The organism is Nocardiopsis endophytica, from assembly GCF_027706725.1.
Taxonomy (GTDB): Bacteria; Actinomycetota; Actinomycetes; order Streptosporangiales; family Streptosporangiaceae; genus Nocardiopsis_A; species Nocardiopsis_A endophytica.
On sequence record NZ_JAQFWQ010000032.1, the window covers coordinates 1 to 55,074 of the forward strand.

The 55,074-nt window shown below is 73.3% G+C and carries 53 protein-coding genes (1 of these 53 only partly in view); 31 read left to right on the plus strand and 22 right to left on the minus strand.

Going from position 1 to position 55,074, the window contains the following annotated elements; all coding sequences use genetic code 11:
- Nucleotides 1-256: 256 nt before the first annotated feature.
- Genes O4J56_RS13075 through O4J56_RS13090 form a run of 4 tightly spaced genes read left to right on the plus strand, consistent with a single transcriptional unit; the run spans nt 257 to nt 1,648 of the window.
- Nucleotides 257-1,099, plus strand: a complete 843-nt coding sequence (locus O4J56_RS13075) for a helix-turn-helix domain-containing protein (protein WP_270686022.1) — start codon at nt 257-259, stop codon at nt 1,097-1,099.
- 13 nt (nt 1,100-1,112) lie between these two features.
- Nucleotides 1,113-1,304, plus strand: a complete 192-nt coding sequence (locus O4J56_RS13080) for a DUF397 domain-containing protein (RefSeq protein WP_270686023.1) — start codon at nt 1,113-1,115, stop codon at nt 1,302-1,304.
- Nucleotides 1,291-1,476: a DUF397 domain-containing protein gene (locus tag O4J56_RS13085; protein ID WP_270686024.1), complete on the plus strand. Its 186-nt coding sequence runs from the start codon at nt 1,291-1,293 to the stop codon at nt 1,474-1,476. The genes O4J56_RS13080 and O4J56_RS13085 overlap by 14 nt, the downstream gene beginning before the upstream one ends.
- Nucleotides 1,463-1,648, plus strand: a complete 186-nt coding sequence (locus O4J56_RS13090; protein WP_270686025.1) for a DUF397 domain-containing protein — start codon at nt 1,463-1,465, stop codon at nt 1,646-1,648. Before O4J56_RS13085 ends, O4J56_RS13090 begins: the two co-directional genes overlap by 14 nt.
- Before the next feature lie 123 nt (nt 1,649-1,771).
- Here the strand turns inward: O4J56_RS13090 and hrpA are convergent, their stop codons facing one another.
- Nucleotides 1,772-5,785: an ATP-dependent RNA helicase HrpA gene (hrpA, locus tag O4J56_RS13095; protein ID WP_270686026.1), complete on the minus strand. Its 4,014-nt coding sequence runs from the start codon at nt 5,783-5,785 to the stop codon at nt 1,772-1,774.
- Between the two features lie 537 nt (nt 5,786-6,322).
- Between hrpA and O4J56_RS13100 the strand changes: the two genes are divergently transcribed.
- Nucleotides 6,323-7,945: a BCCT family transporter gene (locus tag O4J56_RS13100; RefSeq protein ID WP_270686027.1), complete on the plus strand. Its 1,623-nt coding sequence runs from the start codon at nt 6,323-6,325 to the stop codon at nt 7,943-7,945.
- A gap of 91 nt (nt 7,946-8,036) precedes the next feature.
- Here O4J56_RS13100 and dhaM read toward each other — a convergent pair whose 3' ends face one another.
- Nucleotides 8,037-8,435: a dihydroxyacetone kinase phosphoryl donor subunit DhaM gene (gene dhaM / locus O4J56_RS13105; RefSeq protein ID WP_270686028.1), complete on the minus strand. Its 399-nt coding sequence runs from the start codon at nt 8,433-8,435 to the stop codon at nt 8,037-8,039.
- 81 nt (nt 8,436-8,516) lie between these two features.
- Between dhaM and dhaK the strand changes: the two genes are divergently transcribed.
- Together dhaK and dhaL are read left to right on the plus strand one after the other, a co-directional pair.
- Nucleotides 8,517-9,515, plus strand: a complete 999-nt coding sequence (gene dhaK / locus O4J56_RS13110) for a dihydroxyacetone kinase subunit DhaK (RefSeq protein ID WP_270686029.1) — start codon at nt 8,517-8,519, stop codon at nt 9,513-9,515.
- 34 nt (nt 9,516-9,549) lie between these two features.
- The gene (gene dhaL / locus O4J56_RS13115) at nt 9,550-10,173 is read left to right on the plus strand and encodes a dihydroxyacetone kinase subunit DhaL (RefSeq protein WP_270686076.1); all 624 of its coding nucleotides are present in this window, start codon (nt 9,550-9,552) and stop codon (nt 10,171-10,173) included.
- Between the two features lie 49 nt (nt 10,174-10,222).
- On the opposite strand, the gene O4J56_RS13120 is transcribed toward dhaL, so the two are convergent.
- Nucleotides 10,223-11,131 carry an arylamine N-acetyltransferase family protein gene (locus O4J56_RS13120; RefSeq protein ID WP_270686030.1) on the minus strand — a complete coding sequence of 303 codons (909 nt, stop codon included), beginning with the start codon at nt 11,129-11,131 and terminating at the stop codon, nt 10,223-10,225.
- Nucleotides 11,132-11,228: 97 nt separating this feature from the next.
- Here O4J56_RS13120 and O4J56_RS13125 point away from each other — a divergent pair, with 97 nt between their 5' ends.
- Together O4J56_RS13125 and O4J56_RS13130 are read left to right on the plus strand one after the other, a co-directional pair.
- Entirely contained in the window at nt 11,229-11,690 is a 462-nt protein-coding gene (locus O4J56_RS13125) for a MarR family winged helix-turn-helix transcriptional regulator (protein ID WP_270686077.1), read from the plus strand.
- A gap of 366 nt (nt 11,691-12,056) precedes the next feature.
- On the plus strand, nt 12,057-12,401 hold the full coding sequence (locus O4J56_RS13130; protein ID WP_270686031.1) for a TetR/AcrR family transcriptional regulator C-terminal domain-containing protein: 345 nt from the start codon (nt 12,057-12,059) through the stop codon (nt 12,399-12,401).
- A gap of 28 nt (nt 12,402-12,429) precedes the next feature.
- Here O4J56_RS13130 and O4J56_RS13135 read toward each other — a convergent pair whose 3' ends face one another.
- A complete protein-coding gene (locus tag O4J56_RS13135; protein ID WP_270686032.1) occupies nt 12,430-13,623 on the minus strand; it encodes a DUF418 domain-containing protein in 1,194 nt (397 codons plus the stop codon).
- Between the two features lie 114 nt (nt 13,624-13,737).
- Here O4J56_RS13135 and O4J56_RS13140 point away from each other — a divergent pair, with 114 nt between their 5' ends.
- The gene (locus O4J56_RS13140; protein ID WP_270686033.1) at nt 13,738-14,412 is read left to right on the plus strand and encodes a TetR/AcrR family transcriptional regulator; all 675 of its coding nucleotides are present in this window, start codon (nt 13,738-13,740) and stop codon (nt 14,410-14,412) included.
- A 71-nt stretch (nt 14,413-14,483) separates the two neighbouring features.
- On the opposite strand, the gene O4J56_RS13145 is transcribed toward O4J56_RS13140, so the two are convergent.
- The 5 genes from O4J56_RS13145 to O4J56_RS13165 all read right to left on the minus strand — a co-directional run bounded on the left by O4J56_RS13145 (nt 14,484) and on the right by O4J56_RS13165 (nt 18,489).
- Entirely contained in the window at nt 14,484-15,062 is a 579-nt protein-coding gene (locus O4J56_RS13145; RefSeq protein ID WP_270686034.1) for a hypothetical protein, read from the minus strand.
- Between the two features lie 153 nt (nt 15,063-15,215).
- The gene (locus O4J56_RS13150) at nt 15,216-15,575 is read right to left on the minus strand and encodes a DoxX family protein (protein ID WP_270686035.1); all 360 of its coding nucleotides are present in this window, start codon (nt 15,573-15,575) and stop codon (nt 15,216-15,218) included.
- Entirely contained in the window at nt 15,572-16,165 is a 594-nt protein-coding gene (locus O4J56_RS13155; RefSeq protein ID WP_270686036.1) for a TetR/AcrR family transcriptional regulator, read from the minus strand. Before O4J56_RS13155 ends, O4J56_RS13150 begins: the two co-directional genes overlap by 4 nt.
- Nucleotides 16,166-16,264: 99 nt before the next feature.
- The gene (locus O4J56_RS13160) at nt 16,265-17,293 is read right to left on the minus strand and encodes an NADP-dependent oxidoreductase (protein WP_270686037.1); all 1,029 of its coding nucleotides are present in this window, start codon (nt 17,291-17,293) and stop codon (nt 16,265-16,267) included.
- Nucleotides 17,294-17,472: 179 nt separating this feature from the next.
- Nucleotides 17,473-18,489 carry an LCP family protein gene (locus O4J56_RS13165; RefSeq protein ID WP_270686038.1) on the minus strand — a complete coding sequence of 339 codons (1,017 nt, stop codon included), beginning with the start codon at nt 18,487-18,489 and terminating at the stop codon, nt 17,473-17,475.
- 321 nt (nt 18,490-18,810) lie between these two features.
- On the opposite strand from O4J56_RS13165, the gene O4J56_RS13170 reads away from it, so the two are divergent.
- Genes O4J56_RS13170 through O4J56_RS13180 form a run of 3 tightly spaced genes read left to right on the plus strand, consistent with a single transcriptional unit; the run spans nt 18,811 to nt 23,650 of the window.
- On the plus strand, nt 18,811-20,358 hold the full coding sequence (locus tag O4J56_RS13170; RefSeq protein ID WP_270686039.1) for an MFS transporter: 1,548 nt from the start codon (nt 18,811-18,813) through the stop codon (nt 20,356-20,358).
- Nucleotides 20,355-22,940, plus strand: a complete 2,586-nt coding sequence (locus O4J56_RS13175; RefSeq protein ID WP_270686040.1) for a PEP/pyruvate-binding domain-containing protein — start codon at nt 20,355-20,357, stop codon at nt 22,938-22,940. The genes O4J56_RS13170 and O4J56_RS13175 overlap by 4 nt, the downstream gene beginning before the upstream one ends.
- Nucleotides 22,940-23,650 carry a TetR/AcrR family transcriptional regulator gene (locus tag O4J56_RS13180; RefSeq protein WP_270686041.1) on the plus strand — a complete coding sequence of 237 codons (711 nt, stop codon included), beginning with the start codon at nt 22,940-22,942 and terminating at the stop codon, nt 23,648-23,650. The genes O4J56_RS13175 and O4J56_RS13180 overlap by 1 nt, the downstream gene beginning before the upstream one ends.
- Before the next feature lie 26 nt (nt 23,651-23,676).
- Here O4J56_RS13180 and O4J56_RS13185 read toward each other — a convergent pair whose 3' ends face one another.
- Complete coding sequence (locus tag O4J56_RS13185; protein WP_270686042.1) at nt 23,677-24,393, minus strand: TetR family transcriptional regulator; 717 nt, start codon at nt 24,391-24,393, stop codon at nt 23,677-23,679.
- Nucleotides 24,394-24,544: 151 nt separating this feature from the next.
- On the opposite strand from O4J56_RS13185, the gene O4J56_RS13190 reads away from it, so the two are divergent.
- The 9 genes from O4J56_RS13190 (at nt 24,545) to O4J56_RS13230 (ending at nt 32,800) form a co-directional block, all read left to right on the plus strand.
- Entirely contained in the window at nt 24,545-25,459 is a 915-nt protein-coding gene (locus tag O4J56_RS13190; protein ID WP_270686043.1) for a hypothetical protein, read from the plus strand.
- Nucleotides 25,456-25,824 (plus strand): GntR family transcriptional regulator, encoded by a 369-nt coding sequence (locus O4J56_RS13195; RefSeq protein ID WP_408639114.1) that lies wholly within the window; start codon nt 25,456-25,458, stop codon nt 25,822-25,824. Before O4J56_RS13190 ends, O4J56_RS13195 begins: the two co-directional genes overlap by 4 nt.
- A gap of 156 nt (nt 25,825-25,980) precedes the next feature.
- Nucleotides 25,981-26,757 carry a hypothetical protein gene (locus tag O4J56_RS13200; RefSeq protein ID WP_270686044.1) on the plus strand — a complete coding sequence of 259 codons (777 nt, stop codon included), beginning with the start codon at nt 25,981-25,983 and terminating at the stop codon, nt 26,755-26,757.
- Nucleotides 26,754-27,605: a hypothetical protein gene (locus O4J56_RS13205; protein WP_270686045.1), complete on the plus strand. Its 852-nt coding sequence runs from the start codon at nt 26,754-26,756 to the stop codon at nt 27,603-27,605. Before O4J56_RS13200 ends, O4J56_RS13205 begins: the two co-directional genes overlap by 4 nt.
- Nucleotides 27,602-28,264 (plus strand): histidine phosphatase family protein, encoded by a 663-nt coding sequence (locus tag O4J56_RS13210; RefSeq protein ID WP_270686046.1) that lies wholly within the window; start codon nt 27,602-27,604, stop codon nt 28,262-28,264. Before O4J56_RS13205 ends, O4J56_RS13210 begins: the two co-directional genes overlap by 4 nt.
- 84 nt (nt 28,265-28,348) lie before the next feature.
- Nucleotides 28,349-28,516 carry a hypothetical protein gene (locus tag O4J56_RS13215; protein ID WP_270686047.1) on the plus strand — a complete coding sequence of 56 codons (168 nt, stop codon included), beginning with the start codon at nt 28,349-28,351 and terminating at the stop codon, nt 28,514-28,516.
- Between the two features lie 74 nt (nt 28,517-28,590).
- Complete coding sequence (locus tag O4J56_RS13220) at nt 28,591-30,036, plus strand: phenylacetate--CoA ligase family protein (protein WP_270686048.1); 1,446 nt, start codon at nt 28,591-28,593, stop codon at nt 30,034-30,036.
- Nucleotides 30,037-30,155: 119 nt separating this feature from the next.
- Nucleotides 30,156-32,177, plus strand: a complete 2,022-nt coding sequence (locus O4J56_RS13225) for an NADPH-dependent 2,4-dienoyl-CoA reductase (RefSeq protein ID WP_270686049.1) — start codon at nt 30,156-30,158, stop codon at nt 32,175-32,177.
- Between the two features lie 53 nt (nt 32,178-32,230).
- A complete protein-coding gene (locus O4J56_RS13230; protein WP_270686050.1) occupies nt 32,231-32,800 on the plus strand; it encodes a PadR family transcriptional regulator in 570 nt (189 codons plus the stop codon).
- 72 nt (nt 32,801-32,872) lie between these two features.
- On the opposite strand, the gene O4J56_RS13235 is transcribed toward O4J56_RS13230, so the two are convergent.
- The 3 genes from O4J56_RS13235 to O4J56_RS13245 all read right to left on the minus strand — a co-directional run bounded on the left by O4J56_RS13235 (nt 32,873) and on the right by O4J56_RS13245 (nt 35,564).
- On the minus strand, nt 32,873-33,700 hold the full coding sequence (locus tag O4J56_RS13235) for an aldo/keto reductase (RefSeq protein ID WP_270686051.1): 828 nt from the start codon (nt 33,698-33,700) through the stop codon (nt 32,873-32,875).
- A gap of 71 nt (nt 33,701-33,771) precedes the next feature.
- A complete protein-coding gene (locus O4J56_RS13240) occupies nt 33,772-34,785 on the minus strand; it encodes an NADP-dependent oxidoreductase (protein WP_270686052.1) in 1,014 nt (337 codons plus the stop codon).
- 83 nt (nt 34,786-34,868) lie between these two features.
- Nucleotides 34,869-35,564 (minus strand): type 1 glutamine amidotransferase domain-containing protein, encoded by a 696-nt coding sequence (locus tag O4J56_RS13245; RefSeq protein WP_270686053.1) that lies wholly within the window; start codon nt 35,562-35,564, stop codon nt 34,869-34,871.
- Nucleotides 35,565-35,829: 265 nt separating this feature from the next.
- On the opposite strand from O4J56_RS13245, the gene O4J56_RS13250 reads away from it, so the two are divergent.
- A complete protein-coding gene (locus O4J56_RS13250) occupies nt 35,830-36,588 on the plus strand; it encodes an IclR family transcriptional regulator (RefSeq protein WP_270686054.1) in 759 nt (252 codons plus the stop codon).
- A gap of 111 nt (nt 36,589-36,699) precedes the next feature.
- The gene (locus tag O4J56_RS13255; RefSeq protein WP_270686055.1) at nt 36,700-37,026 is read left to right on the plus strand and encodes a putative quinol monooxygenase; all 327 of its coding nucleotides are present in this window, start codon (nt 36,700-36,702) and stop codon (nt 37,024-37,026) included.
- Between the two features lie 28 nt (nt 37,027-37,054).
- Here O4J56_RS13255 and O4J56_RS13260 read toward each other — a convergent pair whose 3' ends face one another.
- From O4J56_RS13260 to O4J56_RS13270, 3 genes are all read right to left on the minus strand, one after another.
- The gene (locus O4J56_RS13260; protein WP_270686056.1) at nt 37,055-38,446 is read right to left on the minus strand and encodes a DUF2254 domain-containing protein; all 1,392 of its coding nucleotides are present in this window, start codon (nt 38,444-38,446) and stop codon (nt 37,055-37,057) included.
- A 33-nt stretch (nt 38,447-38,479) separates the two neighbouring features.
- Nucleotides 38,480-39,421, minus strand: coding sequence for a sulfite exporter TauE/SafE family protein (locus O4J56_RS13265; RefSeq protein ID WP_270686057.1), 942 nt, complete (start codon nt 39,419-39,421; stop codon nt 38,480-38,482).
- 258 nt (nt 39,422-39,679) lie between these two features.
- Complete coding sequence (locus O4J56_RS13270; protein ID WP_270686058.1) at nt 39,680-41,236, minus strand: hypothetical protein; 1,557 nt, start codon at nt 41,234-41,236, stop codon at nt 39,680-39,682.
- Between the two features lie 480 nt (nt 41,237-41,716).
- On the opposite strand from O4J56_RS13270, the gene O4J56_RS13275 reads away from it, so the two are divergent.
- From O4J56_RS13275 to O4J56_RS13290, 4 genes are all read left to right on the plus strand, one after another.
- Nucleotides 41,717-42,655 carry a phosphotransferase family protein gene (locus tag O4J56_RS13275; protein WP_270686059.1) on the plus strand — a complete coding sequence of 313 codons (939 nt, stop codon included), beginning with the start codon at nt 41,717-41,719 and terminating at the stop codon, nt 42,653-42,655.
- A 65-nt stretch (nt 42,656-42,720) separates the two neighbouring features.
- Nucleotides 42,721-44,409, plus strand: coding sequence for a coiled-coil domain-containing protein (locus tag O4J56_RS13280; protein WP_270686060.1), 1,689 nt, complete (start codon nt 42,721-42,723; stop codon nt 44,407-44,409).
- A 103-nt stretch (nt 44,410-44,512) separates the two neighbouring features.
- Nucleotides 44,513-45,868: a coiled-coil domain-containing protein gene (locus tag O4J56_RS13285; protein WP_270686061.1), complete on the plus strand. Its 1,356-nt coding sequence runs from the start codon at nt 44,513-44,515 to the stop codon at nt 45,866-45,868.
- Nucleotides 45,869-45,992: 124 nt separating this feature from the next.
- The gene (locus O4J56_RS13290; RefSeq protein WP_270686062.1) at nt 45,993-46,706 is read left to right on the plus strand and encodes a GAP family protein; all 714 of its coding nucleotides are present in this window, start codon (nt 45,993-45,995) and stop codon (nt 46,704-46,706) included.
- On the opposite strand, the gene O4J56_RS13295 is transcribed toward O4J56_RS13290, so the two are convergent.
- Nucleotides 46,699-47,859 carry an FAD-dependent oxidoreductase gene (locus O4J56_RS13295; RefSeq protein WP_270686063.1) on the minus strand — a complete coding sequence of 387 codons (1,161 nt, stop codon included), beginning with the start codon at nt 47,857-47,859 and terminating at the stop codon, nt 46,699-46,701. The two genes, O4J56_RS13290 and O4J56_RS13295, sit on opposite strands and share 8 nt — an antisense overlap.
- Nucleotides 47,860-47,975: 116 nt before the next feature.
- Between O4J56_RS13295 and O4J56_RS13300 the strand changes: the two genes are divergently transcribed.
- Nucleotides 47,976-48,644: a TetR/AcrR family transcriptional regulator gene (locus O4J56_RS13300; protein ID WP_270686064.1), complete on the plus strand. Its 669-nt coding sequence runs from the start codon at nt 47,976-47,978 to the stop codon at nt 48,642-48,644.
- 113 nt (nt 48,645-48,757) lie between these two features.
- Nucleotides 48,758-48,979, plus strand: coding sequence for a hypothetical protein (locus O4J56_RS13305; protein ID WP_270686065.1), 222 nt, complete (start codon nt 48,758-48,760; stop codon nt 48,977-48,979).
- A gap of 16 nt (nt 48,980-48,995) precedes the next feature.
- Here the strand turns inward: O4J56_RS13305 and O4J56_RS13310 are convergent, their stop codons facing one another.
- Genes O4J56_RS13310 through O4J56_RS13320 form a run of 3 tightly spaced genes read right to left on the minus strand, consistent with a single transcriptional unit; the run spans nt 48,996 to nt 52,467 of the window.
- Nucleotides 48,996-50,342: a sensor histidine kinase gene (locus tag O4J56_RS13310; RefSeq protein WP_270686066.1), complete on the minus strand. Its 1,347-nt coding sequence runs from the start codon at nt 50,340-50,342 to the stop codon at nt 48,996-48,998.
- 1 nt (nt 50,343) lies between these two features.
- A complete protein-coding gene (locus O4J56_RS13315; RefSeq protein WP_270686067.1) occupies nt 50,344-51,024 on the minus strand; it encodes a response regulator transcription factor in 681 nt (226 codons plus the stop codon).
- A 9-nt stretch (nt 51,025-51,033) separates the two neighbouring features.
- Nucleotides 51,034-52,467: a DHA2 family efflux MFS transporter permease subunit gene (locus O4J56_RS13320; protein WP_270686068.1), complete on the minus strand. Its 1,434-nt coding sequence runs from the start codon at nt 52,465-52,467 to the stop codon at nt 51,034-51,036.
- 144 nt (nt 52,468-52,611) lie between these two features.
- Here O4J56_RS13320 and O4J56_RS13325 point away from each other — a divergent pair, with 144 nt between their 5' ends.
- The gene (locus O4J56_RS13325; RefSeq protein ID WP_270686069.1) at nt 52,612-53,241 is read left to right on the plus strand and encodes a TetR/AcrR family transcriptional regulator; all 630 of its coding nucleotides are present in this window, start codon (nt 52,612-52,614) and stop codon (nt 53,239-53,241) included.
- Between the two features lie 57 nt (nt 53,242-53,298).
- Here the strand turns inward: O4J56_RS13325 and O4J56_RS13330 are convergent, their stop codons facing one another.
- Nucleotides 53,299-54,810, minus strand: coding sequence for an FAD-dependent oxidoreductase (locus O4J56_RS13330; protein WP_270686070.1), 1,512 nt, complete (start codon nt 54,808-54,810; stop codon nt 53,299-53,301).
- Between the two features lie 162 nt (nt 54,811-54,972).
- Nucleotides 54,973-55,074, minus strand: partial view of a thioredoxin family protein gene (locus O4J56_RS13335; protein WP_270686071.1) — the 3' portion only. 225 nt of this gene lie beyond the right edge of the window; only the last 102 of its 327 coding nucleotides appear in the window; its start codon lies beyond the right edge, outside the window; it ends in the stop codon at nt 54,973-54,975.

Consider the following 55,074-nt stretch of genomic DNA (forward strand, 5'->3'; position numbering starts at 1 on the left):
ATCGGGGCCACGAAGACGGTCGTGGCCAGCGCGGAGAGTGACGCGAAGAGACGTGTGGGCATGAGCCACCTCAGGAGATAGGCCGCCTCGAACGGCGGGCTCTGCGGGTGCCCCTTCATAATGGATCCTAGAAGTCTAGGATTCAAGTGCTAGGCCTTGACTTACTAACCATAGATTGCTAAATGTCCGTTTTCTCGCCCCGGGAGTTACCATCGGCACCACAAAGAAGCAGCCCAGGAGCAGAAGGAGGGCGCGCGTGGCGGCGAGCCCGACCATCCGGCGGCGCCAGCTCTCCGCGATCCTCCGGCGCATGCGCAAGGACGCCGGACTCAGCCTCGACGAGACCGCCAAGCGGTTGGAGTGGTCACGCGCCAAGCTGGGGCACATCGAAACCGGCGAGCGCAAGAAGCCGAGCGTCGTCGAGATCAAGGCGCTCATGCACGAGTACGGCGTGAAGGAGGACGCCCCTGAGTACGGGGCGGTCCTCAACCTCGTACGCCAGGCTCAGCAAAAGGGCTGGTGGACGCGCTACGACGACATCCTGACCGGCTCATACGTGGAACTCGAAGCCGAGGCAACGAGCATCGCCAACTATGAGTCGTTCGGGGTTCCGGGCCTGCTCCAGACCCCGGGATACGCACGAATCGTTCAGCGTGCCCGTCTCTGGCGCAATCCAGACGACATACAGCGGGCCGTCGATGCTCGGTTGGAGCGGCAGAAGATCCTTCATCGGAGCGACCCGCCCGACCTGTGGGCCGTAATCGAAGAGCATGCCCTCCAGCGGCTCCAGGGCGCCCCGGGTGTGCTCCGTGAACAGGTCGAGCACCTGATCGACCTCGCCGACAACTTCGGCCACATCACCATCCAGGTCGTTCCGACGGACGCGGGTGTGCATGCAGGAGCAACCGGCCCCTTCGTCCTGTTGGACTTCATGGAGCCCGCACCGCCCATCGTCTACCTGGAGACGTATACGGACGGGATCTACCTGGAACGACCTGAGGAACTCCAGGTCTACCGCAAGCTTTGGGATCATGTTCGCACTTCGGCACTCGACGAGGAACGAACGATCCCCTACCTCAAGAGAATGCTGACCCAGTAGAGAGACCACCGACATGGACCCGTTCACCGACGGGGCGCAGTGGCGCACGTCGAGCTACACGCAACAGCAGAACTGCGTCGAGGTCGCCGATTCCCCTGGCCGCTCCGCCGTCCGCGATACCAAACACCGGATGCAGGCCACGCTCCACTTCCCTTCCGCCGAGTGGCGCGCCTTCCTCGAAGAGGTGAAGCGTGACCAGCTCTGACGGGTTCTGTAAGTCCAGTTACAGCGGTAACGCCGAAGCCTGCGTCGAAGTTGCTACCGCATCGATGACGACGGCCGTCCGCGACTCGCAGCACCCCGACCGGGGACACCTGCTCTTCAGCTCCACCGAGTGGCGCGCCTTCCTCCACGAGGTCAAGCATGACCAGCTCTGAAGGCTTCCGGAAGTCGAGCTACTCGCAGCCCCAGAACTGCGTCGAAGTCGCCGACTCCCCCGGGCGTTCCGCCGTACGCGACACCAAGTACCGGTCGCACGCCACGCTCCACTTCCCCTCCGGGGAGTGGGCCGCCTTCGTCCGGTCGCTGCGCGCTCCTCGGCCCAGGTAGCCCGACGGCCCCCGGCTCTCGCCGGGGGCCGCCAGCGGGGCACCTCGTTGATCTCGACGAAAGTGCTGTCAAATCCGCCGAAATGACAGCACTTTCGTCGAGATCAACGCGGGTCCGGCCGCCTCACGCCTCCTTGGCCGCCTCTACGGCCTTCTGGATGCGCTTCTCCGACACCGGATAAGCCGTCCCCAACTGCTGCGCGAACAGGCTCACCCGGAACTCCTCCAGCATCCACCGCAGCTCGCGCACGTCCGGGTCGTCCTCGCGCCCCTCCGGAAGCACCGCGACACCCTTCTCCACGGCCTGGCGCATCTGCTCCGCCTTCGCCATGCCCACCTGGTCCCGGCGCGGGTTCTCCGGCAGCTTCTCCAACCGGTACTCGATCCCCTTCAGATACGTCACCAGCCGCGGCAGCCTCCCGCGCCCCGCCTCGGTCACGAACCCCGGCCTGATCAGCCCCGCCAGCTGCCCCTGCGCGTCGTTCAGCGACGGCAGCACGGCCATGCTGGTCGACCCCTTCAGCTTCTTCTGCAACCGGTGCGACGCCGCCAACACCTGCGCCGTCCCCCGGACGACCTCGTCCAGCACGTCGCCCAGCTCGGCCCGGATGAACTCCCGCAGCTCGGTGAACGCGTCCGGATCCCACACACCGATCCAGCGCTCCCCCGCCGGCGCCTGCTTCGCACCCCACTGCGCCATCAGCGCGTCCACCGACGCCGACATGCAGTCGTCCAGCAGCTTGTCGACACCCCCGTGCGGGTTGTGCCCCAGCGCGAGCTTCTGCTGGTTGTCCAGCCCCCGCCGGATCACCGCCGCCGGTGAGGGGACGTTGAGGAGGAGAAGCCGCCGCAGCCCCTTCCAATGGGCCGCGCGCTGCTCGGCCCGGGTGTCGAAGATCTTCACCCCGGCCGTCGCGCCCTCGTCGACCAGCGCCGGGTACCCCTTCACCACCGGCCCCGCCGACTTGCGCTCGAACACCTTCTGCAGCGGCCCGAAGTCCCACTCCGTCAGCCCCGAGCGCTCGATGCCCTTGGCCTCCGCCGAGATCGCCTTCTGCAGCTTGGGTTTCAGCTTGCCCCGCAGCACCGACAGGTCCTTGCCCTCGGCCAGCTTCCCGCCGGACTTGTCCACCGCCCGGTAGGTGATCCGCAGGTGGTCGGGCACCTTCTCCAGGTCGAAGTCCTCCGGGGTGATGCGCTCCCCGCACATCCGCCCCAGCTCGTGCGCCAGCAGCTCCACCAGCGGCGTCTCGTCGTCCTTCGGCAGCCGCCCCATCACCTGCTCGGCGTTGTCGGGCACCGGCACGAAGTTGCGCCGCAGCGGCTTGGGCAGCGACCGGATCAGCGCCGTCACCAGGTCCCGCCGCAGCCCCGGGATCTGCCGGTCGAACCCCTCGTCGCCGACCTGGTTCAGAACCTCCAGCGGGATGTGCACGGTGACGCCGTCGGCGTCGCTGCCCGGCTCGAACTGGTAGGTCAGCGGGAACGCGAACTGCCCGTGCGTCCAGGTGTCCGGGTAGTCCTCCTCGCTGACCTTCTCCGCGCCGTCGTTGATCAGCATCGACTTCTCGAAGTCGAGCAGGTTCGGGTCCTTGCGGCGCGCCTTCTTCCACCAGGTGTCGAAGTGCGCCGCCGACACCGCCTCGGCGCCCACGCGCTCGTCATAGAAGGCGAACAGCGCCTCGTCGTCGACGAGGATGTCCCGGCGCCGGGCCCGGTGCTCCAGGTCCTCGACCTCTTCGAGGAGCTTGCGGTTGGAGTGGAAGAACTTGTGGCTCGTATCCCAGTCGCCCTCGACCAGCGCGTGCCGGATGAACAGCTCCCGCGACACCACCGGGTCGACCTTGGCGTAGCCCGTCTTCCGCTCGGCCACCAGCGGCACCCCGTACAGGGTCACCCGCTCGTACGCCATGACGGCGCCGCGCTTCTTCTCCCAGTGCGGCTCGCTGTAGGTGCGCTTGACGACGTGCCCGGCCAGCTCCTCGGCCCACTCGGGCTCGATGCGCGCGCACATGCGCCCCCACAGGCGCGAGGTCTCCACCAGCTCGGCGGCCATGACGTACCGGGGCTGCTTCTTGAACAGCGACGACCCCGGGAAGATCCCGAAGCGCGCCCCGCGCCCGCCCAGGTACTCCTTCTTCTCCGGGTCCCGCAGGCCCACGTGCGACAGCAGGCCGGACAGCAGCGCGGTGTGCACCTGCTGCGGGTCGGGGTCGGAGGTGTTGAGCGTGACCCCCATGCCCTTCACGACCTGCTTGAGCTGGCTGTAGATGTCCTGCCACTCGCGCACGCGCAGGTAGTTCAGGAACTCGGTGCGGCACAGCTTGCGGAACTGGTTGCCCGACAGCGCGCGCTGCTGCTCCTTGAGGTACTTCCACAGGTTCAGGAACGCCAGGAAGTCCGAGTCCTTGTCGGCGAAGCGCGCGTGCTGCTCCTGGGCGGCCTGCTGGTGCTCGGCCGGGCGCTCGCGCGGATCCTGGATGGACAGCGCGGCGGCGATGATCATCACCTCGCGCACGCACCCGCGCTTCTCCGCCTCCAGCACCATGCGGCCCAGGCGCGGGTCGACGGGGAGCTGGGCGAGGCTGCGGCCCATGTCGGTCAGGCGCTTGCGCTGGTCCTCGGCGCTCGGGTCCAGCGCCCCGAGCTCCTGGAGCAGGTGCACGCCGTCCTTGACCTGGCGGTGGTCGGGCCCCTCCACGAAGGGGAAGGCGGCGATGTCGCCCAGCCCCAGCGACTCCATCTGGAGGATGACCGAGGCCAGGTTGGTGCGCAGGATCTCGGGGTCGGTGAACTCCGGGCGGGACAGGAAGTCGTCTTCGGAGTACAGCCGGATGCAGATGCCCTCGGCGACGCGGCCGCAGCGGCCCTTGCGCTGGTTGGCCGAGGCCTGCGACACCGGCTCGATCGGGAGGCGCTGCACCTTCGTGCGGTGGCTGTACCGGGAGATGCGGGCGGTGCCCGGGTCGATGACGTAGCGGATGCCGGGGACGGTCAGCGACGTCTCGGCGACGTTGGTGGCCAGCACGATGCGGCGCCCGCGGTGGGGCTGGAACACCCGGTGCTGCTCGGCCGACGACAGCCGCGCGTACAGCGGGAGGACCTCGGTCTCGGGGAGGCGCTGCTTCTCCAGGGCGTCGGCGGTGTCGCGGATCTCGCGCTCGCCGGAGAGGAAGACGAGGATGTCGCCCGGCCCCTCGCGGCGCAGCTCGTCGACGGCGTCGCAGATGGCCTGCACCTGGTCGCGCTCGTCGGAGCCGCCCCGGCCGCCGCCGTTCGCGCCGCCCCCGGTGTTCGCGCCGCCGTTCGCGCCGCCGTCCTCGTCGTCGATGGGCCGGTAGCGCACCTCCACGGGGTAGGTGCGCCCGGAGACCTCGACGATGGGGGCGTCGCCGAAGTGCCGCGAGAAGCGCTCGGGGTCGATGGTGGCCGAGGTGATGACCACCTTCAGCTCCGGGCGCTTGGGCAGCAGGCGCTTGAGGTAGCCGAGGAGGAAGTCGATGTTGAGGCTGCGCTCGTGGGCCTCGTCGATGATGATCGTGTCGTAGGCGCGCAGCATCCGGTCCTGCTGGATCTCGGCCAGCAGGATGCCGTCGGTCATCACCTTGACCAGGGTGTCGTCGGACGACTTGTCGGTGAAGCGGACCTTGTAGCCCACCGTGGCGCCCAGGTCGGTGCCGACCTCCTGGGCGATGCGCTCGGCCACGGTGCGCGCGGCGATGCGACGCGGCTGGGTGTGGCCGATGGTGCCGTGCACGCCGCGGCCCAGCTCCATGCAGATCTTGGGGAGCTGGGTGGTCTTGCCGGACCCGGTCTCACCGGCGACGATCACGACCTGGTTGTCGCGGATCGCCTCGGCGATGTCGTCCTTCTTGCGGCTGACCGGCAGCTCGTCGGGGTAGCTCGGCTCGGGCAGGGCGGAGCGGCGCTGCTCGACGCGCAGCTCGGCCAGGTCGATGTCGTCGGCGATCTTCCCGGCGACGTTCTCGCGCTTGCGGCGGTCACGGATCTTCTGCAGGCCGTCGATGCGGCGGCGCAACCGGTGGCGGTCGGCGAAGGTGAGGCCGGAGAGGCGGTCGCGGAGGGAGGGTCGCTCCGGGTCCGCGGACGCCGGCGTGTCCGAGGGCGAGGTCAACATATCGGACTCAAGGATAGAAGGCTGCGGCAACGGGTTTTCGCGGTGGTCCTGGCGGCGGGCCTGTGGCGGGGGGCGGGGTCGGCCCGGGGCGCCCCGGCGGGCGGCCCCAGGTGACAACGCGCGCGCGGGACGGCGCATTCCCCGCGCGCTCGCCCCGCCCCCGCCCCCGTGCCCCATGCCCCGCCCGACAGAGAGCCGGGGATGCACGGTATGTCCGGGTTGTTATTTTCATCCGCATTCCTAGGCATTCGCCCGGACGCCATTCGGCGCCGCTCGCGGCACTCCGGCTCCGCGGGTCCCGACAAAGGCCGGACGTTCATCCACGGATCATCGGACGCTTGACGTTCGATTCCGAATCGACTCCGCCCGAAATTCGGGTTCGATAAACCCCGCGGGGGCATGTCGGAATTCACGAATCACGCCATCTCCGTGTACAGTCCCGGAACCGCCCATAGGGCATCGCCGCGGCCGGAACGGAACCGCGCCGCGCCGCGGCAAAGGGGCGGAACACGGGTGCACGCGATCGTGAGGGGTTCCATGCTGGACAAGGTGAGCGACCGGTTGGGGCTGCGGACCGACCCGGTCATCTTCTGGGTGTCCACGGCGCTGGTCGCCATATTCGTGCTCGGCACGATCTTCTTCACCGGTACGGTCGACTCCCTGTTCGGCGCCGCGTCCGACTGGGTGCTCACCCACCTGGGGTGGCTCTACATCTTCGGCGTCACGGCGTTCCTCGTCTTCCTCATCGTGATCGCGGTCAGCCGGTACGGGCGCCTCAAACTCGGCGGCCCGGACTCCGAACCCGAATACAGCAACTGGACCTGGTTCGCGATGCTGTTCGCGGCCGGGATCGGCACCATCCTGATGTTCTGGGGCGTGGCCGAGCCCATCAGCCACTTCGCCGACCCGCCGCGCGACGACGTCCCGCCCGAGTCGGTGGACGCCGCCAACGAGGCGATGGGCTTCACGCTGTACCACTTCGGCCTGCACACCTGGACGATCTTCACGCTCCCGGCGCTGGCCTTCGCCTATTTCGTCTACCGTCGGGGCCTGCCCTTCCGGGTCAGCTCGATCTTCCAGCCGTTCCTCGGCGACCGCATCTACGGCCCCATCGGCCGCACCATCGACATCGTCGCGGTGCTGGGCACCCTGTTCGGCGTGGCGGTCTCCATCGGCCTGGGCACGATGCAGATCAACAGCGGCCTGAACACCCTCTTCGGGGTCGAGGAGGGGCGGCTGACGCAGGTGATCCTCATCGCGGTGGTGACCGCCATCGCCGTCACCTCGGTGGCGCTGGGCCTGGACAAGGGCGTCAAGCGGCTGTCGACGCTCAACATCGCCATGGCGATCGGCCTGCTGCTGTTCATCTTCGTCTTCGGCGCGCCGGTCTTCCTGCTGCGCGGCATCATCGAGACGACCGGGACCTACCTGAGCTGGCTGGTCCCCCTGGCGTTCTGGAACGACACCTTCAACAACACCGGGTGGCAGAAGAACTGGACGACCTTCTACTGGGCCTGGACCATCACCTGGTCGCCGTTCGTCGGGATCTTCATCGCCCGGATCTCCAAGGGCCGCAGCGTCCGCGAGTTCATCATCGGCGTGCTGGGACTGCCCACCGCGTTCAGCATCATCTGGTTCGCGGTGTTCGGCCTGTCGGCCATCGACATCGAGATGAACCGCGGCGGCGGCCTGGTGGACGAGGTCGTCGGGCAGAAGGACATCCCCGGCGCGCTGTTCGTGTTCCTGGAGCACTTCCCGGCCACGGAGCTGGTGTCGGGGCTGGCGATCCTGATCGTGGTCATCTTCTTCACCACCTCCTCGGACTCGGCGTCCCTGGTGGTGGACATGCTGTGCACCGGGCACGCGGACGCCTCCCCCACCCGGCAGCGGGTGTACTGGGGCGTGACCGAGGGCGTGGTGGCCGCGACCCTGCTCGCGGCGACCGGCAAGGGCGGGCTGGACGCCCTGCAACAGGTCATCACCGTGGTCGGGCTGCCGTTCTTCCTGATCGGCTTCCTGATGATGGTCGCCCTGGTGCGCGCCATGCACGCCGACATGTCGGCGGGGGCGGGGCAGGTGGCCCAGCGCTCGGCCGACATCGCGGCGCGCGGGCGCCGGATGAGGCGCCTCCGGCGCAGGCAGCGGCAACAGCAGAACTGACCCCCGCCGACCCGCGATGATCTCGACGAAAGTGCTGTCATCCCAGCGGTTTTGGGACCACTTTCGTCGAGATCATCGCCAGGGGGCGGGCCTACTCCTGGATCTTGCGGGCCGTGTAGGCGTCGCGCGCGGCCGCCGCGACGGCGTCCAGGTCCGCGCCCGTCGACGCCAGCACCCCGGCGGCCACGGCGCCCTCCACGAACGGGGCGTCGACGACGACGGCGTCGTCGCGGGGCTCGTCCTCGAAGACCAGCCGGGCCGTCATCACCGCACTGCCGATGTCGGGCAGGACCATGACGCCCGCCCCCTGGTCGACCTCGGAGACCGCCTCGGCGATGCGCTCATAGGAGGTGCCGATGCCCCCGTCGGGGCCGCCTCCCGCGGCCGCGACCGTCTCCGGCCGCGCGCCCAGCTGCTCCAGCAGTTCCTTCACTCCTTCGGCCAGTCTCCCGCTGTGCGACACGAGGACGATGCCGACCGTTGCACCCATGGGGGATTAGGGTACTTGAGCGAACGTCCGCGCTTCAGGATCGACCCCGCCACCCCCCGGCGAACACTAGGGAGCCGCACCGTGAAGAAGTTCCTGAACACTCCGGAAAGCTATCTGTCCGACGCGCTCGCCGGCCTCGCGGCGGCCCATCCCGAGCTGCGGGTGGACGCCGAGAACGGCGTGGTCGCGCGGGCCTCGGGGCCCGTGGAGGGCAAGGTCGGGCTGGTCTCCGGCGGCGGGTCCGGGCACGAGCCCCTGCACAGCGGCTTCGTCGGCGAGGGGATGCTGGACGCCGCCTGCCCCGGCGAGGTCTTCACCTCCCCGGTGCCCGACGGGTTCCTGGCGGGGGTCAAGGCCGCCGACGCCGGGCGGGGCACGGTCCTGATCGTGAAGAACTACACCGGCGACGTGATGAACGCCCAGATGGCCGCGGAGCTGGCCGAGGACGAGGGGCTCCGCGTCGAGCAGGTCCTCGTCAACGACGACGTCGCGGTGGAGGACTCCACGTTCACCGCCGGACGGCGCGGCACCGGCGCCACCGTGTTCGTGGAGAAGATCTGCGGTGCGGCCGCGGCGCGCGGGGACGGCCTGGAGGCCGTCGCCGAGCTGGGCCGCCGGGTGAACGCGGCGTCGCGCTCCTTCGCGGTGGCGCTGACGGCCTGCACGGTCCCCACGGCGGGGCGGCCCGGGTTCGACCTCCCGGAGGAGGAGATCGAGGTCGGCGTGGGCATCCACGGCGAGCCGGGGCGGCGCCGGGAGAAGCTGCGCAGCGCGCGCGAGATCGTCGGGGAGATGATGGAGGCGATCCTCCAGGACTCTCCGCTGGAGTCGGGCGACGAGGCCGTCGTGATGGTCAACGGCATGGGCGGCACCCCGCTCAGCGAGCTGTACCTGGTGTTCGGCGAGGTCGCGCGGGTGTGCGGGGACAAGGGGATCACCATCGCCCGCAACCTGGTCGGCGACTACGTGACCAGCCTCGACATGGAGGGCTGCTCGATCACGCTGTGCCGGGTCGAGGAGGGCTTCCTGCCGCTGTGGGACGCGCCGGTGAACACCCCGGCCCTGCGCTGGGGCGTGTGAGCCGGGACGGAGAGGAGTGGGGAACGTGCACGCCATGGACACCGCACTGGCCAAGGCCTGGGTGGCGGCCGCCGCCGACGCCGTGTCGGCCGAGGCCGAGCACCTGAGCAGGCTCGACGCCGCCATCGGCGACGGCGACCACGGGACCAACATGGACCGGGGGCTGACGGGTGCGCGGACCGCCGTGGACGGCCTGGAGGCCGACGGGCCGGGGCCGGTGCTGGTGAAGACCGGGATGACGATGATCTCGCGGGTCGGCGGGGCGTCGGGGCCGCTGTACGGCACGCTGCTGCGCACGGCGGGCAAGCGCCTTGAGGGGACCGAGGCCGGGGTGGCCGACCTGGCCGCCGCCCTGCGGGCGGGTCTGGAGGCGGTGCAGAAGATGGGCGCCGCCAAGCCGGGCGACAAGACGCTGGTGGACGCCCTGTATCCGGCGGTCGAGGCGCTGGAGAAGGCGGCCGGGCAGGGGACGCCGCTGTCCGAGGCGGCGGAGGCGGCGGCCGCCGCGGCCGAGCAGGGGGCGCAGGCGACCGTGCCGCTGCAGGCCCGCAAGGGCAGGGCGTCGTACCTGGGCGAGCGGAGCATCGGCCACGAGGACCCGGGGGCGGCGTCGTCGGCCCTGCTGATGCGCGCCCTGGCCGGGGTGTCCGGGGCCTGAGGGCGACCGGCTCGGGCGCCCCTCCGCCCGGGCCGGACCGGCCGCACGCCTATCCGCGCCCGCTCCCGGCCAGGCGCACCGCCGCATCGGCGACGGCGCGCGCGTCCTCGGGGTCGAGCCGCAGACCGAACACGTCCCGCAGTGCCTCGGGGACCTCGTCGCGGGTGAGTTCGCGGGTGTCGGTGGTGCCGTCGGGGTGCTCGGTGGACAGTTCCGTGTTCGCCAGCCGGTGGCTCACCCCCTCGCCGAGGCGCTGGGCCATGAGCCGCGCCCGGAACGGCGACCGGGGGTGCGTGCAGAGGTAGTGGTTGAAGATCGCGTAGTCGTTCCGATAGGACGGCTCGCCGGTGAAGGAGTAGAGGTCGGTCCACCGGTCGCCGCTGCGGGCGGTGAGGACGCGGGTCCTGGGCTCCGCCGCGTCGCCGGGCGCCTCTTCGGTGTCGATGCGGAACGCCCACTCCTTCCCGTCCCCCTGGGCGACCTCCGCGCCCGCGGCGTACGGCATCGGTTCGCGCAGGCCTCCCCCGCCGAACCCGACGTCGGCGATGAACCGCTCCCCGCCCAGCTCCATGCTCAGGAGCATGTGGGTCGCGGGGCGGAAGCGGTCGCCCACGCGGATGCGGGCGGCGTGGCCGATCGCCCGGACCCCGATGCGCTCCAGGGCGGCGGCGAGCAGGATGTTGTGCTCGTAGCAGTAGCCGCCGCGGCGGCGGGCGACGAGCTTGTCCTGGATGTCGGCGACGTCGAGGGAGACCCCGCGGCCCAGGACGACGTCGGTGTTGGCGAAGGACAGGGCGGCGGAGTGGGCCCGGTGGAGGGCGGCCACCGATTCCCTGTCGGGGCCCAGCGGCCCGGTGAGGCCGAGGGCGTCCAGGTAGGCGTCGAGGTCGAGGGCGTCTGAGTCCCAGCCGCGCGCGGGGTCGTCGGCGAAGGGGTCGGGGCGGGTGCGCGGCGCCACGGTCGGCTCCTATCATTAGCCGGGCAACGTTCTCGGAGAACATTAGCCAGCTAACGACAATTCGGCAAGGACCGGCGAGGCGCGGGGAGCGGTGGCGATGCAGGAGTGGCTGCGGACCTGGGAGGACGACTTCGTCCCGTCCTTCTGGCGGGCCAAGAACGCGATGCTCCAGGCGGCGGGGACGGCCTTCGAGCGCCACGGCGTGCGGGAGGGGCAGCAGTTCGTCCTGATGTGCCTGTGGCGGGAGGACGGCCTCTCCCCCGGTGAGATCGCCCGGCGTCTGGGCCTGTCCACCCCGACGGTCACCCGCACGGCCGGGCGGCTGGAGGCGTCGGGGCTGGTGGAGCGCCACCCCCACCCGACCGACGCACGCCTGGTGAGCGTCCGCCTGACCGAGAAGGGGTGGTCCCTGCGCGAGGCCCTGGACCAGGAGATGAACACCCTGTCGTCCCGGGCCCTGCACGGTTTCACGGAGGAGGAGCGGGAGTCCTTCAGACGGATGCTGGAGGCCATGGCGACCAACCTGCGCCCCCCGAGGCCCTCCGACGACAAGGAGTGACCTCCCGCAAACGGACCGGCCTGCCCATTGCGGCATATGCTTCCGGCACGCGATTCGCAACCGGGCCCTCCCGGTCCGGTCCACACGTACAGCGGGATTCCGGAGGAGCCACGGGCCCATGAGCGAGATTCGATGCGAAAGGTGCGACCTCATCGTCGGCCTCGGATGCGACTGCGACTCTCACCGGGCCGCACCCCGGCCGACCCGGCCGAGCTCCCGGTCCCGACAGGCGGGGGCCGCCCTTGGTACGACCATGATCGTCATCTCCCCTGCGGGAAACGCCCACCTGCCCGACTGTCTCAACCTTTCGGAGAGCGAGATACGCGCGCCGAAATTCGGATGGGTTCCTGACGCGCCCCCGCAGAAATGGCGCCTCATCTCGGAGGAGCGCCCCCTACGTGCCACCCACGGCAACACGAACCGTGTCGCGACTCGCATCTGTGGAAACTGTTCCGAGTACCTCTGACGGGCCCACGGCCGAAATCGGTCCGCCGCTACCTGGAGGCGGAGGACGCCGCCGGCACGGCCCGGCTCGACGACGCGGAGACGGCGGCGACCCAGTTCCTCGGGATGATCTCCAACTACGTGTTCTGGCCGCGGATGCTGCTCGCCCGCTGGGAGCCCGACGAGGCCGGCATCGCCCACGCGGTCGACCAGGCGGTACTGACCATGCTCGCCCGGTACGGCGCGCCGGAGACCCGGGGCGCCTGACCCCGGGCCCCGGACACGCCTGGAGGGGTCAGGCCGAAGCCCCCTCCTTCGCCTCCTGGCGCGCCTTGACCGGGGTTCCGTAGGTCATGCGGCGGAGGAACCATTCGGCTGGGCCCTGCTTGAAGCCCGCCCGGCGCATCAGGTCGGCCAGGACCACGGTGGCCAGCCACACCGCCGCGCCGATGCCGACGGCGGCCGCGTCGCCCAGCTCGGCGGCCAGTCCCAGGGTGTAGGCGGGCATCAGCACCAGCCAGGCCACCGACTGGAGGAGGTAGCTGGTCATCGAGCGCTGCCCGGTGGCCGCCAGGGCGGTCACGATGGGCCCGCGCCGGTCCCCCACACGCAGCGCGACCAGGGCGATCAGCGCGGCGTAGCCGAAGCCCCCCGCGTAGCCGACCAGCATGTGCAGCCAGAACACCCCGGCCGCGACGGGGGCGGCGGGCTGCCAGACCTCGATGGTGGTGAGCATGTACGGCACCCCGCCGACGACCGCCGCCGGGATGCCGATCGCGGCCAGGCGGGTGAGGAACGCGCGGTGGCGCTCGGGCTCCTCCAGCAGGCGGCGCCGCGCCGCCCAGACGCCCGCCATGAACGGGAACACCGAGATGACGATCAGCAGCGGCACGAAGAACGGCACCATCACCACCCGCATGACCAGGTCGTCGAGGGGCGAGGCGACCGTTGCACCCTCGACCGCCGCGCCCATCGCCAGGCCGTTGACCGCCGCGTAGGCGAGCGTGCCCGCCGACCCCCAGGCGAGGGCCGTGGCGAGCAGGCGGCGGTCGGTCCACCGCATGACGCCCGCGAACAGCAGCGCGATCAGGCCGTAGACGGCGATGATGTCGCCGAAGAAGATCAGGATGCCGTGGGCCAGGCCGATGGCCACCAGCCACCGGCCGCGGCGGCGCAGCAGGCGGCGCACCCACGGCCACTCCCGCCCCTCGGCGGTGCGGCGCAGGGCGATCTGCGCCAGCCCGTAGCCGAACAGGGCCGCGAACATGGGGTAGCCGCGGTTCTCGGCGAACAGCGCCACGGCCGCGGTGGCGGCGGTGTCGAGCGGCCCGTCGAGGGAGTATCCGGCGTTGCCGCCGACGGCGATCCGGAACATGTGGGCGTGGACGGTGGCGATGACCAGCAGCATGAGGCCGCGTGCGAGGTCGGGCGCCAGGGATCGGCGTGCGGCCGGGACGGCGCCCGGCGCAGGGGAGGATGGCGTGGACATGAGGGGTCCCCCGTTGACGGTTTTAGCTACGGAACCGTATCCAACAGCACCCCATTAAAATACGCAAGCGTTTTCTAAACCGACGGGAAGCGGTCGAGCCGGGTGGAGCACGGGATGGACGAGAAGCGGCGGGCCGGAGGGGCGCCGGAGGTGCCGGAGGGGGCGCGGGAAGAGGCGCCGGAGGCCCGCCCGAAGGGCACGCGCAGGCGCGGGGCGGCGCTGATCCGGGCGATCCACGCCGCCGCCTTCGAGGAGACGGCGGAGCGCGGGCTCGAAGGGGCGACCATGGAGGGCATCGCCCGGCGCGCGGGGACCGCGAAGACCTCGCTGTACCGGCGGTGGAACTCGCCGGAGGACATCGTGCTGGAGGCGCTGCACGCCGCCTACCCGATGGAGGAGCCGGCGCCGGCCGCCGACGACCTGCGCGGCGACCTCGTCCGGGCGCTCCAGCTGATGCGGGACTCCTTCGGCTCGCGTCCGAAGTACGCCCAGGCGCTGATGGCCGTGCTGGCGGCGTCGTGGGCCCGCCCGGACCTCCATGAGCGCCTGTACCGGGAGGTGTTCGACCCGCGCGGCGAGAGGTTCACCAAGAACGCGCTGCTGCACTACGCCGACAAGGGCGTGCTCGACCGCGAGCGCGTGACGGACGTCGTGGCGGACATCGGCGAGGCGATGGTCTTCAAGTACATGCTCGACGCGATGGAGCTGCCGGACGACGCGTACCTGGCCGAGATCGTCGACCAGGCGATCCTGCCCGCCGTGGGGATCGATCCGCGCACGCTCCCCTGAGGGGGCGGCGGCAGGAGGGGAGGCCGAGGGCGGGGCGGCCCTCGGCCTCCGACGAACGGCGGGTCAGCTAGTCAGCGGCCGATGGTCCAGGGGCCGTCGGCCTGGACGTGGAGGTAGGCGACCGCCTCGGAGCCGTCGAGCATGGGCAGGTCGCCGAAACGGGCGCTGCCCTCGTAGACGCCGATCTCGTTGACGAGGCTCGCGTACCGCGTCTCGTCCTCGCCGTAGGAGTTGATGATGAAGTTGCTGCTGCCGGAGTGGGTCATCTGGACGGTCGTGTCGTCCGTCGGCGTCCACTCCAGCCGGTAGAGGCCCTCCCCGGTGCCCTGCAGCCAGTAGCTGTCGCTCGGCCAGGTCTGGGCCTCGGAGGCATCCATGGGGAGCCCGTCGCCCGGGTCCTCCCCGTCCGCGGCCTCCTCGGCGCCGTCCTCGGCGGCCGCGTCGTCGGCGCTCGCCTCGCCGTTGCCCTCATCGATGTCGTACCCCTCTTCGGCGGCGGAGGAGCCCTGCTCTTCACCGACCGGCTCGGTCTCACCGATGGAGAAGCTGCAGCCGCTCAGCCCCACGGCGAGGGACACGGAGGCGGCCACCGTGGCCGCCCGCGCGAGGACGGCCCCGGCCGGGGGGTGAAGGGTGAGGTTACGGATCATGATCGACACCTTCCAAGATGGGGGTGGAACAGTGGTGCCGCTGCGGGGGTCATGGGAGCGGCGGTGCCAGGGGGTCAAACGATTTCTCTGATGGCGGGAATCCGGATTCGGTTGCGCCATTCCGAAAGAATCACACCCGGCACATGATCAGGTTCACAGAGTGAGAGAAAGCGCAGGTACGGCGGCGGAGAGCGCCAGCATTCCCAAACAATTCATCCAGAAGGCCTGGCCGAGGAAACGCGCCCGTATGTGCGCGGCGGCGGCGCAGAGGAAGTAGGCGATCACTCCCCCGTTGGCGGCGATCGCGATCCCCGGGACCCAGATGCCGACGACGAGCCCGCCGGCCGCCAGGGCCTTGATGACGATGAGCGTCCACCACCATTCACGCGGGAATCCCACCCCGTCGAGGCAGTCCCGGATGAAGGCCGGCGGGCGGAGGGACATCAGGGCGTCGGCGAGGAGAGCGGCGGCGAGGAGCGCCGTCGGCCACCACGGGTCGGGGAGAAGGGTCATCTCGGCTCCCGGCAGTCGCAGATCGCCGCGAACGCGTCGCGGAGACCGGTGTCGAGTTCGGCGGTGTCGGCGGCGGTCCGCCCCGACCAGGCGAAGAGGACGCCGATGTAGGCGAAGTACAGGGCCCGCGCCTTGGCGGCGGCGTCGGCGTCCGGGATGCACCCGTGCCGCGTGATCGCGGCGCGCATCTCCTCGACCAGCCGCTCGGCGAGGGAGGTGAACAGGGTCGAGGTGTGCTCCCCGGTCACCAGGACCGACGCATAGGCCCGCGAGAGGTCCAGGCGGGCGGTGAACATGCCGACGAAGGGCCGCACCAGGCCCATGAGGCGGTCGACGCACCCGCCCTCCGCGCCGGACCCGGACCCGGCGCTCCGCTCCCGGTGCCCCTCGGCGATGAGCCCGTCGAAGACCAGCACCAGCAGGCCCTTCTTGTCGCCGACGGCCATCACGGTGCCGACACTGACCCCGGCCGCCTCCGCGATGTCGCGGATCGTCGCCGCCGCGAAACCACGCTCCTGGAACAGGCGCGCCGCGGCGTCGACGACGCGCCGCCGGGTGGCCTGGCGGAGCTCTTCACGCGTGCGGGCCACGGCACCCCTTTCGCTGAACATGTTCAGTGAACGTGTTCAGCGTACCACCGGAGAAACGGCCCGGACCCCGTGCGGGGTCCGGGCCGTCCCCGATGGGCGTCAGGAGACGCGCACCAGCATCTTGCCGGTGTTGGCTCCCCGCATCATGTCCAGGAACGCCTGGAGCGTGTTGTCCACGCCGTCCACCACCGTCTCGTCGTAGACCAGGCTCCCCTCGGCCAGCCACTGGCCCGCCTCGGCGATGAAGTCCTTCATCCGGTCGGCGTAGAACCCGACCGTGAAGCCCTTGAGCGTCAGGCCCTTCTTGATCAGCTCGGACAGGTTGCGCGGCGCCGCCGACGGCTCCTCGGTGTTGTAGGCCGAGATCATCCCGCACACCGCCGCGCGGCCGCCGCGGTTGAACGCGGCCAGCGCCGCCTCCAGGTGGTCGCCGCCCACGTTGTCGAAGTAGACGTCGATCCCGTCCGGCGCGGCGTCCCGCAGCAGCGCGTCCACCTCGCCGCTCTTGTAGTTGAACGCCGCGTCGTAGCCGTACTTGGAGGTCAGCAGGTCGACCTTGGCGTCGCTCCCGGCCGAGCCGACCACCCGGGACGCCCCCTTCAGGCGGGCGATCTGCCCGGCGACGCCGCCCACGGCGCCGGCCGCGCCGGAGATGAACACGGTGTCGCCCGGCTCCATCCGCGCCACGTCCAGCAGGCCCACGTAGGCGGTCAGCCCGGTCATGCCCAGCACGTGCAGGTAGGCCGACTCGGGCACGCCCGGCACCGGGTCGATGCGGCGGAAGGCGGCCGCCGGCCCTTGCGCGACGTCGCGCCAGCCCAGGGTGTGCAGGACGAGGTCGCCCTCGGACAGGCCGTCGGAGCGCGAGGCCTCCACCCGTCCGACGGCGCCGCCCTCCATCGCCTTGTCCAGCTCATACGGCGGCACGTAGGAGGGCGTGTCGTCCATGCGGCCGCGCATGTACGGGTCGACGGACAGGTAGGCGTTGCGCACCCGCACCTCGCCGGGGCCCAGCGGAGGCAGGTCCCGCTCGACGAACCGGAAGTCGTCGGTCGTGGGCCAGCCCTGCGGTCGGGCGGCGAGCTGCCACTCGCGGCTGGTCGCGGTCGTGGCTTCGGTGGCGGACATGGTTCTCCTCGGTGCTCACAGGCAGTGGACGAAAGATCGGCGGGGGCGGCGCGCCGGCGTCGGCGCACCCGCCCTGAGCAGGGGCAACCGGCGCGGGGCCCACGCTCTTCCCGCATGCGGGCCGGTGTGACGGACGCGTCGGGGCCCTGATCCCCAGGCCACACGCCGCGGCGGCCCCGCTAGTACTCGGAGCCCTGGACCTCCAGGCTCTCCGCCTCGTGCTCCAAGCCCTCCTCGGCGATGTATTCCATGAGCTTTCCGTCGCGGACGCGCTCGAACACGCCCGCGGAGGTCTCCTCGTCCAGGTAGACGACGTTCTGCTCGCCCTCCCAGCCGGTGGACCCGGCGGGCAGGCTGAGGAAGACGGCCCCCTCCGGGCCGATGCCGACCAGGCGCATCATCAGGCCGCGCATCATGCCCATGGTGGTGTCCTCGTCCACCGCCACCGACTCGCTGGCGGCGGTCAGGAAGGCGTCGAGGCGGCGGGGGTCGGTGCGGACCTCCTCGCTGACCGCCTTCTCGGCCATCGCCCGCAGGAACACCTGCTGGCGCTTGATGCGGTCCTGGTCGCTGCCGGAGAGGCCCTTGCGCTCGCGGACGAAGCGCAGCGCCTCCTCGCCGTCCATGTGGTTCTCCCCCGCCTCCCAGTACCACCCGTTGGTCGGGTCGTACACCTCGTGGGGCAGGTCGATCACCACGCCGCCCAGGGCGTCGGTCATCGCCTCGAACCCGGCGAAGTCCACCGCGGCGAAGTGGTCCACCCGCACGTCGCCCAGCTCCTCGACGGTGGAGGTGAGGAGCCGGGGGCCGCCCATCGAGTAGGCGTCGGCGATCTTGCCCTCGCCGTGTCCGGGGATGTCCACCCAGGAGTCCCGGGAGATCGCGATGACGTAGGCGCGGGCCTCCCCCTCGGGGACGTGCAGGAGCATGATCACGTCGGCGTCGGCCTCGCCCTGGCGCCACTTGCCGGGGGTCGACTCGCCGCGCATGTCGGAGCCGATGAGCAGCCAGTTCTCCCCGGGGTCGTCGACCGGGCGGCCCTCCTCGTCGGGCACGGCGCCGGTGATCCGCTCGATGTTGCGGTCGTAGACGTCGGCGCGCCACGCGACGGCGATCGCCAGCGCGAGGGCGACCCCCAGGCAGCACAGCAGGGTGGGGACGAGTCCCCCTCGGCGCCTGCTGTCCGGTTGTGCCATGTCGGTTCCCCGGTCGGTCCCGTTGTCCGTCAATAACGGCCTTCCCTCCGCCCCCGCTCCCGGCACCCCGGAGTTGCGATCACGTTATGCGGCAAACCGGGTACGAATCGTAACTATATGTGGTCACGTCCGTTCGATCCGCACCGACATCCCAGGTCGGCGCGGTGCGCGCGCACGGAATGGCCCGGAGGGCGGCGCGACCGGACCCGGCCACCCGTTTGGGAACGTTGCGTTCCCTGTCCGTCGGGGTCTACATTGAGAACGGAACGTTCATTAAACGCTTCCACCCCGTTCCCGCCGCCGTGGCGAGGAGGACGCCCGATGAAGAGCACCACCCGCCGGCCCGCACCCCCGCAGGTGCGCCGCGCCCTGCCCGGCCTGCTCCTGGGGATGCTGCTCGGCGCGGTCGACCAGACCGCCATCGCCCCCGCCCTCCCGTCCATCGCGAGCGACCTCGGCGGCTTCGGGCTGATGCCGTTCGTGATCACCGCCTACCTGGTGGCGGCCACCGCGCTGATGCCGCTCTACGGCCGCCTCGGCGACCGCTTCGGCCGCACCCGGCCCCTCCAGGCCGCGATCGCCCTGTTCACCGTGGGCGCGCTGGCTGCCGGGCAGGCCGACTCCATGACGGCGCTGCTCATCGCCCGCGCGGTGCAGGGGGCGGGCGGCGGCGGGGTGATGGTGAGCGTCCAGTCCGCGCTGGGCGAGCTGGTCAGCCCGCGCGAGCGCGGCCGCTACCTGGGGCTGTTCGGCGCGGTGTTCGCCCTGGCGGCGGTGGGTGGGCCGCTGCTGGGCGGCGCGGTCACCGACGCCCTGGGGTGGCGGTGGCTGTTCCACCTCTACCCGCCGCTGGGCCTGGCGGCGCTGGTCGCCGTCACCGCCACGCTGCGCCTGCCCCGGCCCACCGCGCGGCGCCCGGTCGACGCGGCGGGGGCGCTGTCCCTGGCCGCCGCCGTGGTCGGGCTGGCGGTGCTGGGGTCGGCGCCCGGCTGGCCCGGCCGCCCCGACTGGGCGGTCCCGGCCGCCGCCGCGCTGCTCGCGGGCGGGGCCGCCGCCTGGGCGGTGACCGCGCGCCGCGCCGCCGACCCGGTGCTGCCGGTGCGGCTGCTGCGCGAGCGCTCGGTGGGCACCGCCGTCACGGTCGCCTTCCTGGTCGGCTTCGCCCTGTTCGGCATCGCCGCCTACGTGCCCGCCTACGTCCAGATCGCGCTGGGCGCCTCGGCCTCCCAGGCGGGCGCGGTGATGATCGCGCTGATGGCGGGGGTGCTGGTCACCACGGTGGCCTCCGGGCGGATGATCACCCGGACCGGCCGGTACCGCGCCTACCCGGTGGCCGGGACCGCGGTGTCGACCGCCGCGATGGCCGCCCTGGGCCTGCTCGGGCCGGACAGCTCCCCCGCCCAGGTCGCCGTGTTGCTGGCGCTGCTCGGCCTGGGCCTGGGGCTGGTCATGCAGGTCATGACCCTGGTGGCGCAGAACGCCGCGCCCCGCGCGGACCTGGGGGCCGCCACCGCCGCCGTCGTCTTCTGGCGCCAGGTCGGCGCCTCGGCCGGGGCCGCGCTCACCGGCGCCCTGGTCAACCTGCGCTTCGCGGCGCAGCTGCCCGCCGAGACGGCCGCGCGGGTGGGCGGCGCCTCGGCGCTGTCCCCGGAGGCCGCCGCCGCGCTCGCGCCCGCCGACCGTGCGGCGGTCGCCGCGGCGTTCGGCGAGGCGGTGCCGCCGCTGTTCGCCTGGGCCGCCCCGCTGATGGGGCTGGCCGTCCTGCTCTGCGCCGCCCTGCCCGCGCTTCCGCTGCGCGAAACCGCGCACGCGTCCGAAACCTCCCCCGACACGGGGAATACCGGTAATGAGACCGAGGAGTCGTCATGATCCGTACGCACACCCGGACCGACAGCGCCGTCGGCACCGGGGCGCTGGTCGCCCCGCTGTCGGAGTTCGGGCGGTCCGACCTGGACACGGCCGGGGGAAAGGCCGCCAACCTGGGCGAAATGGTGCGGTTGGGCCTGCCCGTGCCGGACGGCTTCGCCGTCACCACGTGGGCCTACGCGCGCGCCGCCGCCAAGGGCGCGCCGGCCGCGGCGCTGCGCGCGCTGGCGGAGCACCCCTCCGACGAGGGCGCCGCCGTGCGCGCCGCGTTCGAGGCGGCCGACCTCCCGGACGACTTGCGCGCCGCGATCCTCGACGCCTACCGGGACATGGGCGGCGGCCCGGTGGCCGTGCGCTCCAGCGCCACCGCCGAGGACCTGCCCGGCGCGGCGTTCGCCGGCCAGCAGGACACCTACCTCAACATCGTCGGGGAGGAGGAGCTGCTGGACGCCGTGCGGCGCTGCTGGGCGTCGCTGTGGAGCGGCCGGGCGATCGCCTACCGCCGCCGCATCGGCATGGACGCCCCCGACGTGCGCATCGCGGTCGCCGTGCAGAGGATGGTGCCCGCGGAGTGGGCCGGGGTCGCCTTCACCGCCGACCCGGTCACCGGGCGGCGCGACCGGGTGTCGGTGGACGCCGGGCGGGGGCTGGGCGAGTCGGTCGTCTCCGGCCTGGTCACCCCGGAGCACTACCTTCTGGACGCGCACGGCGCCGTGGTCGAGCACCGGGCGGGGCGCGGCGAGGTGGTGGTGCGCGCGGTCGAGGGAGGCGGTGTCGTCCACGAGGAGGGCACGCCCGGTGACGCCGCCGCGCAGGGGGCCCAAGGGATGGAGCGGGCGCACCTCAAGGAGCTGGCGCGGCTGTGCCGCAGGGTCGCCGGGCACTGGGGACGGCCCATGGACATCGAGTGGGCCGTGGCCGACGGGCGCGTGCTGCTCCTGCAGGCGCGACCGATGACCGCCGTGCCGCCCGAGCCGGTGCGGCTGAACCCGGTCCAGAAGCGCATCGGGCCGATCCTGCTCGACATGTTCCAGACGCGGCCCTACCCGCTCGACATGACGACCTGGACGGGCGAGCTGCTGGAGGGCATGGTCGCCGGGATGATGAAGGGGCTCATCGGCGCGCGCCTGCCCTCACTCGACCGGCTGCTCCCCGAGGAGGACGGCGTGGTGGTGCGCTTCATCCCGCCGACGCCGCGCCCGTCCCTGGGCACGCTGGCCGCGCCGTTCCGGCTCGCCGCCAAGGCGCGCCGGTTCCCGGTCGAGCGGTGGACGCGCGACCCGCGCTTCGCCCGCTACGAGAAGGCGCTCAAGGACCTGGCGGCCCGCCCGGCCGCCGATCTGCCCTGGTCCGAGCTGCGCGAGCGGCCCAGGGAAACCCTGGCGCTCGTGCCCCTGATGACCGACCTGCGGACGGACTACCTGCCGAACCTCGTCCTCGGGTTCGTCCGCACGCAGCTGATGCTGACGCGGCTGGGGCGCCCGGTCTCCGCGAGCGACCTGGCCTTCGGCGCGGTGACCTGCACCGAGCAGGCCAACCGCGCCCTGGAGGAGCTGGCGGAGTCCGTCCGGGACGACCCCGCCGCGGCGGAGGCGTTCGCGGACCGCACCCCGGAGGAGCTGGCGGAGGCGATGGGCACCGACCCGGCCCTGGCCCCGTTCGCCGCACGGCTCGACGGGTTCCTGGCCGCCTACGGGCACCGGGAGACCATGAGCGCCGTCCACGCCTCCTCGCCCACCTGGAGCGAGACGCCCGAGACCGTGCTGGGGATGGTGAAGCTCCTCGCCTCCGAGCCGCCCAAGCGCGACACCGGCGGCGCGCGCAAGGCGCTGGAGCGCCTGACCGCCCACCCGAGGCTGCGCCGGAACACGGCCGCCCGGCAGCGGGCGGCCCACACGGTGGAGCGGTTCCGGGCCGGGGTCGCCTTCCGCGAGGACAGCCACTTCCACTTCACGCGTGCGCTGCCGCCGCTGCGGAGCGCGCTGCTGGAGATGGGGCGGCGCCTCGTGGACGAAGGCGTGCTGGAGTCCACGGACGAGGTCTTCCACCTGCGCCTGGAGGAGCTGGAGGGCATCGAGGAGCTGCCGGGGATGCCCGGGGACCAGGCCGCGCGGCTGCGAGCGGCCGTGCGGCGCAGGGCCGCCAAGCGGGCTTCGCTGGCGAGCGTGCCGATGCTCGAACTGCCGCACGATGGGCCCTCCCGGGGGAAGGGGGCGGACGGCCCGGTGCTGACCAGCGGCACCCCGGCGGGCGGCGGTGCGGTGACCGGGCCCGCGCGCATCATCCGCGACCCCTCGGAGTTCGGCCGCATGCGGGCCGGGGACGTGCTGGTGTGCCCGTACACCAACCCGTCGTGGACACCGCTGTTCCAGCGCGCGTCCGCCGTGGTGGTCGACTCCGGCGGCCTGGGGTCGCACGCGGCGATCGTCGCCCGCGAGTACGGCATCCCGGCGGTGATGGGCACCGGCGACGGCACCTCGGCCCTTGAGGACGGGGCGGCGATCCGGGTCGACGGGGACGCCGGACACGTGACGGCCGCCGCCCCGCGCCCCTCCGTAGAATCCGAGGGGACCGGGGGCGCGTGATGGGATCCGAGGCGAACGGTGGCCGGCGGAGCGGCGGCACCCCGGCGCCACCCCGGTCGGAAAGGCGGAACGACCCCGTGGGCACCCCTGTCGGGCCCGGCCCGAGCACGGACGAGGAGGACCCGCGCAAGCGGCCGCGCAGGCGCGGCGACGCGCTCAACGCGGCGATCTTCGAGGCGGTCCTGGCCGAGCTGGACGAGGTCGGCTACGCGAAGCTGGCCATGGAGCGCGTGGCCGAGCGGGCCCGGACCGGGAAGGCGTCGCTGTACCGGCGCTGGCCCAACCGGGCGCGCCTGGTCATGGAGGCGATGTACCACGTGGTGCCGCGGTACATGGACCCGGACGACACCGGAAGCCTGCGCGGGGACCTGCTGGAGCTGTTCCGGGGCGTCGCCCGCCTGCTGGAGGGGCCGACCGGCGAGGCGATGCGCGGGGTGCTCGGGGAGGTGCTGCACGACGAGGAGGTCGCCGAGCAGATCCGGTCGGGCTCCCGGGGCCAGAGCATGGCCATGATCCGCCGTGTGGCCGACCGGGCGGTGGCCAGGGGCGAGATCTCGCCCGAGGCGCTGACCCCGCGCCGCCTGGAGGCGGGGCACGCACTGATGCGCCACCACTTCCTGTTCCAGGGCGGCCCGATCACCGACCAGGTCATCGAAGAGGTCGTGGACGAGGTGGTGCTCCCCCTGTTCCACCTGCCGCCGCCGGACTGACCGGCCGGGCGGCGGTCACGACCGGCTCATGACCCGGTCCCCGCCAGGGTGCCCTCCGCGGGGCGGCCGAGGTAGGAGCGCAGCAGTTCCCGGCACTCGGTGATCAGGGCCGGGTCGCCGCCGGGGTCGGTCCGGAAGGCCAGGGACAGCACCGCGTCGGCAGCCTCGACCGCCACGCGGACCCTGCGCTCGGTCTCCGGGTCCGGTGGGCCCCCGGTGGCCGTCAGCCCCATGGCGAGCAGCGTCCCGGACACCCGGTCGTCGCGGCGGCCGGGGCCCGACCTCCCCGACGGCGGCCGGGGCGCGCACGCCTCGGGGTCGTGACCGGGGTCGGGGTCGGCGTCCAGCACGCCGAACCCGGGGACGGTACGGCGCATGTCGACGTAGGTGTCCACGGCCGTCAGCGCCGCCCCCGCCCAGTCCGCGCCCCCGGAGGCCTCCAGGCGCTCGGACAGGCGGTGGGTGAACAGCTCCATGTTCCGCGCGGCCAGTGCGCGGACCAGGCCGTCCTTGTCGTGGAAGAACTGGTACACGGTGCCGATGGGGATCTCCGCGCGGCGCGCCACCTCGGTCGTGGTGACCGCGTCGGCTCCCTCCTCTTCCAGGACTGCGGCACAGGCGCGCAGCAGCCGCTCGACCCGCTCCATGCTGCGGCGCTGTGCAGGTCGGCGGCGCAGTGCGGTGGCGGTCCAGGCCGGCGCGGGGTTCGGGCGCGGGGGAACGGTCCGATCGGTGCGGGACATGTCCCCATTGTGCCCGCAGAACGGCCTCGGGGAGGCGCGGTCGCCGGTCATCGCACGGCTCCCCGGGGCGAACGGCCCGAAACCGGCCAGAGGGGACATCCGGAGTCTTGTACTGCTACATTGCTACAAGAGCAATACAAGGAGAACCCCCATGGCCACCTGGATCGCACTCGCGGTCGTCTTCCTCAGCGTCTCGCAGACCGTCTCGACCAGCCTGAAACCGCCGGCCGTCAAACCCGTCCGGCGGTTCACCGCCCGGGCCGGGCTTCCGCCCTCCTACGCAGGTCCGGCGCTCGCCCGACGCCTGTACAGCGGCGAGTCCGCCGCCGCGGGCACCTCGGCCGTGCTCATCCTGGGCGCCCTGGCCGTCGGGCTCGCGGTGCCCGCGCTGCGCGACGACGGCTCGTGGGCCGTCAGCATCGTCGCCGCCTACCTCCTCGGCCGCACCGTCGGCGCCGTCGTCCCGGTGGTGAAGGCGACGGTCGCCCGCGACGACGACGGCCCCCGCGTCGCCCGCCCCTTCATGCCCACGGTCGCCGACTACGTCTCCCCGCTCGCGCGCTGGGCGGCCCTGGCCTCCGGCCTCCTGCCCGCCGCCTGCGTCGGCCTGATCGCGCTCTTCCTGGACACCGGCCTCGTCGACGCCTCGCAGGCCGACTGGCCGCTCATGGCCACCGGCGCCGCGGTCGGCCCGGTGGTGACCGTCGGCGCCTCCGTCCTGGCCGCGCGCTTCACCGCCGCGCCCCGCCGGGCCGCCGCCCCGCACGAGCTCGCCGCCGACGACGCCGTGCGCGCCTACCGCATCCGCGCCCTGCTGGCCGCCGCGACGGCCGTCAGCGCCCTGGCCGCCACGGCCGTCGCGGGGACCGCCACGGCCCTGCCCACCGGGACCACCGCGCAGAACCCCGCCGCCGTGCTGTTCATGGGGGCCGCGCTGGCCACCGGGCTGGTGTACGTGGGCGCATCCCTCGCCGTCGACCTGATCGGCACCGGGCGGCGCTACCGCGAACGGCTCTGGCCGCAGGGGCCTCCGCAGGGCCCGGCCCCGGACGGCGGTGCCCGGTGATCATCACCGTCGACCCCCGCTCCCACGTGCCGCCCTACGAGCAGGTCCGCGAACAGATCCGCGGGCTCATCGGCTCCGGGGCGCTGCCGGCCGGGCACCGCCTGCCGCCGGTCCGGCGCCTGGCCGCCGACCTGGGGCTGGCCGCCAACACCGTGGCGCGCGCCTACCGCGAGCTGGAGCAGGTGGGCCTGCTGGACGGGCGGGGCACGCGCGGGACCTTCGTCGCCGCCCCCGCCCCCGCCGACCCGTTGGGCGCGGCCGCCGACGACCTCGTCCGGCGCGCCCGCACCGCCGGCCTCACCCGCGACGACCTGGTCCGGCTCCTCCTCGCCCGCTGGGACGACGAGGGTCCCCGCCCCGGGTGACCTTCTTCCCGAACATGCCGCCCCGTCCGCCCTCTGGATCGGCGCCCGGAGCGGACCTAATGTCGAGTCCCCTTTCGCTCCCGGGCCGGAGGGAGCGCGGGACCTCCCGCGCTCCCCTGGCCGGAGGCGAGCTCCCCACGGTCCTCTGGAGGGGGCATGGCCCTTCCCGCCACACCGCGGACGACGTTCGGCACCCCCGTGTACGAGCGCGCGCTCCGCTCGATCGCCGCACTCCCCCTTCGCGATTCGGCGCCGGTACGCCTGGCCAACCTCGACCTGGTCCGGCACCTGGCCGCCCCGGGCCCTGTGCTGAGCATGCTGCGCGAGGTCATCGAGACCCCGCCGCTCCTCCACCGCATCGCCGGGCGCTCGTACCACCACACCAACCACTTCGACAAGATCGTCCTCGCCGACTCGGGGGCGCGCCGCTGCTACCGGCTCACGCTGCACCTGTGGCGTCCGCCGTACAGCAGCGCCGAGGCCCTGGACGAGCAGATCCACGACCACCGGTTCAGCTTCTGGTCCTCGGTCCTGACCGGACGCCTGGACTCGCAGAACTTCATCCGCGACGCCTCCGGGACGGACTACGGCGAGTACCAGTACATCCCCGAGAAGCGCGGCGAGGCGACGGTCGGCAACTTCTACCGGTCCATGGGCCGCACCCCTCTGCGCGAGACCGCCCCCTCCTCGGAGGAGGCCGGGGGCGCCTACCGGCTCGGCTTCCACCGCATCCACCGGGTCGTCCTGCCGCGTGAGCAGATGACCTGCACCCTGGTGCTGCGCGGCCCCCGGCAGAAGAACTTCGCGAGCGTCTTCAGCAACACCGCCGCATACGACCCGAGCGTCAACGAGATGTTCCCGCCCCATGTGCTGGCCGAGAAACTGGAGGCGCTGTGCACGGAGATCACCCGGACGCGGAAGGCAGGCCGGTGAGCGCGCGCGGGGAGGACGCCCCCGGACTGCGCCTGCCCGAGGGCGAGCCCGTCTACGCTCGCACGGGCGGCTTCGCGGTCTTCAACCAGCTCGGTGTGAAGCTCGACTTCCCGGCGTCCGTCTCCGACGCCGAGTACTACGACTGGCTCGACGCCACGAAGGCCGCCATCGGCTCGCTGGTCGAGGGCGCCGAGATCGCCGAGAAGAGCTACGCGCGCACCGAGCCCCGGACCAACACCGGGGTCTACTACGACACCCACGACCACCGGCTGCTCCGCGGCGACATGGTGCTGAGGACGACCTGCAACATCAAGACGCACGCCTTCTGCGCCTTCAAGCTCGGCGCCGACTCGGGCGGGGTGCGGCGCGACCACCGCTACTCCTTCGGCGGGGCGGACAAGCGGACCATCCAGCTCCACCCCGACTCGCCCGAAGCGGTGCGCGCGGTCAAACGGCTGCTGGCGCGCGACGACATCGACCACCCGGGTGTGCACCTGTACAAGGCCACCGGCCTGACCGGGGACGACCTGTCCCCGGCGATCCGGCTCCGCCAGGTCCGCCACCCGTTCTTCGTGTGGCTGGACGGGCGCGACGCGCTGCGCTGCACCATGGACCGCGCGCGGGTGGTGGACCTGCGCGCGCCGGACCCGGAGGCGACCGAGGCGTCCTTCGGCGAGGTGGAGTTCCCGCTCTACCCGCGACTCGCCCCGGAGACGGCCCGCGACCCCAGGGTGCCGCGGCTGATGAGCGTCCTGTCCGCCCTGCTGCGTGAGCGCTTCGGCGTCGACTTCGTCGCCGACTCCAAGTACAGGAGGGCCGCCAGGGCGCTCGGCATGTCCTGGACATGACCGGCGGCGCGCGCATCCTGCTGGCCCGGCACGGGCAGTCGCTGTGGCAGCTCACCCCCGGCAGCGACGGCGACAGCGCCCTGACGGTCCTGGGGCACCGCCAGGCGCTGCTGCTGGGCCGCTGGCTCGCCGCCGACCCGAGGGTCGACGGCGTGCGCAGGCTGCGGGTCGCCGCCGTCCACACCAGCCCGCTCCAGCGCGCGCGGCAGACGGCCGCCTACCCCGCCGCGCTACTGGGGCTCACCCCGACCGTGCAGGAGGACCTGCGCGAGGCCGCCTTCCATGTGGCCGCGCACCTGCCGCCGGGGCCCGTACCGCCTCCGGCCGGGCTGCGCTCCGCCCCGGTCGGGGGCGCTCCAGAGGACGACGACGAGCGCCGGAAGGCCTACGACGGCTTCAAGGAGCAGGCCTGGTCGGCCCTGACCGGGCTGGCCGTGTCGGCGGAGCGCGCGCGGCGTCGCGGGAACGGCGGGGCGGTGCTGGCGGTCACCCACTCCGGGCTGATCAAGACCGTGCTGCGCCTGGCCGCGGGGAGCGACGCGATCTGCTTCCGCATCTACAACACCGGGCTGTGCGCCCTTGAGTGGCGGCGGGACCGCTGGCACCTGGTCCACCTGAACCTGTGGGACCACCTGCCGCCGGACCTGCGGACCCGGTGAGGGGCGGGAGGGCCGAGGAGAACCGCACAGGGTCCGCGAGGGCCGTATACCGAAGGGACGGGTGATCCGGAGATGCTGAGCGAGATGCACGACCTCGTCGCGGTCGCCGAGCGGGCGATCGGCGAGAGCAAGGCCCAGCTCGACACCGACCAGTCGCGCGCGCTGGCGGCGCAGGTGACCGCCGAGATCGTCGCCGAGGTCTCGGCCGAGCAGTCCGCCAAGGCCCTTGAGCAAGGGCTGCTGCGGCGGTGAGCGCACCGCAACGGGGCGGGGGCCGGTCCGGCCTCCGCCCTCAGCTCCGCCCCTTCCCGGACGACGACGCGCCCATGCCCCTGCGCGTGCGCGACGGCCTGGCGCACATGGGCCGGGTCGACCCCGCCGGCCTGGCGCGCCTGTTCACCCTCTCCGCCCTGGAGGGCGAGCTTCCCGCCCAACTCCTCGACGCCCTGCACGCGGCCCTGGCCCACCGGACCATCGCGCACGCCCGCGCGAACGTGCCCTGGTACCGGGACCACCCCGAGTACTCCCGCTGGGCGCTCCCCGAAGGGGGCCCGGGGCGGGCCTCCGAGCTGCTGGCCGGGCTCCCCGTCCTGGACCGGACACTGGTGGCCGCGGCCCCCGCCCGCTTCGTCGCCGAGGACGTCGCCCTGGGCGCGCTCGGGCACACGTCGGGCAGCACGGGCACCCCGCTGCCGGTGCGGCGCTCGGTGGAGGAGGCCGGCTTCACCTCCGCCTACTTCGCGCGCCTGTCGGAGCCGCTGGCGCGCGGCGGCACGCGCCCCATCTCGCTGAACCTCCCGAACAGCTACCACGGCACGCCGCTGCGGCTCCCGGCCCCGGGGCTGTCCCTGTCGTCGGGCGTCACCGACGACCTCCTGCTGGCCGAGACCGCCCGCGCCGTCACGGCCCGCTACGACCTGCCGGGCTACGGCACGCACGTGGAGTACCTGAGCGGCCTGGTCAACCACGTCCTGCTGCTGACCGGCCACCTGCTGGAACAGGGCGCCGACCCCGGCGCGGTGGGGCTGCGCGGGCTGTCGGTCGCCGGGGGCACGGCGGCCCCGCACTGGCGCCGGTTCCTGCGGGAGGCGTGGGGGTGCCCGGTGACCGACCGGTTCACCCTGACCGAGATCGTGGGCGGCGCCTCGCGCTGCGGGCGGTGCGACCTGTTCCACCTGGATCCGCACGTGTTCGGCGAGGTGCTGGAGCCCGGCTCCCAGGCGCCCGTGGCCGAGGGCCCGGGGCGCCTGGTGCTGACCGCCTTCCACCCGTTCGTACAGATGCAGCCGATGATCAGGTACGACACCGGCGACCTGGTGCTGCGCCGCGAGAACGGCTGCGGCCCCGCGTTGGCCTTCGAGTTCCTGGGCAAGCACGGGAACGCGGTGGCTCTGGAGCACCGGGGGCGCCGGCGCTGGCTGCTGTTCCCGGCGGAGCTGAACGCGGTGCTGGCCGGACTGCCCGACGTGCGCGCCGTGGAGTGGGCGTCCAACGTCCGCAGCGTGCACGACCGGACGCTGGGCGGGCTGCCGTACGCGCGCGCCCTGCTGGACGCGCAGGGTCGGCCCCCGGAGCTGCGTGTGGAGGTCGAGCTGCGCTACGGCCCGCACTTCCACCCCGAACGCGCCGAGGAGGTGGCGGCGCGGATCGCGGCACACCTCCGCGGCTCGCCCGGAAGCGCGCTGGCCGAGCTGGAGGCCGAGGGCGCGGTGCGGCTGCGGGTCGCCTGCGTGCCCCCGGGGTCGCTGCCCGAACCCGCCCTGAAGCTCTGACCGCCAGGTCCCCGCCCACTCCCCCACTCCCTCCTCCAGTCACACTGCTGTATATTCAATTTTCTGAATAGCAACATTGCGACTGAGCTCCGCGCGGGAGCCGACCGAGGAGGCGGCCCATGACCGACTACCCCCACCTCTTCTCCCCCATCCGGCTGGGCCCCCTGACCCTGCCCAACCGGATGGTCATGGGCTCCATGCACGTGGGGCTGGAGGAGGCCCCCGGCGGCTTCGAGCGGATGGCCGCCTTCTACGCCGAGCGCGCCCGCGGCGGCGTCGGCCTGATCATCACCGGCGGCATCGCCCCCAACGCCGAGGCCCGCCCCTACGAGGGCGGGGCGACGATGACCACCGAGGAGGACGCCGAGCGGCACCGGGTCGTCACCGACGCCGTGCACGCCGAGGGCGGCCGGATCGCCATGCAGATCCTCCACTTCGGCCGGTACGCCTACCACCCCGAGCTGGTCGCCCCCAGCGCCCTCAAGGCCCCCATCAGCCCCTACACGCCGCGCGCGCTCACCGACGAGGAGGTCGACCGCACCGTCGACGACTTCGCCCGCGCCGCCGAGCTCGCCCAGCGCGCGGGGTACGACGGCGTGGAGATCATGGGCTCGGAGGGCTACCTCATCAACGAGTTCACCTGCGCGGCGACCAACCTGCGGGAGGACCGCTGGGGCGGGTCGTTCGAGAACCGCTCGCGCTTCCCCCTGGAGATCGTGCGGCGGGTGCGGGACAGGGTGGGCGACGGCTTCGCGATCGTCTACCGGCTGTCCATGCTCGACCTGGTCCCCGGCGGGTCCACCCTCCCCGAGGTCACCGCGCTGGCCAAGGAGGTCGAGGCCGCCGGGGCCGACATGGTCAACACCGGCATCGGCTGGCACGAGGCGCGCATCCCCACCATCGCCGCCTCGGTCCCGCGCGGCGCCTTCTCCTGGGTCACCAAGGAGCTGATGGGCTCCGTCGGGGTGCCGCTGGCCACCGCCAACCGGATCAACACCCCCGAGACCGCCGAGCGCATCCTGGCCGACGGCGAGGCCGACATGGTGTCGCTGGCCCGCCCCCTGCTGGCCGACCCGCACTTCCCCGCCAAGGCGCGGCAGGGCCGCCCGGAGGCCATCAACACCTGCATCGGCTGCAACCAGGCCTGCCTGGACCACACCTTCAGCCTGAAGATCACCTCCTGCCTGGTGAACCCGCGGGCCTGCCACGAGACCGAGCTGGTGCTCGCCCCGACGGCGGCCCCCAAGCGCGTGGCCGTGGTCGGCGCCGGGCCGGCCGGGCTGGCCTTCGCGGTCTCGGCCGCCGAGCGCGGGCACCGGGTGGTGCTCTTCGAGGCCTCCGACCGCATCGGCGGCCAGCTCGACGTCGCCCGCCGGGTGCCCGGCAAGGAGGAGTTCGCCGAGACCCTGCGGTACTTCCGGGTGCGGCTGGAGGAGCTGGGCGTGGAGGTGCGGCTCGGCGCCGCCGCCACGGCGGACGGGCTGGCCGCCGAGGGGTTCGACGCGGTCGCCGTCGCCACCGGCGTGCTGCCCCGGGTGCCGGAGCTGCCCGGGGTGGACCACCCCAGCGTGGTCGGGTACCTGGACGTGCTGCGCGGCACCGCCGAGGTCGGTGAGCGGGTCGCGATCATGGGCGCCGGGGGCATCGGCTTCGACGTCGCCGAGTACCTCACCGACGAGGGCGACGGCGCCGCCCTGGACCCGGGGGCGTTCTTCGGCCGGTGGGGCGTGGACACCGGCTACTCGGGCCGCGGCGCGCTCGCCGAGCCCCGCCGCGCCGCCCCGCCGCGCAAGGTGCACCTGCTGCAGCGCAAGACGAGCAAGGTGGGCAAGGGCCTGGGCACGACCACCGGGTGGATCCACCGCACCGAGCTGCGCGCCCGCGGCGTGGAGATGGTGCCGGGCGTGGCCTACCGGCGCATCGACGACGAGGGCCTGCACATCACCGTGGAGGGGCGCGAGGAGGTGCTCGACGTGGACACCGTGGTGCTGTGCACCGGGCAGGAGCCCAACCGGGGCCTGTACGAGGAGCTGCGCGCTGCGGGGACGGAGCCGCTGCTGCTCGGCGGCGCCGACGTGGCCGCCGAGCTGGACGCCAAGCGCGCCATCGACCAGGGCACCCGCATGGCGGCGGCGCTGTGAGCACCCCGGATCGGCCCCTGATCGGCCCCTCGGGCCGCTGGTAGGTTGACCGAATGGCTCTGCGACACGCGGTGATGGCGGCGCTCCTCGAAGGCGAGGCCTCCGGCTACGACCTGGCCAAGCGCTTCGACACCGCGACCGCCGACTTCTGGACCTCCACTCCCCAGCAGCTCTACCGGGAGCTGGAGCGGATGGAGGGCGAGGGACTGATCCGGGCGCGCGTGGTCGAACAGGAGCGGCGCCCCAACAAGCGCGTGTTCTCGCTGACCGAGGAGGGCCGGAGCGCGCTGCACGCGTTCACCCGCCGCCCGGCCAAGCCGACGGCGATCCGCGACGACATGCTCGTCAAGCTGCAGGCCGTGGACGCCGGGGACCCCGAGGCGGTGCGCACCTCGGTGATGGAGCGCATGGAGCGCGCGCGGGCCAAGCTGGCGCGGTACGAGCGCATACGCGAGCGCCTGCTGAACGGCCGCTCCGAGGAGGAGTACCTCCGGGAGACCGACCACGTGGGCCCGTACTTGACGCTGCTGCGCGGGCGGTACTTCGAGGAGGAGAACCTGCGCTGGGGCGATGAGGTCCTGTCCATCCTCGACGCGCGCGCGGCCCGGCGCGCCCCGCGTTGATCTCGGGAGAAAGGACGCTGAAACCGCGGTTTCAGGGACGCTTTTCCCGAGATCAACGACAGGGTGACGGGCTCAGCCCAGCCAGTTCATCTGGTCGGGGTCCGGGCCCAGGCGCTCGCCGGAGTCCAGGTCGTCGATGCGCCGCATCTCGTCCTCGGAGAGCTCGAAGTCGAAGACGTCGATGTTCTCCTTGATGCGGGACGGCGTCACCGACTTGGGGATGACGACGTTGCCCGACTGCAGGTGCCACCGGAGCACCGCCTGCGCCGGGGACTTGCCGTGCGCCGCGCCGATCTCGGCCAGGACGGGCTCCTGGAGCAGGTCCTTGCCCTGCCCCAGGGGGCTCCAGGCCTCGGTCCTGATCCCGTGCTCGGCGTCCAGTCCGCGCATCCGCTTCTGGGCCAGGCGCGGGTGCAGCTCGATCTGGTTGACCGCGGGGACGACGTCGGCCTCGGACAGCAGGCGGCCCAGGGTCTTCTCGGTGAAGTTGGAGACACCGATGGCCTTGGCCCGCCCCTCGGCGTGCAGCCGCTCCATCGCCTTCCAGGAGTCGACGTACTTGTCCTGCTCGGGCACCGGCCAATGGATCAGGTACAGGTCCACGTACTCCAGGCCCAGCCGCTCCAGGCTGGCGTCGAAGGCGCGCAGCGCCTCGTCGTACCCCTGGTCGGCGTTCCACAGCTTGGTGGTGACGAACAGCTCTTCGCGCGCGATGCCCGACTCGCGCAGCGCGCGGCCGGTGCCGGTCTCGTTCTCGTACACCTTCGCGGTGTCGATGCTGCGGTAGCCCGCCTCCAGAGCCGCGGCCACGGCGGTGGTCGCGTCCTCGTCGGGCACCTGCCAGACGCCGAATCCGAGCTGCGGCATGGCCGCCCCGGTGTTGAGCGTCACGTCGATCATTCGCTGACCTGCTCTCTGACTGGTCTCGCGGTTTCCTTGTCTCCGTCCGGCCCGCTCCGGACCGTTCCCGGTCAGTCCGAAGCGAGACGGATGAGCATCTTGCCGGTATTGGCGCCCTTGAGCATCCCGATGAAGGCGTCCACGGCGTTGTCGATGCCCTCGACCACCGTCTCCTCATGGGGAAGGGTGCCGTCGGACAACCAGCGCGCGGCCAGACCGGCGTATTCCCGCCCCAGGTCCATGTGGTCGGTCACGATGAACCCGCGCAGGTTGAGGCGCTTGCCGATGGCCAGCACGAGGTTGTCCGGGCCCGGGACCGGCTCGGTGGCGTTGTACTGGGAGATCGCCCCGCACATCGCGACCCGGCCGCGCAGGCGCATCTGGGCGAGGGCGGCGCGCAGGTGGTCGCCGCCGACGTTGTCGAAGTAGACGTCGATGCCCTTGGGGGCGGCCTCCTTCAGGTCCTCTTCGAGGCGGCCCGCCTTGTAGTCCACGGCGGCGTCGTAGCCGAACTCCTCGGTCAGGCGGCGCGCCTTCTCCGGGCCCCCGGCCGAGCCGATGACGCGGGAGGCGCCGTGGTGTCTGGCGATGCGGGCGGCGACCGAGCCGACCGCGCCGGCGGCGCCGGAGACGAACACCACGTCGCCCTCGCGCACCGGGGCGATCTCGGTCAGGCCCGCGTAGGCGGTCAGCCCGGTCATGCCGAGCGCGCCCAGGTAGGCCTGGGCGGGCGCGAGGGAGGTGTCGACCGCGTCGGCGCCGGACGCGTCCAGCACCGCGTACTCCCGCCAGCCGAGGCCGTGGCGGACCACCGTGCCCTCGGGGACCTCGGGCGCGTTCGAGGCCACGACGGTCCCGACGGCGGCGCCGTCCATGGGCGCGTCCAGCGCGAACGGCGGGACGTAGCTCTTCACGTCGTTCATCCGGCCGCGCATGTACGGGTCGACGCTGAACCAGTCGTTGCGGACGAGGACCTGGCCGGGGCCCGGGTCGGGCACCTCGGTCGCCACGAGGGAGAAGTCCGTCGGGGTCGGTTCCCCGACGGGGCGCTTCACCAGGCGGACTTCGCGGCCTTCGGTCGGCATGGGGCTCCTTAACTTCAGGGACGGTAGGGATCCGCCGGTGCGGGATCCGTCGGTGCGGGTCGGTGCCGGGCGGCGGCCGGGCCTCAGCCGAGCCGGGACAGCACCTCTTGTGCCAGGGGCTCGGAGGAGGCGGGGTTCTGGCCGGTCACCAGGTTCCGGTCGGCCACGACGTTGGGCCGCCACGGCTCGCCCTCGACGAACTCCGCGCCCAGCGCGGTCAGCCGGTCCTGGAGCAGCCAGCGCGCCTTGCCCGCCAGCCCGGCCTGGGTCTCCTCGGCGTTGGTGAAGCCGGTGAGCCGGTACCCGGCGAACGGCGAGCCGCCGTCGGCCCCCTCGGTGGCCAGCAGGGCGGCCGGAGCGTGGCAGACGACCGCCAGCGGGCGGCCCGAGGCCAGCGCGTCGGTCAGGACGCGGGCGGAGTCGGCGCTGACCGCCAGGTCCTCCATCGGGCCGTGGCCGCCGGGGTAGAACACGGCGTCGAAGCCGGCGGCGGAGACCTCTTCGAGCGCGACGGGCGCGCGCAGCTCGGACGCGGCCTCCAGCGCGGCGGCGGCCGCGTCGGCGCCCTCCTGGCCGCCGTTGGCCTCCGGGGCGAGGCTGCCCTTGTCGACCGGCGGAACGACGCCGCCGGGCGTGGCCACCGTGACCGTGTGCCCGGCGCCGGTGAACGCCTTGTAGGGCGCCAGGAACTCCTCGGCCCAGAAGCCGGTCGGGTGCAGGGTGCCGTCGGCCAGCGTCCAGTGGTCGGACCCGGTCATGACGAAGAGAATGCGGGCCATCGGTGTCGTCCCCCTCGGTGCACACGACGCCGCCACGTCTCATGGCGGCGGTGCATACGACCGTAGTCCTGCGGCGTCATGGGGGACCAATAGGGAAACCACTGGCAGGTATCGGCTCTCCTATACCTCGCGAGCGCCCCGGCCGCCGGGGCGCGGGTGTGTCGGGGCCCACTCCCCCGCCCTTCATACGCTGGGGAGGCGGGCCCGCACAAGGACCCGCTGCACGGGCCGGCGCGGACCGGCGGGCATCGGCGGGGAGGGGAGCATGGCGGCCTCGGACGGACCGCGCTCGGTGGAGCGCGCGCTCGACCTGCTCGACGCGGTGGCCGAAGGGGCGGGGCCCGTGTCGGCCAAGGCGCTGGCCCGCCGGGTGGGCTGCTCGCTGTCCACCGTCTACCACCTGCTCGGGACGCTGACCGAGCGCGGCCACGTGGTCCGCACGGCGCGCGGGTACGCGCTCGGGCACCGCGTGCCCCACCTGCACCGGGCCTACGGGCGCCAGGTGCGCACCGCCGCCGCCATGCGCGAGGTGCTCCCGGCGGTGCGCCGCGCCACCGGCGCCGAGGCCTACTTCACCGTGTTCCGGGGCGGGGAGATCTCCGTCGTCGACAGCACCGCGCCGCCCGGGGACGGCGCCGACCCGTTCGTCGTGGCGTGCGAGCGCCGGGCGCACGCCACCGCGCACGGCAAGGCGCTGCTGGCCGCCGTGCCGCGCGCGGCGCGCACGCGCTACCTGGACCGGCACGGGCTGCCGCGGCTGACCGCGCACACCATCACGGTGCGGGAGGAGTTCGAGGCCGAGCTCGCGCGGGTGCGGCGCACCGGGCTGGCGGTATCGGTGGGCGAGGCCGACGACGCGCTGTCCTGCCTGGCCGTGCCGCTGAGCGTGCCGCTGGACGGGGCGGACGGCGCGGGGGCCGAGGCGCAGGCGCTGTCAGTGTCGCTGCCCACGCGGGACTACCGGGACCGGCACCCGCGCGTCGCGGAGGTCCTGCAGCGGGCGGCGGAGCGCTTCGCGGGCTGAGTTTCCGGCACCGCCGGAATCCGGGACGGGGGCGGTCGCGCCCGCCGGGCCGCCGTGGGCACGATGGCCGCGACCGATCCCGTCACGCCAGGAGAAGGCCAGGAGGCACCCATGATCCTCATCGCGGTGAAGTTCCCCGTCCGCCCCGAGCTGGTGGAGGAGTGGCCCCAGCGCGTCGCCGCGTTCACCGAGGCCACCCGGGCCGAGCCCGGCAACGTCTTCTTCGAGTGGTCCCGCAGCCTGGACGAGGAGAACACCTACGTCCTGCTGGAGGGCTTCGCCGACGCCGAGGCGGGCAAGGCGCACGTGGAGTCCGACCACTTCAAGGCCGGGCTGGAGGCGATGGCCGGGGCCATCTCGGCCACGCCGAGCATCATCAACGTGGACGCGCCCGTCGACGGCTGGGGCGAGATGGCCGAGCTGTCCCCGCAGGGCTGAGGCGCCCCGCCCCTCCCCCGGGGCGGGTTCAGCCGCCGATGCCCTGGTGGTCGGCGGTCTGCGCGAACTCCACCAGGCCTTCGGGCATGCTGCGCACGCAGACCCGGCGCAGTTCCTCGCGCGCGCGGCGGAGCGCGGCCCGCCGCGCCTCGGGGACGTGGGACTCGATGTCGTCCAGCGCCGCGGCCAGCCGCCGGGTGACCTGCGGCTGGCCGCTGCTGAACAGCACCAGTTCGGTGAAGGCGAGCTCCACCAGCGGCTCCCACTGCGGGAGCGGAACGGCGGCGCGCACACGGCCCTTGCGGTCGCGCACGACCCGCTCCCCTTGGGGGACCTGTGCGAACTCCTCTACAAGGAGTTGCAGGCGGTCGATGCACTGCACGGCCGTCGTCGGGTCGTTCACGCCCGGCGACAGCGCGCGGACACCGATGTCGACGAGCTGGCGGACGCCGAAGGCGGGGTCCTGGAAGGTGGACCGCTCGGCGCCGGTGCGTACGGCCCTGGCGACCCGGCCCAGGTGCGCGGGTCGCCGCGGGGAGTGCACCTCCAGGACCGGACTGCCCGTCGCCACGTAGTCCCCGGACTCCCGCAGCACCCGCACGAAGGCGTCGTTCCTCACCGCCCAGCGCAGCAGGCGCGCGGTGTCGACGCGGACGAGGACGCCCGAATCCGAGCGGGAGCGGACGGTGCGGACGTACCCGCCCCGGCCCTCCTCCTCCAGCGGGGCCACCGACGCCTTCCTGGGCGCGGGGACCGTGTCGCGGGGCAGCGCGCGTATCTGCCGGAGCGTTTCCCGGCCCACGCGGTCCAGAACGGTCGTCGGGCGCATCATCTTGACGGTGCCGTCGACGAAGTACACGAACATCACCAGGCTCGCGCCGACGAGCAGCATCGCCACGGCGGTGGAGACCAGCGCGATGAAGGGCATGCCCGCCTCTTCGTCGGCCAGGAGGCCGCCGGCGTAGCGGACCACCAGGGTGTAGACGAACGTCCCCAGGAAGACCGCCAGGGTCAGCTTGGCCACCCACCCCCGGGTGAACAGGTAGAGCACGCGCGGGGTGAGCTGGCCGGTGGCCATCTGCAGGGCCACGAGGGTGATGCTGAAGACCACGCCCAGGACGGTGAGGGTGGCCGGGCCGGCGGTGCCGAGCACCGCGTTCGCGCTCTCGGTGAGCGACCGCAGGGTGTCGCGCAGCTCCTCCTCCGCGCCGGACACGGCGCTCAGCCAGGAGAGCGCCAGGTCGAACGCGACGGTGGCGACGGCCAGGAGCACGGCCGCGGCCATGCCCAGCAGCGGCACGAGGACGAAGGACTCGCGGACCCGTTCGGCGCGCTCGCGCCGCGCCGGGGCGCGGACACCCCCGCCGGCGTGCGCGCCCGCGTCCTCGTCCGCTTCAGCCCCTCGGACCCCCTCGGCCACCGCATCCTCCTCGCCCCCTGCCCGGTGGCCTCCTTACGCTAGTGGGCCGACCTGGTCGGACGCGGCATCCCCGTCGGCGCGGGCGTGCCGCTCGTCCGCGCGCCCGACCCTGCGCTCGGCCAGGTGCGCGCGGACCGACCAGGCGACCGCGGCCGCCCATACGGCCCAGACGGCTGCGTACACGGCCGCCTTCGCCCACCCGTCGACGGCCGAGCCCGCGCCGGTTCCCAGCAGCGTCCGGGTGTTGGTCAGCACGATCAGCCCGCCGACCGCCGAGCCCAGCACCCGCGGCGGGACGTGCCGCACGATCCAGGCGGCGAGCGGAGCGGCCAGCACGCCGCCGGCCAGCAGGACGGCCGCCCAGGCGAGGTCGATCCCGGCGGCGCCCAGGCCGATCAGGAACCCGGCGCTCGCGGCGACGGTCACCAGGAACTCGGCGGTGTCGATGGAGCCGACGACCTTGCGCGGCTCGATGCGGCCCGAGGCCAGCAGGGCGGGGGTGCCCACCGGCCCCCAGCCGCCGCCCCCGGTCGCGTCGACGAAGCCGCCGACCAGCCCGAGCGGGGCCAGGAAGCGGGTGCGCAGCGGGGCGGCCGAGCGCGGCCGGGCACCGCGCAGGGTGAAGCGGACCAGGACGTAAGTGCCCAGCGCGAGCAGGATGCCCGACATGACGGGGGCGGCGGCCTCGGTGGACAGGCTGCTCAGGAACGTCGCCCCGGCGAAGGCGCCGACCGCGCCGGGTAGGGCGATGCGCCGCACCACCGGCCAGTCGACGTTGCCGAGCCGCCAGTGGGCGGCGCCGGAGGCCAGCGTCGTGCCGATCTCGGCCAGGTGCACGGTGGCCGAGGCGGAGGCCGGGTTGGCCCCCACGACCAGCAGCAGCGTGGTGGAGGTGACGCCGTAGGCCATGCCCAGCGCGCCGTCGACGAGCTGGGCGAGGAATCCGACGATCCCGAGGAGGACGAGCGTGCGCATGGTGCCTTCCTGGGCGGGAGGGGTGGAGGAGGAGTAGGGGGCGGCGGGCCCGCACTCCCACCACCCCCTCGTCCGGGCTCCGCGAGGCCCGTCCGTGGCTCAACGGTGCTCCCCATTAACCGGTTTTGTCAACCAGAAAAGTAGGAAATAGGCGCGAGCGGCCCGGAGCACCGGGCCCGGCCCGAACCCGCCCCCCGGTGCGCGGTGCGCCGGAGGGCGGGAGGGGCGGGGCCGCGGCGTCCGGTCACCCCGGTCCCGTCACCGGATCACGGCCTCTCCGTAGTGCCGGTGGAAGAGGGTGAGCACATCGAAGGTGAGCGTGCGGCCGCGGATGTCGTCCTTGCGGTCGGTGCGGACCGTGGCGTGCCGCAGGTCGCGCACCTCGACCCCGGTGATGCCGAGCGTCGGGTCGTCGAACCCGAAGACCACCTTGCCCGGTTCCAGGTCGGCGTCGTTGAGCACCTCCACCTCGATCCGGTCCCCGTCGACCCGGGCGCGCGCCTTGGGCTCGGGCAGGGGCATGTCCCAGGTCTCGATGAACACCTCCCCGGAGATCGGCCGCCCCACCGCGTTCACCTCGGTGAACATGTAGTCCATGCTCACGACGTTGGCCTTGAGCCCGCTGCTGTAGCACTCGGACGCGGAGAAGTCGCCCACCAGCGGCATCTCGTGGTTGAGGAGCTGGGCCTCGGGGAAGTGGCTCCCTCCCGCGGAGGAGTTGCTGGAGTAGAGCCGACCGTCCTCGGTGGCCAAGGCCATGATCAGGCCATGGCCGTCGCTGACCCCGTTGCCGAAGGTGGTGCCGCTGCCGAGGGTGCTGGGGAAGACCTCCAGCCCGCCCTTCCGCAGCTCGCCGGGGACACGGATCGCCTCGACCGCCAGGTCCGCCCGGGGGACGACGTTCACCACCAGGGCCTCGGACTTGCCCTGCAGCGCGACGGGCAGGTGGAAGGCGCCGCCCTTGTCCACGATGGGCCGCTGGTACCCCGGGCGCACGCCGAACCCCTCGGCCAGAGGCCCGGCGAGGTCGATCTCCTGCGGCTCCCCGAACGAGCGGCCGCCGTCGGTGGAGACCACCATGGCGGGGACGACCCGTCCCTTCCGCAGCAGGTCCACACGGCCGACCACGTCGTTCTTGTAGACGGCGACCGACATGCCGCCGACCGTCGGCGCCTCGCACACCACCTGCTCGGGCCCGACCTCGTCGCCCTCGGTGCGGCGCGCGAAGATGCGCCCGGAGGCGCGGCACTTGTAGGTGAGCACCCCATAGGAGGGCTCGCCCTCCTGGATCCGCCCGACGGGCACCTGCTCGTAGTGGAAGTGCGGGAAGTCGGGCGCCTCGGCCGAGGTCTCGACGCGGCGGCCGTCGTGCCACAGGGACGCGGTGCCATCGGAGCGGACGACGCACGTGGGCGTGACATCGCCGGTGTACTTGTTCAGTGCGATGTTGTAGCGCCAGACCGGCCCCTCGGCGAACACGTCCTTGGAGCGCGGCGCGCCGGAGGCGCGGGGGCGCTGGTACTCGTGCAGCATGAGGCCGCCGTGCTCGGCGGTCGCGCACCAGGATGTGCGGCGCAGGTCGTCGCGCACCAGCACGACCTGGGGGCCTCGGAGGTAGCGGGTCGAGTCCATGCTCCGCGACATGCGCCGGCCGCGGTGGACGTCCCCCTCGGGGAGCCAGTGCCGGGGGATGATCTCCCTGGGCAGGGGCTCTCCGTCGAAGTAGGCGTCGTCGGCGGCGCGGCTCCCGGGGCGGCGCCAATAGGAGCGCTGCTCGGAGAGATCGTTCTGCTCATTCCTGGAAACGAATCGCATCGAACCCCCTGGGTTGGATTCCGGCGTTTCCCCCCGCCATTCGAAAAGAACCGCTCCACGGCGGGGCCACAAGTACACACCAGCGGAGATGCGAGGTCAACCGCACTATGGGAAAGGGATTCGAGACCCCGGCGGACAACCCCAGAGGCCTACCCAGATGAAGACGAACGAACGCCCGAATGCCCACTCCTCCGATTTATCCGCGACCTTTTTCCCGCCTCACAGGGATGAATTACACTGCACAAGGGGATATCGGTCCCGAACAGGGCGCGAAGCCCGTTCCCTCTCCCGGGTGCGTGCTACGCTCCGCCCATGATCGACCACGACACCCGCCACTATTGACGCCCGTGCCACCGCGCTCTCAGCGCTGAACCCGGTGCCGTCCTTTCGCGGCCGTCCTGTTCCGCCCGGGCGCGTGCGCCTCCACGGCCGCATGCCCCAGGCCTAGGAGACGGACGAGCGCGAAGAGGACGATCGAGAGTGAACGACACACCTTCCACCCACTACACCGGCTGCCCGGCCCCGACGCCGGAGGTCCTGGCGTGGGTCCGAGACGCCGCCGGCCCCGGGGCGAGCCTGCCCGTGCCCCCGTGGCGGGTCAGCGTCAGTTCGACGACGCTGGACGCCGTCGACGTCGTCGATGGCGGCGGCACCCGGCACCCCTGGATGCTGCGGCGCTTCCATGACCGCGCGCGCTTGGCGGACGACCCCTGGTACCGCCCCGAGTCCGAGGCCGCCGTGCTCAGGCTGCTGGAGGGCACCGGCGTCCGCGCCCCCGCCCTGCACGCGGCGGACACGGACGGTGCGCGGCTCGGCGCTCCCGCGCTGCTGACCGACCGCGTCCCCGGCCACGGCGACTGGGACGAGCTGGACCCGGCGACCATGGTCGATGACCTCGCACGGGAGCTGGCCGCCATCCACGCGGTGGACGGCACGGACCTGCTCCCCGAATACCGCCCCTACTACGACCCCGACGTGGACGGCCCCCGCACGCCGCCTCCTTGGGGTGGGACCCGCCTGTGGGAGCGCGTATTCGCCGCCCTCGACGGACCGGCGCCGGATGCCCTCGACGCCCCGCACACCTTCATCCACCGGGACTACCACCCCGACCAGGCGCTGTGGGTGGACGGGCGGTTGAGCGGGATCGTCGACTGGACCACCGCGTGCCGGGGCCCACAGGCCGTCGACCTCGCGCGGATGCGCCTCAACCTGGTGCAGGACGCAGGCCCCGACACGGAACGGGCGTTCCTGGCCGCGCACCGCCGGATCACCGGGGAGGACGCACACCACCCCTACTGGGACCTGGTGGACGGGGCCGACTTCCTGCTCGGGGCCGAGCATCCCGAGGACGGCGAGGACCGGGAGGCCTGGTCGGCGTTCGAGTCGTGGACGGCCCACGCCCTCGCCGAACTCGGGTGAGCCGGGCCTGAACCGGCGCGCCTCCCCCTCCGTCTAAGGCCCGGAGAGGCTGATTGGAGGCCCGCATGGGCGAGTTCGTCGCGATCCTGGCCATCGCGCTCCCGGTACTGGCGGTCGTGGGCGGCCTCGTGGCCGAACGGCGCCTGAGCGGCCGCACGCACCGGCTCGCGATCGACCGGTCGGCGGTCCGGGTCGACGAGCACAGCACGCAGATCCACTCGCTGGCCGAGTCGCTGCGCCGGTCCGTGGAGCTGGTGCGGTCCGGGTCCGTGGAGGAGGAGGCGCGCGAGGCCCTCGCTGACGCCAAGGAGAGGCTGCGCCGCTCCGACGAGCTTCTGGGCGAGCGCGACCGGCTGGCCGACGCGCGCGCTCAGAGCTCGTGGCGGGCCCACTCCGAGGAGCTGGAGCGCGCGGCCCGCCGTTGGGACGAGCTCGAACACGACGCGGCCGGGCTGCTCGGCGAGTTGCGCGAGGCCGAGGAGCGGTGCTCGCGCGTGCTCGCGGCCTCCGCCTCCATCGGCGACGGCGAGCGGGAGGCCGAGCGGCTGGCCGGGCAGGGGCGCTCCGCCGCCCAGGAGGCCCGCGCACAGGGCTACTCCGTGGACGGGGAGTCGTCCGTGCTCGCCACCGCGCACCGCCGGTTGGAGGAGGTGCGCGGGCTGGCCTTGGAAGGACGGCCGATGGCCGCCCGGGAGGCCCTCACCGCGCTCACCTCGGAGCTGGCCGACACCGTATCCGCCCTCCAGGGGATCGCGGAGCGCGAATCGCTCTCGCGCCGCCGTCTGGACGCGCTGGCCGGTGCCGGGCAGGAGAACGGCGACCGCCGCACGGCGGCGGTCGCCGCCCTGGAGGAGCTGACGGCCGGATACACGGCCGCCCTTTCCGAAGGGCTGCGGGCACGACTGGAGGAGGGCGACCGGTCCGCCGCTGAGGCGGCCGAGCATGTGCGGGCCGCGCGCGAAGGGCTGGAGGGGCGCGACGTCCACCGAGCGGAGACCGCGCTCGACGCGGCCGAGGAGGCGCACGAGCGCGCGGGCGAGGAGTTCGGGGCCGCCGTCGCCCGGCTGGAGACGGTGCAGGAGCTGAGCGCGTCCGTTCCAGGGCGGCGGTTGCAGACGATGGTCCGCCTGACCGAGCTGGCGGAGCGCGCGGCCTCGGACGAGGGGAGCGGGCACCTGTCCCCCGTCCTGCAGTCACTCCGCGCGCGCGTGGAGGCGCTGGACGTCGAAGCCGACCGGCCGGACTGGCTGCGGCTGCGGGACGGGCTCGACGAGGCGGAGCAGCTGGCCGCCGCGCTGTCCGAGGCGACCGAGGCCGCCGTCTCGGGCGCGCGGAGGGCCCGTTCGGAGATCGACCGCCTGGAGAGCGCGCTGCGCTGGTCGGAGCAGGAGCGCATCAGCGCCCAGGACTACGTGCGCAAGGAGCTCGGCCGGGTGCCGCCCGCGGCGCACACCGGCACTACCCGGACCGACGATGCGCTGGGCCGGGCGCTTGGGCGGCTGCGCCACATGGAGGCGGCGGCGGAGAGGTACTCCGTCGCAGTGAACACCTCCCTCTTCAACCCGCGCGCCGCGGCGTCCGCAGCGCGCGACTACGCGGCGGCGATGTGGGCCGCGGGCCGCTTGGACGAAGCGGCCCAGATCGCCGAGGAGGCACGCAACCGCTACGCCGGCACTGCAGGCCAGGAGGCCGTGGCCGACCTGCGCGTGGTGATCTCCCTGATCGACGCAGAGCGCGCGGCCGTTCGCGGGTGACGTGTGGCGGGCGGGCCGGAAGCGGCCACGGGGGCGTACGGCCGAACCGTCGGGCGGGCCCCTCCGTCGAAGGCGCGAACCATAACCGAACGAAGGAGGCTGCGTGGGTGAGCTCATCGCGGTCCTGGCGATCGTCGTCCCGGCTCTTGTGGCGGTCGTCGGAGTCGCCGTCCAGAGGCGCCGGCGGTCGGAACCCGTCAGGGAGGCGTTCGAGGACCGCGCCGCCCGGGTGAACGAGACGTGCACCCGCATCCACGCCCTGAGCGATACGCTGCGCCGCTCCTCCGAGCTCATCCGCTCCGGGTTCGCTCCTGAGGAGGCGGAGCCCATCCTCACCGGCCTCGACGAGGCGCTGAGTGAGGCCGACGGTCTCCTCAAGGAGCGCGACCGGCTGGCCGACCGGTACGCGGCGCTCACCCGGTGGTCCCCGCACTCGGAACTGATCGCCGTCGCCCGCCTGTGGGAGGACCTCGAAGGGCGCTCCGAGCGCGCGCTCGGTCTGACGCAGGCCGCCGAGGAGCGGTCCTCGCGCGCCCTGGCCGCGTCGGCCTCACTCGCGGACGACGCGCGGGAGGCCGCGCGGCGGATCGAGCAGGTGCGCGCCTCCGCCGAGCAGGCCCGCGCGCAGGGCTACGTGGTCGACGGTGAGACGTCCGTGCTGGGAAGCGCCCACGACGACCTGTCGGAGGTCCAAGGGCTGGTGGCCGAGGGCAGGCCGCTGACCGGCGGCGGGGCCCTGTCCGACCTGTCCTCGAAGCTGTCCGCCGCGAGCACCGCCCTGCAGGCGCTCAAGGAGCGCGAGGCGCGCGCCGATGCGCGGCTCGGCGGCCTTGAGGAGGACCTGCGCAAGCTCCGGACGCACCACGCTGCGGCGGAGCAGGCCGTCGAGGAACTGAACGCCGGGTTCGCGCCCGCCGTCGCCGACGGTATGGAGGACCGGCTCCGGCACGGCGAGCGGCAGGCCGCCCAGGCCGCCGGACGCGTGGCCGCCACCCGGGCGGCGCTGGAACAGCGCGACGTCCACGCCGCCGAGCAAGAGCTCGAGGCGGCGGAGTCGGCCCACAGGGCCGCCGCCGAGGCGTTCCACTCCCCGGTCACCCGGCTGGGCAAGGTCCGCGAGCTCGCCGCCTGGCTCCCCCGGCGCCGGTCGCAGGTCCTGATCCAGCTCACCGAGCTGGCCGAACGCGCGGCCTCCGACAAGGGCACGCGGCACCTGTCGCGGATCGCGTACGGCCTCCGGGCCCGGGTCGAGTCGCTGGACATGGACGGCGACCGCCCCGACTGGCTGGAGTTGGAGGGCCGCCTCAACGAGGCCGAAGGTCTCGGGCACACCATCGCAGACGCGTCGTCCGACGTGCTCGGCGTCATCGACGAGATCAGGACGGCCCTTCAGGACGCCGAGCGCGAACTGACGCGCACCCGGGAGCGGGTCCACGCGCTGGAGCGGCAGGTGCGGTAGCCCGGACCCGCCCCGTCCGTGGATGGCACGAAGGGCGTACCCGTGTCTCGGCTGCGCGCAGGAGGTGCGCGGGCGCTCCGGGGAGCAGGATCGCCGTGATCCCACTCCCTAGGAGGGCCCACCCATGTCGCTCGCGCTCCTCGCGCCCGTCCTCGGGCTGGCGCTCATCGACAGCACCAGCTTCGGCACGCTGCTCATCCCCGTGTGGCTGCTGCTCGCCCCGGGCCGGGTGCGCCCCGGGCGGATGGCGTTCTACCTCACGGCGGTGGGCGGGCTGTACTTCCTGCTCGGCTGCGCCATCGCCGTGCTGTTCTCCTTCGGGATGGACCGGCTCTCCGCGCTCGCCGACTCCGAGACCACCGCGCTGCGGGCGGTCCAGCTCGTCGCGGGCGCCGCGCTGCTGCTGTGGGGCGTGTGGGCGGAGTCCGGCCACCGGCGCCGGGGCGCGCAGGACGGGGAGGGCAGGCTCCGCCGGTGGCGGGAGCGCGCGGTGGCCGGGGACGGCGGGCCCGGCGGCCTGTTCGGGCTCGCCGTGACCGCCGCCGTGCTGGAGGTGCCCACCCTGCTGCCGTTCCTGGGCGCCATCGGCCTGCTGGTGGGGGCAGACCTGGGCGCCGGTACGGTGGCCGCCGCGCTGGCCGCGTACTGCGCCGTGATGGTGCTGCCCGCCGCCGCGCTGACGGCCGCCCGCGTGGTGGCGCACGACCGGGTGGCGCCGCTGCTGGGCCGGATGGACGCCTGGTTGGAGCGCAACGGCCGCCGCGCCATGGCCTGGGCGCTCCAGGGGCTGGGCGGCTACCTGGCCGTGAACGCGGCCCTCACCCTCTTCTTCACCTGACCGGTGCGCACGGGTCGTAGCCGTACAGCCAGTCGGCGAAGGCCTCCATGTCCTCCTGGGACGTCAGGCCCGCCGCCGCGTCCGGGGCGGCGCCCGCCTTCTTCATGGCCCGGTTGGCAGCGGCCATGCCCAGCACCCGGTCGATCCGCGGCGCCCGCTCGGACCGGTAGGCCGCCAGGGCGCCGGGGACGTCCTCCGCGCCGCCGGCCAGGCCGGCGAGGACCAGGGCGTCCTCCAGCGCCATCGAGGCCCCCTGGCCCGCGCCGACCGGGTGCGCCGCGTCCCCGATGAGCACCGCGCGCCCGCCCGTCCAGGCCGGGACCGGGTCCATCGCGTGCATCACGGTGAACGGGTGCGCCCGGACGGTCGCGGAGACGAGCGCGGCCGGGAGCGGGTCGTCGCGGTAGGCGGCCGCCAGGGCCGCGAGGCGGTCGGCGCCGGCGGGGCCCAGCCGCCGCTCGGGCTCCTCGGCGGACGGCACCTGCGCCGACCACCAGATCCGCCCGTCGGGCGCGCCGACGTGGAAGAAGACACCGCCCGCGCGCGTGGGCCGCACGGAGAGGACACGCGGATCGGCGGCGATCCCGGCACGGTCGGGGTCGGAGGTGCCCGACAGCGTGTACAGCCCCGCATAGCGCGGGGGCGGAGCCCCGGGCAGCTGGGCCCCGCGCACGGCCGACCAGATGCCGTCGGCGCCCACGAGCAGGTCGCCCTCGGGAGCGTCTCCGCCGCCGAGCACGGCCGCCACGCGGTCGCCCAGGTCGCGCACGCCGACCACGCGGTCGCCGGTGCGGATGCGCACCCCCTCCCGCTCGGCCCGCGCGCGCAGGGCCTCCACGAGGTGCCCGCGCAGCAGCGTGACGCTGCGCAGGGTGTCGTGCTCGCGGCGCCCGCGCGGGGTGTCGGAGAGCAGTTCACCGTCGGCGAAGTGCGCGTGCAGCCGCTCGACCTCCACCCCGGCGCCGCGGACCGCATCGAGGCAGCCGAGCGCGTCGAGTCCGCGCAGCCCGTTGGCGGCCAGGCTCACGAAGGAGCCGACGTCGCCGCCGGGGTCGGGGTGGGCCTCGTACACCTCGACGTCGGCTCCGGTGCGGCGCAGCGCGATGGCCGCCGCCGCGCCGGCGACCCCGGCGCCCGCGATCAGGACCCGCATGCCGTCCTCCCTGAATATTCGTTCACTGAATCTCTATTCAGCGAAATCGGGTTCAGTATGATCGCGGTGGCCCCGCCCGTCAAGCGCGGCCACGGGCACGAGCGACAGGAGGCGGTGTGGGAGAAGGGACCGGAACGCGGAAGGAGCGGGCGGCGCGGACCCGGGAGGAGCTCAAGGGCGCGGCGCGGCGGCTGTTCGCCGAGCGCGGCTTCCTGAACACCAAGATCACCGACATCACCGCCGCCGCCGGGCGGTCGACCGGGTCGTTCTACGAGCACTTCCGCGACAAGGACGCACTGCTGCAGGCGCTCGCCCAGGACATGGAGGACCGGGCCGACCGGGAGATCGCCGCCTTCGACGAGACCCGGGGCACCGACGCCTCCGGACACGACCTGGCCGATCCGGACCACCTGCGCGCGCACGTCGCGGCCGGATGGCAGGTCTTCCGCGCCCACCTCCCGGTGATGGCGGCCCGTTTCCAGTCGGCGGCGGCGGCCCCGCCGGAGGAGGGGCGGATGTGGCGGATGCTGGTCGAGCAGACCGAGCCCTTCCGCAGGCACCTGGAGGACATGGCCGACCAGGGCCGGGAGCTGCCCGGCCCTCCGGAGCTGACGGCCGCGGCGATCGGAGCGCTCCTGTCGGGCCTGGGATACGCGGCCCTGACCGCCCGGGAGCCGGTGCCCCCGGACGAGAGGATCGTGGACACCCTGACCGCCCTGCTGCTCAACGGCCTCGCGGGCGACACCGGCGACGGGGACGGCGGGCACGGCCCTTCCGACTCTTAACGGCGGCTGAGAGCGGCTCAGGGTGTTCTCAGGGGTGATCGCCGATGGTGTGTGCGGCCGGACGGGAAGCCCGGCCGACCCATCGCGTGGATCACGACGGAACGAGGAGCGGAATGGACCTCAAGAAGAAGCTGGCACTGGCGTCGCTGATCGCCCTCCCGCTGGGCGTGGGCGCCGCGGGCACCGCGTACGCGGCGGCCTCCGCCGACTCCCCCGCGGCGCCGGAGGTGCAGAGCGTCCAGAACACCGAGTCCGACTCGGGCGCCGACGGCGCGCCGGAGGCGGAGGGCTCGCAGGGCTCTTCGGACGCCGAAGAGGACTGCAACGAGTCCTGACCCCGGTCCGGGGGTGTCAGCCCCGGGGCAGGCGCACCGTGAACGCGGCGCCTCCCCGGGGGCCCTCCCCCGCCGCGGCCGAGCCCCCGTGCTCGCGGGCGATCGCCGCGACGATGGAGAGCCCCAGGCCCGTCCCCCCTGAGGCCCTCCCCCGCCCCGAGTCGAGGCGGACGAAGCGCTCGAAGACCCTCTCCCGGTCCTCCGGCGGGATACCCGGGCCGTCATCGCGGACCGTGATGACGGCCCAGCCGTCGTCCTCGGCCCGGACCTCCAGCTCCACCCCGGTGCGCGCGTGGCGGACCGCGTTGTCGGCCAGGTTCCGGGCCAGGCGCGCCAGGGCGTCCCGGTCGCCCACCACCTTGACCGGCTCCAAGAGGGCCGCCACGTGAACGCCCTCGGCCGCCCCCGTGGAGCGCAGGCGGACCCGCTCCCCCTCCAGCACGTCGTCCAGGTCCACCTCTTCGCGGCGCAGCCCCAGGCCGCTCTCGTCGGCACGCGCCAGCAGCAGCAGGTCGTCCACCAGGAGGCGGATGCGCCCCAGCTCCCCTTCAGCTGACGAGAGCGCCTCAGGCGGGATCCGCCCGCCGTCCCTGCGGGCCAGTTCCACGATGCCGGTCAGCGTCGTCAGCGGGCTGCGCAGCTCGTGCCCGGCGTCGGCGACGAACCGGCGCTGGGTGCGCTGTGCGGCCTCAAGGCGGGCCAGCATCGCGTTCATCGTCGTGGCCAGGCGCGCGATCTCGTCGTCCCCGTCGGGCTCGGGGACGCGCCGCCCCAGGTCGCCCCCGCCGCCGATGGCGGCGACCCGCTCGCGGATCCCCTCCACCGGGGCCAGGGCCCGCCCGGCCAGGCGGTGCGACGCGAACGCCACCAGGGCCAGCAGCAGCGGGATCGCCACGAGCGCCAGCAGCACGGAGGTGCGCACCGCCACCTGGATGGGCTCGGCGGACATGCCGACGACGACCACGTGGTCGGCCCCGTCCAGGCGGATCCCCCGCGCCATCAGCCGCATCCCGCCGTCGGTGGTCTCCACCAGCTCCCCCGGTGCCGGGGTGAGCGGGGCGTAGGCGGGCGGGCCGCAGTCGGAGTCCGGGGCCCCGCAGCCGCGCACCACCCGCCCGTCGGGGCCGATGAGCTGGGCCAGGTCGGTCTTGCGGGGCGGGGTCCACTCCCGCTCCGGCCCCTCCAGGCCGTCCAGGATCTGGCCGACGCCCGAGCCGAGCGTGGTGTGCGCCGAGCGCAGCAGCGCCTCGCGCAGCACCGCGATGCCCCCGGCCGTCGCCGCCACGAGGGCGATGCCGGTGACCACCGTGGACAGCACCATCAGCCGGCGCCGGACCCCGGCGCGCAGCGTCCCCGCGCCCATCTCAGCCTCCCTGCGGGTCGAGGAGGTAGCCCGCGCCGCGGACGGTGCGCACGGCCTGGCGCCCGAACGGCTCGTCGATCTTGCGGCGCAGGTAGCGGACGTAGACCTCGACGACGTTGTCGCCGCCGCCGAACTCGGGGTCCCAGACGTTGTCCAGGATCTCGGCCTTGGAGACCACCGACCCCGCGCGGCGGATGAGGAACTCCAGCAGCGCGTACTCGCGCGGGGTCAGGTCCACCTCCCGGACGCCGCGGGCCACCCTGCGCCGGGCGGGGTCGAGCGTCAGGTCGCCCGCGGACAGGACGGCCGGGCGGGCCGCCTCCCCGCGGCGCACCAGCGCGCGCAGCCGGGCCGCCAGCACCACGAAGGAGAACGGCTTGGTGAGGTAGTCGTCGGCGCCCAGGTCGAAGGCGTCGGCCTCGTCGTACTCGCCGTCCTTGGCGGTGAGCATCAGCACGGGCGTCCACACCTCGCGCCCGCGCAGGCCCTCCAGCACCTTGTAGCCGCTCAGGCCGGGCAGCATGATGTCGAGGACGACGGCGTCGTAGCAGGCCCGCTCGGAGGCGGCCCAGAGGCCGTCGACGCCGTCCTCCACGATGTCGACGCTGATGCCCTCGCCCGCCAGCCCGCGCCGGACGGTCTCGGCGATGCGGGCGTCGTCCTCGATCAGCAGAATGCGCACTGAGGCATGCTATGCGCGTTCCGTGCCCGCGCACGAGGGTTCGGGGTCAGGCTCGGGCGGGCGCGCGGGGATCTCCCGGAAGCGCCCCGGCAGGAGCGGGCTCGCGGCCAGGATCGCCACCCCGACCGCCACGAGGAACCAGTAGGCGCCCTGGAAGCCGCCGACCGCGACGATGAGCGCGGCGCAGGCCACCCCCAGCGCTCCGCCGAGCTGGTTGAGGTTGTACAGGACGGAGCTGCCCTGGGGGACCTTCTCCTGCGGCAGGGTCCGGTACAGCGACCCCATGGTCGGCGCGCCGACCCCGCCCAGCCCGAGGCCGATGGCGAACGCGGCCAGGGCCGACCGCACCACGGCGCCCTCGGCGCCGGCGAAGGTGAGCGCGAAGGCGCCCGCCACGGCGATCAGGGCGCCGCCCTGGACCAGCGTGCGCGCCCCCAGCCTGTCGCTCAGCCGCCCCGCGACGGGCATCGCCAGGGCCGACCCGAGGCCCAGCGGCGCCACCAGCAGCCCCGCGGCGGCGGCCGTGTGGCCGTGGGCGATCTGGTAGTACAGCGGCAGCACGAACAGGCCCGCGAACGTGCCCACCCCCACCAGTCCCTGGACCGTGACGCTGGCGGCGAAGCTCCGGCCGGCGAACAGCCGCACGTCGATCAGCGGCTCGGTGCCGCGGAGCCGGAGCGCGCGCACGACATAGGCGGCGAGGAGCACGGCCCCCAGGACGAGCGGGACGAGGACGGTCGGCGTCGCGAACGCCCCGCGCTCCCCGGCCTCGGTGAGCGCCAGGACGAGCGCGGCCAGCGCCGGGGCCATGAGGGCGAAGCCCGCGATGTCCAGCGGCAGCCCGGCCCTGCGCTCCCCGGGGGCGTCCGCGGGGATCACCCGCAGCGCCAGGAGCAGGGCGAGGACGCCGATGGGGATGTTGATGGAGAACATCGAGCGCCAGCCGAGGGAGTCCAGCAGGAGTCCGCCCAGGACGGGGCCGAGGACCGGGCCCAGGGACAGCACGACGCCCATCATGCCCATGACCCGGCCCGCGCGGCTCGGGCCGGCCGCCCGGGCCAGGATCACCAGGACCAGCGGGTCGAGGATCCCCGCGCCGACGCCCTGGACGACCCGGAAGGCGATGAGGCTCTCCACGCCCCAGGACAGCGCCGAGGCGAGCGAGGCCCCCATGAACAGGACGAGCCCGAACAGCCAGAGCCTCTTCACGCCGAAGCGGCGGACGGCCCAGCCGGTGACCGGGATCGTGACGGTCAGCGCGAGCAGGTAGCCGGTCGTGGCCCAGCTGATGACGCTCAGCGAGCGGTCGAACTCCGTGGACAGCGTCTCGGCCGCGACGGTGACCATCGTGCCGTCGAGGATCCCCATGATCCCGCCCAGCAGGGTCACGCCGATCAGCCGCAGCAGGGCACCGTCCAGACGGTCGCCTCTGACGTCGGTCATGTCCGCCCCAGTGAATAACGGTCGATACAAGAAAATGAACCAGCCGGTTCAAGGTAGGGCGCACCCGACCCGATCCGCAACGCATTGGGGAGAATTATTGAACCGTGCGGTTCATACTTCGAGGTCAACCGGTAGGATGCCGCCGTGAGCACAGCCACGACCCCCACCGACAAGCGGCAGGCCATCCTGGAGGCCGCGTTCCGCACCTTCGCCCGGGACGGCTACGGCCAGTCCTGCGTGCGCGAGATCGCCGAGGAGGCCGAGGTCGCCAAGCCCACCATCTACAACCGCCTCGGCGACAAGGAGACGCTCTTCCGGGAGGCCATGAAGGCCGCCGTGGAGCACACGGCCGAACGCTCGCTGAACGCGCTCGAGCCGCTGCGCACCCCCGGCGGCGACATGCGCTCCGCCCTGGAGGAGACGGGGCTGCTGCTCCTGCGGAGCCACGCCTGCCAGGAGTCGCGGGCGCTGCGCCGCCTCCTCAGCGCGGAGGGGGCTCGCTTTCCCGAGCTGCTGGAGGAGGTCCAGCGCGCGGGGGCCCAGCGGGTCCAGGACGCCCTGGCCGACCGGTTCGCCCGGCTCGCCCTCGCCAAGCGGCTGGACACCACCGACGTCGAGCGGGCGGGCGAACAGTTCCTCGCGCTGCTCACCGGCCCGATGGAGCTGCGCTCGGCCCTCGGGACCCGCGCGGTCCCCGACGAGGAGCTGCAGGCGGTCGCCGAGGCCGCCGTCGACACCTTCCTGCTCGCCTACGCGCCCCGGGACCCCGGGTGACCCGCATGCGGGACCCCGAGCCGGAGGCCGGGCCCGGGGTCGGAGTCGGACTCGCGGTCAGGCGTCGGGCTCGGCCCAGCCCAGGCCGTCGGCGGAGGGGACGAGCCCGCCGTCGATGAGCGGCGCCTCCCCCGTTCCGGGGCCGGTCACGCCGCGGCGCTGGATGCTGTTCATCTCCTGCATCACCTCGCTCACCACGGGGGCGCCGAAGAGGTTGTTCATCCGCTCCCCGCTGTGGGTCTGCGCCGGGCCGGTGCGGGCGACGGCGTCGGCCAGCTGGGCCGAGGAGGCCGAGAAGCGCTCGGAGACCGCCGAGGCGTCCACGAGCGCGCGCTCGCCGGAGAACGCGCCGCCGACCAGGGTCGTGAACGCCTCCATGGACGTGAGGTTCTCGGAGCCGGTGACCTTGCGTGCCTTCCAGAAGTAGGAGTCCTCCCGCTGGTCCATGTCGTAGAAGGCGGACAGGAACTCGTAGAAGACCGCGTACTCGCGGCGGTAGCGCGCCTCGAACTCGCCGAAGGCGCGGGCCTCGTCCAGGTCCCCCGACAGGACCCCGTTGACGGAGCGCGCCGCCAGCAGGCCGCCGTAGGTCGCCAGGTGCACGCCGGTGGAGAACACCGGGTCGATGAAGCAGGCGGCGTCGCCGATCAGCGCCATCCCGGGGGCCCAGAAGCGGGTGTTGGCGTAGGAGTAGTCCTTGCGGACGCGGACCTCGCCGTAGGTGCCCTCGGTCACGCGGGTGGCGCCGGACAGGAACTCGCGGACGATGTCGCACCGGTCGATGGCGTCGCGCAGGGCGCCCTCCCGGTCGGCCTGGATGCGGGCCGCCTGGTCGCGGTGGAGGACGGCGCCGACGCTGGTGAGGGTGTCGCTGAGCGGGATGTACCAGAGCCAGCCCTTGTCGAAGGCGGCGCACAGGATGTTGCCGCGGTCGGGCCCGGGGAGCCGCCCGCCGCCCTCGAAGTAGCCGAAGACGGCGAGGTTGCGGAAGAACTCGGAGTAGGTCCGCTCGCCGCCCACGGCGCGGCTCAGCCGCCCGGAGCCGCCGGAGGCGTCCAGGACGTAGCGCGCGGAGATCTCGCGCGCGGCGCCGTCGGGGCCGGTGTAGCGCACGCCGGACACCCGGTCGGGGCCGCGCACGGCCTCCAGGGCGGTGGACTCCTCGCGGACGTCGACCCCGTGGCGGGCGGCGTTCTTGAGCAGGATGTCGTCGAAGGTCATCCGGTCGACCTGGTAGGCGTAGGAGGTCGGCCCGGACAGCTGCGGGGAGAGCGCGAACAGGAAGTTCCACGGCTCGGGGCCGGTGCCCCAGCGGAAGCTGCCGCCGCGCTTGACCTGGAATCCCGCGGCCTCGATGTCGTCGGACACCCCCAGCAGGCGGCACACGCCGTGCACGGTGGCCGGGAGCAGGGACTCGCCGATCTGGTAGCGGGGGAAGCGCTCGCGCTCCAGGAGGGCGACACGGTGGCCGCGCCGGGCGATGAGCGTGGCGGCGGTGGATCCGGCGGGGCCGCCGCCGACCACGGCGACGTCGAACTCTTCGCGTTCCTCGGCTTCCCGGACGGGCATGTGGGGTCCTCGTCTCATGACGGAGTGCAGACAGGGTCGGCCGCGCGGATTGCCGATAAGGCAAAGCTAACCTAAGTCGCCCCGAACGGTGAAGGCGGGGCGGTCCCTGTCAGGAGACGGGGGTGCGGGCCGCACCGGTCCGGGGCGGCCCGCACGGGGCGGTCACACGTACGGCTTCACGAGCTCCACCACGTTCCCCTTGGACGCCGGACCGATCCTGGTGGCGACGATGTCGCCCTTCAGGAAGACGTACAGGGTCGGGAT

Excerpts from the sequence above, each read along its gene's own strand:
- O4J56_RS13080 (WP_270686023.1), top strand. The coding sequence starts at position 1,113 with ATGGACCCGTTCACCGACGGGGCGCAGTGGCGCACGTCGAGCTACACG.
- O4J56_RS13090 (WP_270686025.1), top strand. The coding sequence starts at position 1,463 with ATGACCAGCTCTGAAGGCTTCCGGAAGTCGAGCTACTCGCAGCCCCAG.
- hrpA (WP_270686026.1), bottom strand. The coding sequence starts at position 5,785 with ATGTTGACCTCGCCCTCGGACACGCCGGCGTCCGCGGACCCGGAGCGA.
- O4J56_RS13100 (WP_270686027.1), top strand. The coding sequence starts at position 6,323 with ATGCTGGACAAGGTGAGCGACCGGTTGGGGCTGCGGACCGACCCGGTC.
- dhaM (WP_270686028.1), bottom strand. The coding sequence starts at position 8,435 with ATGGGTGCAACGGTCGGCATCGTCCTCGTGTCGCACAGCGGGAGACTG.
- dhaL (WP_270686076.1), top strand. The coding sequence starts at position 9,550 with ATGGACACCGCACTGGCCAAGGCCTGGGTGGCGGCCGCCGCCGACGCC.
- O4J56_RS13125 (WP_270686077.1), top strand. The coding sequence starts at position 11,229 with ATGCAGGAGTGGCTGCGGACCTGGGAGGACGACTTCGTCCCGTCCTTC.
- O4J56_RS13130 (WP_270686031.1), top strand. The coding sequence starts at position 12,057 with ATGGCGCCTCATCTCGGAGGAGCGCCCCCTACGTGCCACCCACGGCAA.
- O4J56_RS13135 (WP_270686032.1), bottom strand. The coding sequence starts at position 13,623 with ATGTCCACGCCATCCTCCCCTGCGCCGGGCGCCGTCCCGGCCGCACGC.
- O4J56_RS13140 (WP_270686033.1), top strand. The coding sequence starts at position 13,738 with ATGGACGAGAAGCGGCGGGCCGGAGGGGCGCCGGAGGTGCCGGAGGGG.
- O4J56_RS13145 (WP_270686034.1), bottom strand. The coding sequence starts at position 15,062 with ATGATCCGTAACCTCACCCTTCACCCCCCGGCCGGGGCCGTCCTCGCG.
- O4J56_RS13150 (WP_270686035.1), bottom strand. The coding sequence starts at position 15,575 with ATGACCCTTCTCCCCGACCCGTGGTGGCCGACGGCGCTCCTCGCCGCC.
- O4J56_RS13160 (WP_270686037.1), bottom strand. The coding sequence starts at position 17,293 with ATGTCCGCCACCGAAGCCACGACCGCGACCAGCCGCGAGTGGCAGCTC.
- O4J56_RS13165 (WP_270686038.1), bottom strand. The coding sequence starts at position 18,489 with ATGGCACAACCGGACAGCAGGCGCCGAGGGGGACTCGTCCCCACCCTG.
- O4J56_RS13170 (WP_270686039.1), top strand. The coding sequence starts at position 18,811 with ATGAAGAGCACCACCCGCCGGCCCGCACCCCCGCAGGTGCGCCGCGCC.
- O4J56_RS13175 (WP_270686040.1), top strand. The coding sequence starts at position 20,355 with ATGATCCGTACGCACACCCGGACCGACAGCGCCGTCGGCACCGGGGCG.
- O4J56_RS13180 (WP_270686041.1), top strand. The coding sequence starts at position 22,940 with ATGGGATCCGAGGCGAACGGTGGCCGGCGGAGCGGCGGCACCCCGGCG.
- O4J56_RS13185 (WP_270686042.1), bottom strand. The coding sequence starts at position 24,393 with ATGTCCCGCACCGATCGGACCGTTCCCCCGCGCCCGAACCCCGCGCCG.
- O4J56_RS13190 (WP_270686043.1), top strand. The coding sequence starts at position 24,545 with ATGGCCACCTGGATCGCACTCGCGGTCGTCTTCCTCAGCGTCTCGCAG.
- O4J56_RS13200 (WP_270686044.1), top strand. The coding sequence starts at position 25,981 with ATGGCCCTTCCCGCCACACCGCGGACGACGTTCGGCACCCCCGTGTAC.
- O4J56_RS13210 (WP_270686046.1), top strand. The coding sequence starts at position 27,602 with ATGACCGGCGGCGCGCGCATCCTGCTGGCCCGGCACGGGCAGTCGCTG.
- O4J56_RS13215 (WP_270686047.1), top strand. The coding sequence starts at position 28,349 with ATGCACGACCTCGTCGCGGTCGCCGAGCGGGCGATCGGCGAGAGCAAG.
- O4J56_RS13220 (WP_270686048.1), top strand. The coding sequence starts at position 28,591 with ATGCCCCTGCGCGTGCGCGACGGCCTGGCGCACATGGGCCGGGTCGAC.
- O4J56_RS13225 (WP_270686049.1), top strand. The coding sequence starts at position 30,156 with ATGACCGACTACCCCCACCTCTTCTCCCCCATCCGGCTGGGCCCCCTG.
- O4J56_RS13230 (WP_270686050.1), top strand. The coding sequence starts at position 32,231 with ATGGCTCTGCGACACGCGGTGATGGCGGCGCTCCTCGAAGGCGAGGCC.
- O4J56_RS13235 (WP_270686051.1), bottom strand. The coding sequence starts at position 33,700 with ATGATCGACGTGACGCTCAACACCGGGGCGGCCATGCCGCAGCTCGGA.
- O4J56_RS13240 (WP_270686052.1), bottom strand. The coding sequence starts at position 34,785 with ATGCCGACCGAAGGCCGCGAAGTCCGCCTGGTGAAGCGCCCCGTCGGG.
- O4J56_RS13245 (WP_270686053.1), bottom strand. The coding sequence starts at position 35,564 with ATGGCCCGCATTCTCTTCGTCATGACCGGGTCCGACCACTGGACGCTG.
- O4J56_RS13250 (WP_270686054.1), top strand. The coding sequence starts at position 35,830 with ATGGCGGCCTCGGACGGACCGCGCTCGGTGGAGCGCGCGCTCGACCTG.
- O4J56_RS13255 (WP_270686055.1), top strand. The coding sequence starts at position 36,700 with ATGATCCTCATCGCGGTGAAGTTCCCCGTCCGCCCCGAGCTGGTGGAG.
- O4J56_RS13265 (WP_270686057.1), bottom strand. The coding sequence starts at position 39,421 with ATGCGCACGCTCGTCCTCCTCGGGATCGTCGGATTCCTCGCCCAGCTC.
- O4J56_RS13270 (WP_270686058.1), bottom strand. The coding sequence starts at position 41,236 with ATGCGATTCGTTTCCAGGAATGAGCAGAACGATCTCTCCGAGCAGCGC.
- O4J56_RS13280 (WP_270686060.1), top strand. The coding sequence starts at position 42,721 with ATGGGCGAGTTCGTCGCGATCCTGGCCATCGCGCTCCCGGTACTGGCG.
- O4J56_RS13290 (WP_270686062.1), top strand. The coding sequence starts at position 45,993 with ATGTCGCTCGCGCTCCTCGCGCCCGTCCTCGGGCTGGCGCTCATCGAC.
- O4J56_RS13295 (WP_270686063.1), bottom strand. The coding sequence starts at position 47,859 with ATGCGGGTCCTGATCGCGGGCGCCGGGGTCGCCGGCGCGGCGGCGGCC.
- O4J56_RS13305 (WP_270686065.1), top strand. The coding sequence starts at position 48,758 with ATGGACCTCAAGAAGAAGCTGGCACTGGCGTCGCTGATCGCCCTCCCG.
- O4J56_RS13310 (WP_270686066.1), bottom strand. The coding sequence starts at position 50,342 with ATGGGCGCGGGGACGCTGCGCGCCGGGGTCCGGCGCCGGCTGATGGTG.
- O4J56_RS13320 (WP_270686068.1), bottom strand. The coding sequence starts at position 52,467 with ATGACCGACGTCAGAGGCGACCGTCTGGACGGTGCCCTGCTGCGGCTG.
- O4J56_RS13330 (WP_270686070.1), bottom strand. The coding sequence starts at position 54,810 with ATGCCCGTCCGGGAAGCCGAGGAACGCGAAGAGTTCGACGTCGCCGTG.